Here is a 44,247-nt window from a genome sequence, read left to right as displayed (position 1 = left end):
TAGGTTGGGGTAAGCCGCAGGCGCACCCCAACGTTGCGGTGCGCATCGATGTGTCGACGTTGGGGTTCGCTTCGCTCACCCCAACCTACGCTGCTCTTAGCTCGTCATTCCGGCGCAGGCCGGAATCCAGTAGCGAAAACCTGGGCTGTTCGCGACAACGTCGGTTTGGCTTTTCGCGGCCATCGAGCGGTGTCGTTACTGGATTCCGGCCTGCGCCGGAATGACGGTGGTGGGAGGCGCCGCCGTAACAGCCGTCGTAGCCGGCGTAGGTTGGGGTAAGCCGCAGGCGCACCCCAACGTTGCGGTGCGCGTCGATGTGCCGATGTTGGGGTTCGCTGCGCTCACCCTAACCTGCGCCACCACGCAGGGCAGGCTGGATTGCCGCAGGAACTAGCGATTGCAGCTGAAAGTTGACACTGCCAGCCGATAAAGGCATCTAGGGCTTCCTCGTCAGGCAAGGACAGCGTCATGACTTTCAAACTGTCGGTTGCGATCGTGCTTGCGCTGGAGCTTTGCATGCAGATTCCCGATGCGGACGCCGCTCAGGGAGCGGCTGCGCGAAACTCGGCTCAGGCCGCGCCCTGCTGTGGACCAGTCAGCCCGGCCGGCATGCACATCCTCAAGGTGCTCGACGACAGCAACGTCGAAGCATTGTGGTTGAACGGCCGCCACATCAACTGGGAAACCGGCGAGCCGGACAAGCCCGCCGATTATGTCGGTCCCGAAACCAAGTCCCATTGCAGCGCCTATGTCGCGGCGATTGGCGAACGTCTAGGCATCTATGTGCTACGTCCGCCGCAGCATTCGCAAGAGCTGTTGGCGAACGCGCAGACGGCCTGGTTCGACAGCACGCAAGGCGCAGAAGCGGGTTGGCATGAGGTCGATACGCCAGAGCAAGCGCAAACCCTCGCCAACCAAGGGACGCTGGTGGTGGTGTCATACCGATCTGCCGATCCGCATCGCCCAGGCCATATCGGCATCGTGCGGCCGGACGCCCGGCGTACCCAGGCGGAAATCGCTACGGACGGCGTATGGATGTCGCAGGCCGGCGAAACGAATTACCTGCGCGTCGCAGAGAAGACAGCGTTCAAGCATCACCCCGGCGCGTGGCCGGACGGTGTGCAGTATTTCGCGCATGAGGTTGCGGCAGGGACAGGGAGCTGATGGCCCCTTGAAGCGCCGGCAGCTCCTTCAGGGCATCCCCGGGTTGCCGTAGCCCCTGAAAAACGCCTGCAACGCACGCTCAGTCGTTGCGCGCAGATATTTCTTGGACGGCGCCTTCAGTTTGCCGAACAGGCACGGCATGAGGGTTTCGGCTTCCAGCAAAGCCATCAGATGCCTGGCTGCGTCATGCGGATCGGCTGGCGGCAGCCGCTCCAGATCCATCTGGCGCTTGAGAAACGCAGCTAGGGCTTCATGGCCCCGGCTCGGTCCGATTTCATAGAACTGGGCGCCGGCGTCGGAGCGCCCGGCCACGCCGATGATGGTCTGCCACATGCGCACCGAGTCCGGGGCGCACAGGAAGCCGAGGATGCCTTCACCGAAGCGCTGCAGGGCGACCGGCGGGAGCTCCTCGGTTTGCGAGAGCGCGTCGACGACGGGGTCGAGGAAACTCGTGGCCACGTTGTGCGCCATCGCCACGAACAGCTCTTCCTTGGAAGGGAAGTAGCCGTAGAGCGTGCGCTTCGAGCCGCCCGCCCGGGCGGCAATCTGCGACATCGAAGCCCCCTCGAAACCCGCTTCGAGGAACACCTCGGCCGCCGCCTCGAGGATGGCGTCGCGCTTGGCTTCGGTTCTGACTCGCATGGCCGGACCTCCCGCATCACTGTCTGCCGCCCTTAAGTATACCCGGAGGGCAGAAATGATTGACAAAGTCGATATGGGCGCCCTTTAATATACCGAACCGTACCGTTTAGATTGCCATCGACGTTCACCCAGGAGATTCCCGTGCGCCCCATTTCCGCCTTGCGTCTGCCGCTGCTGGCGGCGGTGACTTCCCTTCTGCTCAATGCCTGCGGCGGCCCGCCGGGCGGTCCGCCGCCGCCGGAAGGGACGCCGGTCATGGGCGTGATCACGGTGAAGCAGGAGCCGGTCAGCCTGACCACGGCCGTGCCGGGGCGGGTGGTGCCTTATCTGATCGCCGAGGTGCGCCCGCAGGTCGGCGGCCTGGTGCAATCGCGGCAGTTCACCGAGGGCGGTGAGGTCAAGGCGGGCCAGATGCTGTACCAGATCGACCCGTCCACCTATCAAGCCAGTTACGACAGCGCAAAGGCCTCACTGGCCAAAGCCGAAGCGAACCTGCGCACCGCACGGCTGAAAGACGACCGTTACAAGGAACTGGTCACGCTCAAGGCCATCAGCCGGCAGGACGGCGACGACACCGCCGCCGCCCTGGGCGAGGCCGAAGCCGACGTGGCCGCCGGCAAGGCCAGCGTGGAAAGCGCGCGCATCAACCTGGCCTTTGCCCGAGTCACCGCGCCGATCTCGGGCCGGATCGGGCGTTCGAGCGTGACCCCCGGTGCGCTGGTCACGGCCAGCCAGGCCAATGCGCTGGCCACCGTCCAACAGTTGGATCCGATCTACGTCGATGTCACGCAGCCCAGCGCCTCGATGCTGCGCCTCAAGCAGGCGATGGAAAGCGGCAAGCTGGAGAAAGCCGATGACAGCGCCGCCAAGGTCCAGCTGCTGCTGGAGGATGGCAGCGTGTATCCGCTGGAAGGCCGCCTGGCCTTTTCGGAAGTGACGGTCGACCAGAACACCGGCGCGATCACCCTGCGCGCGATCTTCCCCAACCCCAAGGCCGATCTGTTGCCGGGCATGTACGTGCGCGCGGTCCTGCAAGAGGGCGTGAACAAGAACGGCGTGCTGGTGCCGCAGCAAGCCGTCCTGCGCGATGGCGCAGGCAAGCCCATTGCCTTCGTCGTCGACCGCGACAACAAGCTGCATCAGCGCCTGCTGGAAACCGAGCGTGCGATCGGCGACCAGTGGCTGGTGCGCAACGGCCTGAAGCCGGGCGATGTGCTGGTGGTCGAGGGCTTGCCGCGCGCGCGCGAAGGCATCGAGGTCAAGACCGTGCCGTGGCAAGCCGTTGCCAAATCCGTCAGCAACGCCACCGCCGCGTCGCTCGGCATGCACTAAGGCCCGCCAATCCCATGTCCCGCTTCTTTATCGATCGCCCGATTTTCGCGTGGGTGCTGGCCATCGTCGTGATGCTGGCCGGCGCCTTGTCCATCGCCATCCTGCCTATCGCCCAATACCCGGCCATCGCGCCGCCGGCCGTGGCGATTACCGCCAACTATCCCGGCGCATCCGCCAAGACCCTCGAAGACACCGTCACCCAGGTCATCGAGCAGAAGATGAAAGGCCTGGACCGGCTGAGCTACATGGCCTCCACCAGCGAGTCCAGCGGCCAGGTCACCATCACGCTGACCTTCAAGAACGGCACCGACCCTGACACCGCCCAGGTGCAGGTGCAGAACAAGCTGTCGCTGGCCACGCCGCTGCTTCCGTCAGAGGTGCAGCAGCAGGGCGTGACGGTCACCAAGTCCACCGCCAACTTCCTCAACGTGCTGGCCTTCACCTCCGAAGACGGCAGCATGAACGAGTCGGACCTGTCGGACTACGTCGCCGCCAACGTGCAGGATGCGATCAGCCGCGTCGAGGGCGTGGGTGACACCACGCTGTTCGGCGCGCAGTACTCGATGCGCGTCTGGCTGGATCCGGACAAGCTCACCAGTTTCAACCTGACGCCGCTGGATGTAAGCAACGCCATCAAGGCGCAGAACGCGCAGGTATCGGCCGGCCAGCTGGGTGCGCTGCCGGCGGCCGCCAACCAGCAGATCAACGCCACCATTACCGCGCAGACGCGGATGAAGACGGCGGCCGAGTTCGAAGACATTCTGTTGCGCACGCAGTCCGATGGCTCGCACGTGCGCCTGCGCGACGTGGCACGCATCGAACTGGCCGCCGAGAACTACAACACCGTCGGCCGCTACAACGGCAAGCCCGCCGCCGGCCTGGCGATCAAGCTCGCCTCCGGCGCCAATGCGCTGGATACCGTGCGCGCGGTCGACAGCAAGCTCGATGAGCTGCAGAAGTTCTTTCCGCCCGGCATGAAGGTGCAGAAGCCGTACGACACCACGCCCTTCGTGCGCATCTCCATCGAGGAAGTGGTGCGCACCCTGGTCGAGGCGGTGGTGCTGGTGTTCCTGGTGATGTATCTGTTCCTGCAGAACTTCCGCGCCACCCTGATCCCGACCATCGCGGTGCCGGTGGTGCTGCTCGGCACGTTCGGCGTGCTGGCCGCCTGCGGCTTCACCATCAACACGCTGACCATGTTCGCGATGGTGCTGGCGATCGGCCTGCTGGTCGACGACGCCATCGTGGTGGTGGAGAACGTCGAGCGCGTGATGACCGAGGACGGCTTGAGTCCCACGGAAGCCACGCGCAAATCGATGGGCCAGATCACCAGCGCGCTGGTCGGCGTGGCCCTGGTGCTGGCGGCGGTATTCGTGCCAATGGCGTTCTTCAGCGGCTCCACCGGCGTGATCTATCGCCAGTTCTCCATCACCATCGTGTCGGCCATGACGTTGTCGGTGCTGGTGGCGATGGTGCTGACGCCGGCGCTGTGCGCCACGCTGCTCAAGCCAGCGCATGCGAGCCATGGCCTGGCCACGCGCGGCTTCTTCGGCTGGTTCAACCGTGTGTTCGACCGCGGCAGCCATCGCTACCAGGGCATCGTGCGGCACATGCTCGCGCGGAAGCGACGCTACATGCTGGTGTATGCCGTCCTGCTCGCGCTGGTGGTGTTCGGCTTCTCCAAGCTTCCGGTCGGCTTCCTGCCGGACGAGGACCAGGGCACGCTGTTCGGCCTGGTGCAGCTGCCGCCCGGTGCCACCAACGCGCGCACGCTCGACGTCATCAAGCAGGTGGAGCATCACTTCCTGGTCGACCAGAAGGATTCCGTCGACGGCATGTTCGCCGTGCCGGGCTTCAGCTTTGCCGGCAGCGGCCAGAACGTGGCCCTGCTTTTCGTGAAGCTCAAGCCGTGGAACGAGCGCACGCGCAAGGACCAGAGCGTGTCCGGTGTCACCGCCAAGGCCTGGAAATTCTTCGGCACCATCCGCGACGCCAAGGTGTTCGCCTTCGCGCCGCCGGCAGTGTCTGAGCTGGGCAACGCCACCGGTTTCGATTTGATGCTGCAGGACCGCGCCAACCTCGGCCATGCGGCCTTGATGCAGGCGCGCAATCAGCTGCTGGGCGAGTTGTCGAAGGACAAGCGCCTGGTGGCGTTGCGCCCCAACGGCCTGGAAGACGCGCCGGAATTCAAGCTGGATATCGACGCCAACAAGGCACAGGCGATGGGCGTGTCGATCGACGACATCAACCACACCTTCTCCACCGCCTGGGGCAGCAGCTATGTGAACGACTTCAATGACAAGGGGCGCGTCAAGAAGGTGATGCTGCAGGCCGATGCGCCGTTCCGCATGCTGCCGGAGGACATCGATCGCTGGTATGTGCGCAACGGCGCCGGTGACATGGTGGCCTTCACCTCGTTCGCCACGGCCAGCTGGGCATCCGGTTCGCCGCGGCTGGAGCGCTACAACGGCGTGCCTTCGGTGGAAATCCTCGGCATGGCGATGCCCGGCGCGGCATCGAGCGGCGATGCACTGGCCATCGTCGAGGCAGCGGTGGCCAAGCTGCCGCCGGGTTTCGGTTATGAGTGGACCGGCTTGTCGTACCAGGAAAAAGCCTCCACCGGCCAGACCGCCATGCTCTATACGCTGTCGATCCTGATTGTGTTCCTGTGCCTCGCCGCGCTGTACGAAAGCTGGTCCATTCCGTTCTCGGTGATTCTGGTGGTGCCGCTGGGCGTATTCGGCGCGCTGCTGGCGGCGGTGCTGACCTGGAAGATGAATGACGTCTACTTCCAGGTGGGCTTGCTGACGACGATCGGCCTCGCATGCAAGAACGCCATCCTGATCGTGGAGTTCGCCAAGGAGCTTCACGAGGGTGGCAAGAGCCTGGTGGAGGCAGCCCTGGAAGCAGCGCGCCTGCGCCTGCGCCCGATCCTGATGACGTCGCTGGCGTTCGTACTCGGTGTGGTGCCGCTGGCCAAGGGCAGCGGTGCCGGCGCGGGTGCGCAGAACGCGCTGGGCAATGTCGTCATCGGCGGCATGCTGTCCGGCACGCTGCTGGCGATCTTCTTCGTGCCGCTGTTCTTCGTGCTGGTGCTCGGCCTGTTCAAGCGCCGCGCCCGAGTCGATACCCATGCGCCGCAGTTGGAAGGGCACTGATATGACGCCGATCCGAACCACCGTTATCGCTTTCGCCGTGGCCTGCCTGGTGTCGGGCTGCAACCTGGCGCCGCATTACGTGCGGCCCGGTTCGCCGGTGCCCGAGGCCTTCGCGGAGGGAGAGGGGACTTCCGCTCCTGCTGCAGCCGCCACGCCGGTGGCGGACCTTGGATGGCGCGAGGTCTTCACCGACCCGGCGCTGCAGGAAGTCATTGCCCTGGCGCTGGACAACAATCGCGACTTGCGGGTCGCCGCGCTCAATATCGAAGTGGCGCGGGCACAGTACCGCGTGCAGCGTGCCGATCTGTCGCCCAGCCTGTCGGTCAATGGAAGCGGCAACAGCAGCCGGACGCCGGGCGATCTCTCGGCGACCGGCCGGCCGCAGGTGACGCGCGACTACAGCGCGACGCTCGGTTTCAGCGCGTACGAACTGGACTTGTTCGGGCGAGTGCGGAACCTCAAGGAACAGGCGCTGCAGCAATTCCTGTCGACCGCGGAGGCACGGCGAAGCACGCATATCAGCCTCGTCGCCCAGGTGGTCACGGCGTACTACACGCTGGCGGCCGATCAGGAGCTGCTGAAGCTGGCCCAGTCCACGCTCGCCAGCCAGGAATACAGCTACCGCCTGCAACAGCGCAGCTTCGATTACGGCGTAGCGTCGGAGCTCACCATCAGCCAGGCAAGAACCACGGTGGAAAGTGCGCGCAGCGACGTGGAGCGCTATACCGCCCAGGTCGCGCAGGACCATAACGCGCTGACCTTGCTGGTGGGCGCGGCGGTGCCCGCCAGGCTCCTGCCGGATGCGTTGCCGGCTACCGCGGACGCCGAACGCAACGTGCTGGCGGCGGTCCCGGCGGGGTTGTCGTCCGATCTGTTGCAACGCCGTCCGGACATCCTGGAGGCCGAACGCAACCTGCGCGCGGCCAATGCCAATATCGGCGCGGCACGTGCGGCGTTCTACCCCGGCATCAGCCTGACCGCATCGGCGGGCAGCGCCAGCGCCAGCCTGTCGGGCCTGTTCGACGCCGGCTCCGGCAGCTGGAGTTTCGCGCCAAGCATCTCTATCCCGATCTTCAATGCCGGCCGGAATCGCGCCAATCTGGATATGGCGAAGGCCAATCGCGACATCGACGTGGCTCGCTACGAGAAGGCGATCCAGACCGCGTTCCGCGAGGTGGCCGATGCGCTGGCCCAGCGCGGGACGCTGGGCCGCCAGCTGCAGGCGCAGCAGGCGCTGGTGGATGCGTCCGCGGATAGCTATCGGCTTTCGCAGGCCCGTTTCGATCGCGGCGTGGACAGCTATCTCGGCGTGCTGGATGCGCAGCGCTCGCTCTACAGCGCGCAGCAATCCTTGATCGGCACGCGCCTGGATCGCCTCACCAATCTGGTGACGTTCTACAAGGCGATGGGCGGCGGCTGGGTTTCGTCCACCGCGGACGCGACAGGCCACAGCTCTAGCCATGATCAGATGAAGACGGCATCGATAAAAGACTGACGGGAGGCGCCTTGGGGCGCCATCCCGATCGCAGCTCCCAAGCCGATACCGCAAGCAGCCCTGGAGGGCGAAATCCATGGCCGAGGACGAGCGTGCCGTCCATGCATTGATCCATCTATCCTTGTCCTTCAGGCGAGTCATCGCCCGATACTTGATGGATGAGTTCGGGCTGAAGGGGCTGCCGGCCGATATCTTTATCTTGATGACGGCTTCGCGGGCCTTGCTGGTCCGCGATCTGGTGATGATTCTGGGAGTGAAGGCGAGCGCGATCAGCGCAGCGCTGAACGACATGCAGGAGCGCAACCTCGTTACGCGCCGCCGGTCGCCGGGAAACCGCCGCACGGTGTCGATTGAGCTCACCCAGTTCGCCAGCTTTGCGGCGCAACAGGCGGCCGAGTTGCAGCGGCATTGGTGGGGATCCCTTACTTCCGATATCGCCGAATCGGATCTGCATGTTCTTTCGCGAACGCTGGCGGCGATGTCGTGCAGCGGTCAGGCACTGCGCTGATGTTTGATTTGTTTGAAACCGGCAATTTCTGTTTTTGATTTGGTTTTCACTGACACAGCACACTTCGCGCGCTTAGACTTTCCGGTACTCATCAATCGGAGATTGGTGACGGTTCGTTGAGACCTCCGATGAAGCTGGCGGTCTGACAGCATGCTCCACTGATCCGCACTGCACAGGCGGCCAAGGGGAAGGCGCAAGCCGGAGCATACGAAGCCTTTGAAATGAGACGCCGCTTGCGTGCGGCGTGGGACTGCGGCCGGGCGATCGCCCGCCGCAGAGCGCTTGTCCTTTTACTCATTCACCCGGAGGCATTCATCCCATGTCTGTCCGCTCATGGCGAGAGCATCCGTCGATGCCCTCGTTCGAATCGATGCGCCCTGACGCGATGGCCTCCATTTCGAGGTGTGCGCGCCTATCTCAATGCGGAGGGACTCGCACTGCTCGATCAGGATGCCGATACCTGCTTTCTTGACGGAACCCTTCCTCACTTGGGAGCCGGGCGCTTCGAGAACTACACCATCGATCCCGCCGTGCGCTTCACGGACTCAGCCCCCGGGCGTTTCTTCGTCGAGGCCAACAGCCTGGTGAAGCAGCCGTATGTTCCGGACATGCCGATATTGATCTACGGCGACGTGTTCGACGATCTGGTCGGCATCAAGCCGGCCAACGACCTGGCCGTGAAGTATTGCCGCGCCGGTGCACAGGTGGAGGTGATGCATACCTTCACCCCCGTGCCCACGCCTGGCCTCGCTCTCGTGCATATTTCCGGCGAGGTGGAAGGAACGCTGCCGTCGCTCGCTTACCTGGTCGCCCGCTTCAACGGCCAGGCGCCGAGAAACGATTGCGGGGCAGCCGCGATGAGCGTGTGGTCGTCTTCGGTACCGCTGCCGTACTACCCGTTCATTACGCAGTGACCCATCAGCCATGAAGGAAGCCGGCTGGACCTTGGTCTGGCCGGTGCTGCAGTGATGGATAGTGACCTGGGATATGCGCGCGACTGAGCATATCGGCAGTGGGTTGCAGCTTCCTGTCACCGCGCCTGCGATTTTCACGCGGTCTGTGATTTAGGCTTCGGAGTGATCCACATGGCAATCGCAGCTTCGAATACTCTGTCGCCGCTCTCATCGACTACGCCGACCATTGCCAATTCCTCATAACCGGCGTCGCTTTCCCGAAACGGCTGGGCAGGCGCTGCAGTTGCCGTGAGCTTGCCCATGGCCTTCTTTAAATACTTCACCTGCATGCCACGCGGAATCCAACGCATGCCAGCCGGAACACTGGCGTCGGTCATCAGGCCGCCGACAAGCTCGGCGAGATTGCACATCGCGATCGCATGGATGCTGCCGATGTGATTGGTGATCCGGCGATGTCGAGTGATGCTCGCCTCGCACAGGCCGATATCCAGCTTGGCGATGCTTGGCGAAATAGTGGAGAAATAGGGTGCTTTTCCGCAGACCACGCGGGTAAAGAGCCAGCGACCCGCTCGCCACCGACTCAGGCCGCGCCAGCTTCTCAATACCGGGGATATCTTCGCCATGACATGACGCCGCTCTTTGAGGTAAATGCACCGTACGCATGCGTATGGTATGTGTCAAGACATTCATTGCGCCTCGTTTTAGCCAAGGCGAATCTGATTAATCAGTCGAAAGACTCGGCACGCATATGAGCCTTGATCCGTCGCGAACTGATGGCATGAGATCAGCGCCGGCATGTTTCAAACAAAAAACTTTTCTCGCAAAAGGCTAGGACTTATCTGATTCCTGGCCGCATGGCCGTCGCCAAAACTGTGCATGCATCAGCCAGCACGATTCCGTCTGCTGCGCTGTGCAACGACCATCGCGCGTACATCCGGCGGTGGATAGCGCATTCTGGGCGGTGCATGGATGCCGGCCCTAACCAGATTTCCACGGGGGAATGTGGATATGACCGATGCTTCGAACGCGACGTCGCCGGCTTATGGTTTACCTGGCTTCAACGATCCAGCCGAGCTATGGGAAAGCCTCCTGGACCATGCGCTAGTCGGTATCGCGCTGACCGATCCGGAAGGGCGTTGGCTCTACGCAAATAACGCTCTTTGCGACATGTTGAGCTGCACGCGGGACGAATGCATCGGCAGGGCCATCGATGAATTCATCTCTCCAGCGGATCGCGAGCACTTCCTCGGCGAGCTTGACGCCATGCGCCGCGGTGATATCAAGCAGATCCAGACCGCTTTCCGTCATCCGCGCCACGACGGCAGCGTGCTGCACGGGAAGCTGAAAATTTCCCGGCTCGGCAAGGCCGCGGCAGGTGCGGGCTACTTCATCCAGCTCTCGGACATCAGCGCCCAGCAGCAGGCCGAACTGGCACTGGAGGAGGCCCAGCGTCGCTGGAACCAGACCTTGAGCGGATCGCGCCAGGTGGTGTGGGATTTCCACGTGCCGACCGGCATGGTCGAAGTCTCTTCGCAATGGCAGGTCATGCTCGACCTGCCGGATGAGGAGCACGTCCACCACATCAGCCGATGGCTGAGCAGGATGCATCCCGACGATCAGGGCCGCTTGTTCGAAGCCACGGAGAGAGTGCGTATCAGCGGCGAGAGGGAGTTCGATGCCTACTACCGGCTGCGCCACCAGACGCAAGACCGCTGGATCTGGGTGCTGAGCCGCGGGCGCGTGGTGGAGTATGCGCCCGACGGCAGCATTCTGCGCATGATCGGCACGATCATCGATGTCACCCACGAAAAGGAACTCGAGGCGCGGCTGACCGCCACCACGGAACGCCTGACCGCTCAGACCCGCCAGTTGCAGGAGACCCTGGCCCTGCTAGAAGGCGTGCTGAGAGGAACGCCGGACCTGGTCTACGTGAAGGATTGCGCCGGTCGCTATGTGCTGGTCAACCCAGCGGTGGAACAGGTCATGGGCAGGACGGCGGACGACATCATCGGCCGTCTCGATACCGAAATCTTTCCGCCGGACATTGCCAACGCACTGGTGCAGAACGACCGCCAGGTGCTGCAGACGGATCGTCCCTACAGCATCGAAGAGACCGCTGTCGTCGACGGGAACCCGCGCACCTATGCGTCGACCAAGGCGCCGCTGCGTGACAGCGAGGGGCGCTTGATCGGCCTCCTCGGCATTTCGCGCGACCAGACCGAGGCGAAGCTGGCCGAGCTGGAACTGCGGCGGAGCGAGGCGCGGTGGCAGTTCGCGCTCGACGGTTCCGGCGACGGTATCTGGGACTGGGATATGCGCAGTGGGCATGTCTTCTACTCGCACCAGTGGAAAGCCATGCTCGGTCACGCCGAGGAAGACATCGGTTCCACGGTGAGCGAATGGTCGCAGCGCGTGCATCCAGACGACGTTGCGCGCTGCTGGGACATCATCGAAGCCCACCTGCAGGGGCGCAGCCTCGACTTCGTGCTGGAGCACCGCATGCGCACCAGGGATGGCCGGTGGCGCTGGATCCTCGACCGCGGCAAGGTGATCGAGCGCGGGACGGATGGACAGCCGCTGCGGGTGATCGGCACGCATACCGACATCACGGCGCGCAAAGAGAGCGAGGCCGCCATCCTGGCGCTCAACGAGCGCCTGCAGCTGGCGCTCGGCGTCAGCGGCGTCGGCATCTGGGAGCTGCCGGAGGTAACCGGGCAAAGCTTTACCTGGGACGAGCCGATGCATGCGCTCTACCGGATGGCGCCAGGCACGTTCAGCGGCCGTCTGCAGGATTGGCTCGAACGGATCCATCCGGAAGATCGCGCCGCCTTGCTGAAGCGCTGGGAAGACGCGCTTGGCGACGCTCACGCGCATGCGTTCGACACCGAATTCCGTATCCAGTGGCCGACCGGCGAGGTGCGCCATCTGCGGGCGCAGGCGCAGATTTTCCGTGCCGCCGACGGCGCGCCGCTTCGCGCGATCGGGGTGAACCGGGACATCACCGACGAGCGCCGTGCTGCCGAGGTGCTGCTGCACGCCAAGGAGGCCGCCGAATCCGCCGAGCGCGCCAAGAGCGACTTCCTGGCCGTCATGAGCCATGAAATACGCACGCCGATGAATACCGTGCTCGGCATGTCGCGCCTGGCGCTGCAGACCGAGCTGGCGCCGAAACAGCGCAATTATCTGGGCAAGGTCCATGCGTCTGCGGAAAACCTGCTCACGATCATTAATAACGTGCTGGATTACTCGAAGATCGAGGCCGGCGGGCTGGCGCTGGAAGCGGCCGATTTCACGCTATCGTCCGTGCTCGATGCCGTCGCCGCCGTCACGGCGATGAAGGCCGAAGAGAAAGGCCTGGAAATCGCCTACACCACAACGGCCGGCGTGCCGGAACATCTGGTCGGCGATGCGTTCCGGCTCGGCCAGGTCTTGATCAACCTGGTCAGCAATGCCGTCAAATTCACCGCGCGTGGCGAGGTCATCGTTTCGGTCTGCCTGGTGGACAAGCTCGACGGGCAGCGGTCGCGGCTGCGCTTCGAGGTACGCGACACCGGCATCGGCCTGGACGCATGGCAGGCCGATCGCCTTTTCCAGGCCTTCAACCAGGCCGAAAGCGCTACCTCGCGCAAATACGGCGGCACCGGACTCGGCCTGGTGATCTGCCGGCGGCTGGTCGAACTGATGGGCGGCAGCATTGGCGTGCGCAGCAAACCCGGTGAGGGCGCCACCTTCCATTTCACCATCGATGTGGGTGTGCGGCAGGGCCTCGAAGCACAACCGTTCGCGGGCCGGCAGCCGGGCCTGGCCGGCAAGCGGGTCCTGGTCACCGACGACAACGCCAGCGCCAGATCGATCTTTGCCCGGATGCTGCGGCAGTTCCGCATGAACGTCACGACGGCCGCCTCGGGACAGGAAGCGATCGAGGCGTTGAAAAACGCGGCGCGCGACCAGCGCGCCTTCGACCTGGTCCTGATGGATTGGCGGATGCCGGGGCTGGACGGCCTGGAAGTGGCGCGACGCATCCGGGCGGACCACGAGCTGCAGCAGACACCCGCGGTGCTGATGGTTACCGCTTACGGCCGCGAGGAAGTGATCCACCAGGTCGAGCAGTTGCAGTTGGACGGCCTGCTGATCAAGCCCGTCACGGAATCGACCCTGTTGGAGACTGTCGAAAGCATCTTCGCGCAGCGGGATTCGACGGATGCGCCGACCCGCCGCGTCGCGCCCACCGATGCGCTTACCTCGGCTGGCGCGATCCTCGGGAATTGCCGCGGCCAGCGCGTGCTGGTGGTGGACGATCACGCGCTCAACCGGGAGGTGGCCAGCGAGTTCCTGCTCGCCGCCGGCCTTGCCGTGGACGTGGCTCCGGATGGGGAAAGCGCACTGAGCCGCCTGGCATCGCAGCATTACGATGCGATGCTGCTGGACATCCATATGCCTGGCATGGATGGCCTGGCCACCGCGCGGGAGATTCGCCGGCATGCGCGCTGGGCGCACTTGCCGATCATCGCCTTGACGGCGCTCGCGCGGCCGCAGGATCGCGCCGCCAGCATGGAGGCGGGCATGAACGCCCACCTCACCAAGCCGCTCGATGCGGGAATGCTTTATGAGACGTTGGCGAAATGGATGTCGCCAGCTCGCCAGGGCGGATGGGACGATGTGCCGGTTGCGGACGATCAAGCGGAAACGGCAGCTGCCGATTCGCGTGTGCCCCACGCATCGTCGATGGATCTGCGGACGGCGCTCGAGCGCATGGAAGGAAAGCACGACATGCTGCTGTCGGTCATGCGTCACTTCATCACCGACTTCGACGATGCATCGGTGCGTCTGGATGACTACATCCAGGCCCGCCGTACGACGGCCGTGGCCAACCTCGTCCACGCCGTCCGCGGATCGGCTGCGTATCTTCATGCCGATGCGCTGTGCAATGCCGCCGAACGGCTGGAGAACGCGGCGTGGGCTGGGCATGTGGGGAATATGCACCGGCACAAGGCAGCATTCATTCGGGCGCTCGCCCTTGTCATGAGCGAGTTGCAGCAGGTGCTTGCGGAGTATCCGACCGTGGCCGCTTCAGCCCATGAATAACTTTATCGGTGCTCAGCCGCCGCCTTTTTCCTGGATAGCGGAGTGCAGCCCAATTCGATGGTCCCGGTGCCCGCTTCTGACCCGTGGGTACAGTCCCTGATTTGTCCGGCCGGCTTGTCGAATTTCCGGGTGGTCGTTCGTCGACATCCTGAAGGCAGCCCATCGGCGGCCTGTCGCAGGTCGATTGAAAGCGTAGCCACTCATCAGGAGGAGTCCCATGAAAGCGAAGCGCACCATCCGGATCATGAGTTTCATTCTGCTGGCGATGCTTGGTGCATCGCAGCAGGCGCTATCGCAGGACGCGAAGAAAGCCGAGGCAGCGGCGCCCTATCCAAAGATGGCGCCGATCGACCAATACCTGATGGACCGGGACGCTGAAATAGCCCTGGCCCGAAGCGCGGCGCCGGCATCCATTTCCCGCGACGCCACGATCCTGGTGCTGGGCCGCAAGGGCTACGAGAAAGCAGTGGAAGGCAAGAACGGGTTTGTCTGCCTGGTGGGTAGAAGCTGGTCCGGCCCGTTCGACTGGCCCGAATTCTGGAATCCGAAAATCAAGGCGGCCGATTGCCTGAACCCCCAGGCCGCTCGATCGTTAGTGCCCGTCTTTTATCTGCGCGCCAAGATGACGATGGCCGGCCATTCCAAGGCGGAGATGCTGTCGGCACTCACCGCCGCGTATGCAAACAAGCAGCTGCCGGAGCTGGAAAGCGGCGCCATGGATTACATGATGTCGAAATCGTCGTATCTGACCGACGAAGGCGACCACAACATGCCGCATCTGATGTTCGACACCCTGGTCCAGGACAAGGACTGGGGGGCGGGCGCCGAGGGTTCGCCGGTCATGGCCAGTCCCTATTGGTTCTTCTATCCGAACCAGCATGCCGAAACGAAGAAGCTGCCGCCGATTCTCGTGTTCCTGGTCGGAGCCGGGACCTGGTCCGACGGGACGCCGGTAGAAATGCATCATCACTGATGCAGAGTCCTGAGGAGCCTGCCGGGGTTCTTCAGGTCATCAGAAGCGATCCGTACTGGCCAGATAGCGCCATTCGCCCGGCTGCAGCCGGGCCATGGGAATACGGCCGATACGGATGCGCTTCATCGCCAGCACCTTCAGGCCCACGGCATGGCACATGCGCTCGACCTTGTCGGGCGCAATCCGCTTCAAGGCAAAGCGCAGGTGGCTTTCGTTCTGCCAGCTCACCTTGATCGGCGGCAGTGCGTAATGGTCGAAGCGCAGTCCATGGTTGAGCAACGCAAGACCGTTCGGTGCCAGCTCACCTGTTACTTGAACCACGATCTCCTGCTCGATGCGCTCGAAATCGTCTTCCAGGCGACGCTTTACCCGCCAGTCCTGCGTGAATATCACCAGGCCGCTGGCTTCGTCGGGCAGCGGCAACGGGGATTCCAGGCGGGCGAAGTGGCGCTTAAGAGGACGTACGCCGGAGGTGTCCTCGGTGGAGCGGCTTTCTGCGCGAATCAAGGCGCGAGCTTCATCGATCGTAGCGCCGGCGGGTTTATGCAACGCCAGCGTCACGGGCTCGGTGGGTTCCAGCTGAGCATGGGGATCGATTTCGATGTGCTGATCCAGCACCTTGAACTGCGGCTCCTCCACGGTCACGCCGTCCACGCGCACCCAGCCGCCTTCGATATACATTTCCGCTTCGCGCCGCGAGCATTGAGCCAGGGCGGCGACGCGTTTGGCGAGACGAATGGGGTCGGTCATCGGTGTTGCCGTTGAATGCTGGACGCCAGTATAGGGGGAGACAGGCCGTCACTACGCCAGGCAAGTGGGTGGACGAGAGTCTTCGACCGATTGAATCACGCGCTCTCGTCGAGTAGGGCCATGAGCGCGCCGCATGATTTTGCTGCTTGAGCCCGCGCCTGCACCATGACCTTCGACACAAGGCCAGGCTCCTGTCATGAAGGACGATCCCCCCCGCCAGTCCTCCATTGACGAGCGCCACGGGAGCAAGTCATGCCGTTGTCGAATCGAGTCGCGCGCTTCATCGGCCTGGGAGCCGTGCTGGCCCTGAATAACGCGTTGGCCACACATGCGCCGGGTGCTTCCGTGGCCACCGACAACCCGCATCGATCCCCGCTGGATCTTGCCGTGGATACCGCCGCCGCCGACTACTTTCGCAACACGTGCCACGTAGGTTTGTCCATTGTCGCCGTAACGCCGCAAGGTCGCTTTTTCTATGACTACGGGTCTACCGAACTGCACGGCCATGTGCTGCCAAGCCGCCGCAGCATCTATGAAATCGCCTCGGTCACGAAGACCTTCACCGGCGCCTTGGCCGCGCGTGCGGTGGAGCAGGGAAAGATGCGCGTGGATGCGGATTTTCGATCCTTCCTTCCAGGCACCTACGCCAATCTTGCATGGCAGGGCAAGCCGATAACGCTCGCGACGCTGATCACGCATCGGGCCGGAATGCCGCGCGATATTCCGGACTCGGATGCGATCTTTGCGAAGAAGGATTTCAATACGCTGCCCTATGAGCTGAATGCGTTGCAGCGGGGACTGAATCGCGACACCCTGCTGTCCGCGCTGCATGACGTCAGCCTGCGCAGCGAGCCGGGACGCGATGAGGTGTACTCCAACGCCGGCTACCTGGTGATTGGCCTGGGGCTGGAGAAGGTCTACGGGCAACCTTTCGAGACCTTGATGCGCCAACGCTTGCTCAAGCCATTGGGCATGGATTCCACGGGCTTCGCCGTCGAGGGCGCCGCTCGTGCGCGTCTGTTGCGAGGCTACAACCGGGAGGGCCACCTGATGCCCTACCACCTGCGCAACGCTGGCGCGGCCTGGGGCCTGTACTCGAGCACCGAAGACATGGCGAAGTACGTGCAGTGGCAGCTGGATGGCAACGATCCAGTCGTCCAACGCATACGCCAACCGCTGACCGGGAGCGCCCAGGACGGCGAGGCCATGCCGTGGCACCTGGCCTACGATCATGGCCAATCGATGCTTGCCCATGGCGGCGGCAGCGGTGGCATGTCCAGCCAGGTCGTGCTGTTTCCGGGGCAAGCCGAGGGTTTTGCGCTGCTGGCGAACGATAGTTGCGAAGGTACGGAGAGCGCGCTGAAGAGCATGGCGATGACGGTTCATGCGGCGTCTGGCATCGATCGCAAGGCGCTCTGATGGATAGCGACAAGGGCCTTGAGAGCCGTTTCATATTGAACTCTGCTTTCGGCAGGTCCAGGTGCTTCCCCGGCTCTCTCAGGCAAAGAATTGCCATGGACTTCTTGCGTGGCGCCAGGATCGCCTTCGCTCTAGCTGTGGGCGTGGTTGGTTGCTGCCTCTGTCCGACGGCATCAGCCGCCGACGAAAGCGCCGGCTCCTCAGTGGCTGCATCTTTCGCCGCGTTTTGGCAGGCGGCCAAGGGGCGTCCGTTTGCGCAGCAACTGGACGCCTGGGATCGCGATATCGAGGCGCCACGCCGGGACCTGTATGCCTCGGTGGTATGGGAGGCGTCGCAGCATCAGGACTGGCAAGCCCGCAGGTTGCGTTTCCTGCAAGCGCGTTTTGCGGCCTATCCGGCCTTGGCGGTGGATATCCCGACGGAAGAGCGGGCCTTGCGAGGTGTGCTCGATCAGCAGATTCCGCGATTTCACCGCGTATTTCCTGACGCCGACCTGCAGCCCCCCGTGCAATTACTGCTGGCGCCGAATTTCGACGCGAAGAGCGGCGTGCTTGCCGATGGTCGGCCCGTGCTGGCTTTCGCGGTGGACTCGTTGCTGTTGGAAAAGGCCGACCTGGGCATCGTGGTCCCGCATGAGCTTTTTCATCTTTATCACGCGAAGCACGCCGGTTTCAGCAATGACGGCGTCATGCCGGGCGTTGCGCTCACCGTGCCGCTGTTTGAAGAAGGGTTGGCCGCTTATGTAAGCAGCCAGCTATCGCCGGGGCACGACGACGGTGCGCTGTTGTTGCAGGCTGACCTGGGCGATATTCCAGCGAGCCGGTTGGCCGGGATCGCGCATCGCTTCCTTGCCGATGCGCGGTTCAAGGCGATCGACAGCGAACATCCGGAAGCCTTCAAGAAATGGTTCAACGCAGCCGCCGCGCCTTATCAGCCAGGCCTGCCCAATCGCACCGGCTACTGGCTTGGCTTGCAGGTAATCCGCCATTTGCGGCGTACCTGCTCGCTGAAACAGATCGCCGCATGGACTCCTGCGCAAGCGGATGCCAAGGTGAGGGTGGCATTGGGTGAGCTTGCTCGGATTCCGTAGTGATCTTTAATTCTGTCCCATCGACGGAGGATTTATGACCAGACTTGTGGTGAGAAGCTTCGCTGTATCACTCGACGGCTATGCCGCCGGTCCTGACCAGAGCCTGGAGCATCCGCTGGGTGTGCGCGGCCCGGAATTGATGGAATGGTTTTTCCCGACGCGCATGTGGCGGTCGATGCAGGGCGCCGACGGTGGCGAAACGGGTGTCGACGACGAGATCGCCCAGCAAGGCTTTGCCGAAGTCGGTGCATGGATCCTCGGCCGCAACATGTTCGGCCCGGTGCGCGGCCCTTGGCCGGATGACAGCTGGAAAGGCTGGTGGGGCGACGAGCCGCCGTATCACGTGCCGGTGTTCGTGCTGACCCATCACGCGCGCGAACCGTTGGTGATGAAGGGTGGCACCGTATTTCATTTCGTCACCGACGGCATCGATTCCGCTGTGAAGCAAGCCATCTCCGCGGCCAACGGCAAGGATGTTCGGGTTGGCGGTGGCGTGGCAACCGTGCGGCAGTTGTTGAGCGCTTCGCGCATCGACGACATGCATCTTGCGCTGCGTCCGGTGCTGCTTGGCGGTGGCGAGCCGCTGTTCCAAGGGCTCGATATGCACGCGCTGGGTTACCGGTGCGACAAGGTGATTCCCGGTGAGCGCGCAACGCATATGTTTTTGCGCAGAGCGTAGTGATGGCGTTTTTGGCTGATGTCGGGCTCCTTCTGGAGCCCGGTTTCGTCGCGCTTAGCTCGACCTGCAGGCTAAAGCGCCTGCAAAGTGTGCCGACGAGCCATCACACCTGCGCCCAGCCCCCATCGACGCACAACTCGATGCCCGTTACGTACGCGGAGTCATGGGACGCAAGGAACAGGACGGCGTTTGCAATCTCATCGACCGTGCCGCTGCGATGCATGGGCACCTGGGCATGCACCTGGATTTTCGTCTGCTCGATCATCTCCTCGCTCATACCGACCTTGCGAGCCTGATCCGTGTCGATATAACCAGGCGCCAGCGCATTCACCCGAATGCCTCGTTCGGAGAGTTCGACGCTGAGCGAGCGCGCCAGCGAACGAATGGCTGCCTTTGCCGCCGAATAGACGCTCACGTAGGGTCGCCCTTGCGTACTGAGGGTCGAGGTATTGAGGATGACCGAGGCCCCGGCCTTCACCAGGGGAAGCAACTTCTGCACGGTGAAGTAGGCGCCCTTGAAGTTGGTGTCGATCATGAAGTCGAAGTCGTCCTCCGACGTATGTTCGAACAAGGCCGGCCGACCGCCGCCGGCATTGGCGAAGACGATATCGACACGGCCATGCTTCGTCTCGACGTACGCACTAAGTGATTCAATATCCGCGACTTTCGAGTTATCGCAGCGCACGATTTCCGCGCCGCCGCCCAAGTCCCGCTTTGCCGCTTCCAGCGCCGCTTCATCGCGCCCGGTGACGATGACCGTGGCGCCCTCGCGCAGGAACAACCTGGCCGTGGCCAGGCCCATGCCTGCGCTGCCGCCGGTAATGACAGCGACCTTCCCATCCAACTTACCCATATCCGTCTCCTGATTCATAGGTGCGAGAACCGACCTGCCAGCAATCACGCGTAGGACGGAAGCGGCGGCGGTAGACGTAAGATGTGGGGCGTTTTCGAGATGTAGTATTCGCTTATGAGAATGGGCTCCTCACTACCGCTGAACCCGCGGAAATCACCGCGACAGAGCCGTTCCGTCGCCACGGTCAACGCCATTTTCGAGGCAACCCTTCAGGTTTTGCGGGGCGATGGGCCGGCCCGCTTGAACACCACGCGGGTGGCGCGTCGCGCCGGCGTCTCGGTCGGCACGCTGTACCAGTACTTTCCGAATAAACAGGCCTTGCTGTTCGCCGCGCTGGAGCGGCATCTTGCGATGCTGGCCGACGCCATCGAGAAGGCCTGCGATGAAAACCGTAGCGCCACGGTGGAAGCCATGGCCGCCGCTGTAGTGAAGGCCTATCTGCAGACGCGGATGGTGCAGGCCGAGGTCACGCCAGCGCTCTACCTCGTCGCCAGGGAAATCGATGTTCGCCAGTTGGCCGAGCAGGCGACCCAATGCAGCGAAAAGGCGATCGAGGCCATGCTGTCCACCGCCATCGATGACCGCCTCATCGACCCGCATGTGATCGCGCAGACTTTGACGGCAGCGATTTACGGAACGGTGCCAGCCTTCTGCCCGCGCGTTCTGTCCCTGGCCAATAGCCGCGAAGCGGAGCGGCAGCTCACCGTCATGTTCAGCGCTTATCTGCTGGCTCAGCGGGGCGACGCGCCGCCTGTGCTTCCTTAGCACCGCAACAGGGCGCGATGCGGATATCAACCCCGGGGATGGCGAACTCACCCAAAGCCGTCTCGATAGCCTGGAAAACGGCTAGTCCAAGGGGCAGTTAGAATATTCCCCATGCAAACCCCCACCCCCAGCGATTTCCGGCTCTCGGTCGCCCCCATGATGGACTGGACCGACCGCCACTGCCGCTACTTCCACCGCCTGATCTCCCCCCACGCCCGCCTCTACACCGAGATGGTGACCAGCGCCGCGCTGGTGCGAGGCAAGCAGTTGCGCCTGCTGGAACATAGCCAGCAGGAGCACCCGGTGGCGTTGCAGCTCGGCGGCAGCGATCCGGTGGAGCTGGCTGAGGCGGCTAAGCATGGCGCGACGGCGGGCTACGACGAAATCAACCTCAACGTCGGCTGCCCCTCCGATCGCGTCCAGTCCGGCAAATTCGGCGCCTGCCTGATGCGCGAGCCGGTGCTGGTCGGCGACTGCGTAAAAGCCATGCGCGATGCCGTGGACATCCCGGTTACGGTCAAATGCCGCATCGGCGTCGACGACCAGGACGAGTACGCCGACCTGCAGCACTTCACCGAGACGATGATTGCCGCGGGCGTGGAGATCCTGGTGGTGCACGCCCGCAAGGCTTGGCTGCAGGGGCTGAGCCCCAAGGAAAACCGCGAGATCCCGCCGCTGGACTATGAGCGCGTCTACCGCCTCAAGCGCGACTTCCCGCAGCTCATCATCGTCATCAACGGCGGCATCACCACCGCCGAGCAGGTCCAGGCCCACCTGGCCCGGGTCGATGGCGTGATGCTCGGCCGCGCGGCTTACCACGACCCGTACGTGCTGGCCCGGGTCGAGGCGGCGCTCTACGGCGAGCCGCTGCCGGACCGCGACGACGTGCTGCGCCGCATGCGCCCCTATATCGAGGCCGAGCTCGCCCGGGGCACGGGGCTCAAGCACATCACGCGCCATGTGCTCGGGCTCTACCAGGGCGAGCCGGGCGCGCGGGGCTTCCGCCGGATGCTCAGCGAGGGGGCGCATTTGCCGGGAGCGGGCTGGGAGCTGATCGAGCGGGCCATGGCGCCCAGGCGGGCTGTAGCGGCGTGACAGCCGGGGGCGATCGGGTCAGTATTCAGGCCCGGTTCCATAGTCTGAACGAGGATAGCCACCGTTCCCCGGGGTTTTGTTGGCGATATGAAGACAATCCTGCGCATTTCGGCTCTTTTGTTGCTCCTGGCAACCGCTTCGGTGGCTGCGCAGGGGCAGGAGCCGGCCATGACGCTCGAGCAGGCGGTCAACCAGGTCCAGCGGGAGACCGGGGGCAAGATCCTGTCGGCCAGTACCGTGCGGCGCGGTCGCAATGCGTTCGAGCACCGGATCAAGGTGCTCACGCCCTCCGGCCACGTGCGCGTGGTCACCGTGAACACGGAAGCGGGCAAGGCCCCGGCTTCCTCCGAATCCACCAAGAACCCGGCCGGTGACGGCGAGGGCAATAAGGAGAAACACTGATGCGCATCCTTCTGGTAGAGGACGAGGCGCCGCTGCGTGAAACGCTCGCCGCGCGCCTGAAGCGCGACGGCTTCGCCGTCGACGCGGCACAGGACGGCGAAGAGGGCCTCTACCTCGGCCGCGAAGTGCCGTTCGACCTGGCCATCATCGACCTGGGGCTGCCCAAGATGTCCGGCATGGACCTGGTCAAGGCGTTGCGCGAAGTCGGCCAGCGCTATCCGATCCTGATCCTCACCGCGCGCGGCAGCTGGCAGGACAAGGTCGAAGGCCTCAAGCACGGCGCCGACGACTACCTGGTCAAGCCGTTCCATGTGGAAGAACTGCTGGCGCGCATCAACGCGCTGGTGCGCCGCGCCAGCGGCTGGTCCAAGCCGGTGCTGGCCTGCGGCCCGATCAAGCTCGATACCACCGCGCAGACGGTGTCGGTGGAAGGCAAGCTGGTCGACCTCACCAGCTATGAGTACAAGGTGCTGGAATACCTGATGCTGCATGCGGGCGAGCTGGTCTCCAAGGCCGACCTGACCGAGCACATCTACCAGCAGGATTTCGACCGCGACTCCAATGTGCTGGAGGTCTTCATCGGCCGTCTGCGCAGGAAGCTCGACCCGGAAGGCACCCTCAAGCCCATCGAGACGGTACGTGGACGCGGATACCGCTTTGCCATCCCCCGCAGCGAAAACGAAGGCGAATGAACCCGGCCAGCGCCGCGCGCTCTCGCTTGCGGCGCGCGCGGCCCTGGCTACCGGCTTCGCGCTGGCGGCTTTCCTCGGCGTCGTGGGTCTTACGCTCTCCCGCTCCACCGCCGAGACCTCACTGAAGGAATTGCAGGACCGCCTGCAGAACTACGTCGTCGCCTACCTCGCCGGCACCGAAGTCGGCCGCTCCGGCAAGGTGCTGCTGCCCGATACGCCGCCGGACCCGCGCTTCTCCCAGCCGGGTTCGGGCCTGTATGCGCTGGCGCTGGGCGAGAACGGCGCCAAGCTGGAGTCGCCCTCGGCGATCGGGCGCGATTTCGCCTTCCTGAAGCGGCTGGAGCCGGGGCAGGCCCAATTCATCGGTCCCATCGATACGCGCATGGGCCGCATCTACTACTACGCATACGGTGTGGCGCTGGACACCTCCGAGAAGAAGTCGGTGAAGCTCACCTTCATGGTGGCGCAGGCCGAGGACCAGCTCGAAGGCCAGAACGCGGTGTTCCGGCGCAGCCTGATCTTCTGGCTGGCCACGCTGGGCGTGATGCTGATCCTGCTGCAGCTGCTGCTGCTGCGCTGGAGCCTGACGCCGCTGCGCCGGGTGGCCAGCGACATGAGCCGTGTGGAGCGCGGCGAGGCGGAGCACCTGGACAGCAGCTATCCGCTGGAGCTGATCGGCCTCACCGAACGCATCAACGCCTTCATCGATAGCGAGCGCGAACAGCGCACCCGCTACCGCAACACCCTGGCCGACCTCGCGCACAGCCTGAAGACGCCGCTGGCGGTGATCCGTTCGCGCCTGGAAGCCACCGAAGGCAATCCGTCGCCGGTGCGCAGCGACGTGGTCGAACAGGTGCGCCGCATGGACGAACTGGTGGCCTACCAACTGGCGCGCGCGGCCACCACCGGCCGGCAGACCTTCGCCTCGGCGATCCCGATCGCCGGCCATGCGGAAGACCTGGTGCAGAGCCTGGAGAAGGTCTATGCCGCCAAGAACGTGCTGTGCGAATTCGACATCGAGGAAGGCGCCGCCTTCTACGGCGAGCAGGGCGACCTGCTCGAGCTGATGGGCAACCTGCTGGAGAACGCCTTCAAGTGGGCCGGCCACCGCGTGCTGCTGGTGGTGAAGGTGGAGCCGGTCGCCGGCCGCCAGCGTCCCGGCCTGTTGATGAGCGTGGAAGACGATGGCCCCGGCATCGACGACGACAAGATCGAGAAGGTGCTCCAGCGCGGCGTGCGCGGCGACGAGCGCGTGCAGGGCCACGGCATCGGCCTGTCGATCGTGCAGGACATCATCAAGGCCTATCGCGGCGAGCTGAGCGTGGACCGTTCGCCGGAATTCGGCGGCGCGCGCTTCAGCGTGAGGTTGCCGCCGAGCTGAGCGTCAGCACGGCGCGGGGGAGGGGCCGTAGTAGGCGTCCAGCAGCGCCGCCACCACCGGATCGGCGCGCTTGAGCACCCCTGGCTGCGACCAGTGCAGTTCGCTGGTCACCGCGAAGAACTCGTCCGCGCCTTCGGCGGCATAGGGATCGATCAAGGTCTCGCGGCCGCGCGCCACGTCGTTGGAGAGATGGTCGTAGGCGCGCTGGAACGCCACGATCCAGTCGCGCCGGCTGATCTCTTCCGGCAGTGGCGGTACGCCGTCCGGCGCGCCGTCGAGCATGTCGAACTTGTGCGCCATCTCGTGCACGACCACGTTGTAGCCGTCCCACGGCTGCTCCAGGTCCAGCTGCACGTCGGCCAGCGAGAGGATCAGCGGGCCGCGTTCCCAGGCCTCGCCGATCAGCACGTCATCCGCTTCGCTGACCACGCCGCTGTGTTCGTCGTGATGGCTGCGGCGCACCTTGAACTCGCCCGGATAGACCAGGATCTCGCGCCAGCCGCGCAGGCCGACGGCGCCCTGGCGCAGCGCGGGCAGGCAGGCTTGCATGGCGATCAGCAGGCGCAGGCGCTCGTCGAGCTCGGCGCCGGCCAGCGGGTGGAAGCGTTTGCGGGCGAGGAACTGCGTGGCGAGCCGGCGCAGTTCGTGCTGGCGGTCGTCGTCGAGACGGCGCGCCAAGGGGCACGAAGTGAGCGTGCGACGCCAGAGGCTATCGGGAATCTGTGGCGGGTCGAAGCGCGACAGCCACCGTCGCCACCAGGCCCCCGCCACGGAAACGGCTTACTGGATGGAGCCCGGCAGCAGCGACTGCCAGCCCAGGCTGATGCGGCGGCTGCGTTGCGTGCTGGAGGAACCGCTGCCGCCGGTCGGGCAGTTCTCGCTGGAGGAGCCGGAAGCCGGGGCGTTCTGGGAACTGGCGTCGTGCGGCACGCCGAGGGCGTCGCCGCCGTTGCCACTGACTTCGTGGCTGACCACGGTGCTGTCCACACCGGAGCGCTGCAGGCCACCCAATTCCTGGGTATCGGCGTCCATGGCCGATGCGGCTCCGATGCCGCCGACACTCAGCACACACGCGAACAGGAACTGCCTGATGCCCATGGCGGCTCAACCCCTTGATCCGCAAACCAAGGCCCGGATCGTCGCAGAATCGTCACTAGGATACCAGTGCCGGGTTTTGTCCGAGCGGAGCGCGCCAGTCCCACAAGTACTAGGCGCAGTGCGCACTGGGCAGCTACTCGGCATCCGGCCCAGGCTCTAAGATGCCCGGATGCATGCGATTGACCTACCCCTGGCGAGGCTTGCTCCGCGCCGGGTCCACCACGCCAGCGGGCGGCCCTGATGCAGGCGCGGGAACTGCTCGCGCTGCTGGCGCCGGGCGAAGCGCTCTCGGGCGAACGCCTGGCCGAACAGGGCGGGGTGACCCGCGCCGCCATCTGGAAGCAGATCCAGGCCCTGCGCTCGCGCGGCGTGCCGATCGAGGCGCGCGGCGCCGCCGGCTACCGCTTGCCGTGGGCACTGCAGATGCTCGATGCCAGGCAGATCCGCGCCGCCGTGCCGGCGCCCTGGCGCAAGCGGCTGGGCGAGCTGGAGGTGCACTGGGAACTCGATTCCACCTCCAGCGAACTGCAGCGCCGCGCCGCGGAGCTGCCGGACCTGAGCGTGATGATCGCCGAGACCCAGAGCGCCGGCCGCGGCCGCCGCGGCCGCAGCTGGCTGTCCCCGCCGGGGTTGAACCTCTATCTGTCCTGCCTCAAGCGCTTCGACGCCGGCTTCGCCGCGCTGTCGGGGTTGTCGCTGGCGGTGGGCGTGATCCTGCTGCGCGCGCTGGAATCGCTGGGCATCGCCGAGGCCGGCCTGAAATGGCCGAACGACGCGCTGGCGCGCGGCGGCAAACTGGCCGGCATCCTGGTCGAGCTGAGCGGCGAGTACCAGGGACCATGCGCGGCGGTGATCGGCATCGGTCTCAACCTGCGCCTGACCGATGCCCTGCGCGAGCAGGCCGGCCAGCCCGCCTGCGACCTGGCCACCCTGGCCGGCGGCGAGCCGCCCGAGCGCAACCTGGTCGCCGCAGCCCTGGTGACGGCGCTGGCGGAAGGACTCACCCGGTTCGAGCGCGACGGCTTCCGCGGTTTCGTCGAGGATTACGCCGCACGTGACCTGCTGCTGGACGCCCCACTGCGCGTGCAGGGCGCGCAGGGCGTGCTCGAAGGCACCGGCGCCGGCGTGGACGAACGCGGCGCGCTGCTGCTGCGGGCCGCCGATGGCCTGCACCGGATCGACAGCGCCGACGTCTCGGTGCGCCGCGCATGAAGCTGCTGCTGGATCTGGGCAATACCCGGCTGAAATGGGCGCTGTGCGAAGGCGCCGACTGGCGCGCGCGCGGTGCGGTCGGCTGGGACAGCGATATCGCCGCCGCGCTGCGCGAGGCCTGGCGCGAGCTGCCGACGCCGGCTGAGGCGACCGGTGCCTCGGTGGTCGATGCCGCGCGCGAAGCCACGGTCGCCGCCGCTGTGCACGCCTGCTGGCCGCTCGACACTTTCTGGTTGCGCACCCCTGCCGAAGCCTGCGGCGTACGCAACGCCTACGATGAACCGCAGCGCCTGGGCGTGGACCGCTTCCTGGCCATGGTCGCGGCCTACGCCGCGGGCCATGCGCCCTGCATCCTGGCCGGCGTGGGCACCGCGCTCACCCTGGATGCCCTGGCCGCCGACGGCCGCCATCTCGGCGGCCTGATCGCGCCGGGTCCGCAGCTGATGCAGCAGGCGCTGGTCGGCGCCACCGTGCGCGTGCGCCCGGAGCGTCCCGGCGAGGTGCTCGATGCGGCGGCCAATACCGCCGACGCTGTGGCCTCCGGCTGCTGGCAGGCGGCGGCCGCGCTGATCGAGCGTTTTGCGCGGCGCATGGGGCCTGCGCTGGGCGGCGCGCCCGCGCTGCGCCTGGGCGGCGGCGATGCCGCGGCGCTGCTGCCGCTGCTGGAACTGCCGGCGGCTCTGGCCGAGGACGGCGTGCTCCACGGTCTGGCCGTGTGGGCGAATGCGCATCCGGCGGCCACCCGCGCTCTCTAGAATGATCCGCTGCCGTTAATCCCACCTAGGTCGTTGCATGGTTCTGCGTCTGCTGTTCGTCCTGCTGATTGCGCTCAACATCGCCGTGGGGGCATGGCTGTGGCTGGGGCAGGACGATGTGCACGGCCGCAGCGCCAGCGATCCGGACGTGCCCACCCTGCACCTGCTGGCCGAGCGCCCCGCGCCGCCGGCCAGCGCCCCGGCGGCCGCCAGTGCCGCGACGGCCCAGGCACCGGCGGCCCCGGCCGCACCCGCCGCTCCGGCGAGCGCCGCGGCGAAGGCGCCGGCCCAGCCCGCACCGGCGCAGGCCACGCTGGCCCCGACGCCGTCGCGCGCCAACACCTACACCTGCATCTCGATCGGCCCGTTCGCCACGCCGGTGGACCTGCACAACGCACGCAATGCGCTCACCGCCCAGGCCGCGCGCATGCGCTCGCGCCAGGAACAGACCACGCAGTCGCGCGGCTGGTGGGTCTACCTGCCGGCCAGCCCCAGCCGCGACCAGGCACTGGCGCAGGCGCGCCGGCTCAGCGCGGCCAATATCAGCGATTACTTCGTGGTCGGCGCCGGCGGCCAGCCGAACACCATCTCGCTGGGCCTGTTCAAGGATCCGGCCAACGCGCGCAAGCGCCGCGACGAAGTGGCCGCCGCCGGCTTCCCCGCGCAGATGGCCGAACGCAGCGAGACGGTGCCCGAATACTGGCTCGACCTCGCCGTCGCCGACGGCGCGCACTTCGACTGGCGCAGCCGCCTGCGCAATGCCGCCGGCGTCGGTTCGCACAGCACCGGCTGTTTCTGAGCGATTCCGCCGCCTGCAGGCGCCGCAGGCGACCTGTTAGACTGCGCCTCCCCCTCGCCGGCATAGCTCAGTTGGTAGAGCAACCGCCTTGTAAGCGGTAGGTCGTCTGTTCGAGTCAGACTGTCGGCACCATTCCTCGCGCGGCATTTTCCCCTCAGGTTTTCGATGGCGAACCCTTCTCCCTCCGGGAGAAGGTGGCGGCAGCCGGATGAGGGTGCGGGCGGAGCGGTGCGCATCACTCCTGCGCTCCGCCTGAACCCTCGCAACCCCTCTCCAGCGGGGCGAGGGGCTTAATCAAAGCGCAGTCGACATTTTTTTCAGCGCCCGCTCGCTATATAACCATCCGCACGGACTCGGCACGCCTTCTCCTCAAGGAATTGCGATGCAGCTGCGGATAGAACCGAACCTGCGCTGGACGCGCTGGGCCGAAGCGTTGGCGCTGCTGGTCGCCGTGCTCGGTGCCACGGCGTATTCGCTGCTGCTCACGCGCCATACCGGCACCAATGTCACCATGTGGATCGCCAACGGCGTGGTGGTCGGTGCCTTGCTGCGCGTGCCGGACGAGCGCTGGCCCCTGTATCTGGTCGCGGCGTTCGTGGGTTATTTCGCAGGCAAGATGCTGCTGGGCGATCCGCTCCTTTCCAGCGCCTTGCTGGGGCTGGTCCATGGCGTGGAGGTGATGATCGTGGCGCGCGGCGTGCGCTGGCGCTTCCCGCGCATCGAGGACGACACGCCGTTCCTGCGCCTGGGCCAGGTGGCGATGCTGTCGACGCTGGTGGCGTCGCTGGTATCGGCCGGGCTCGCCGCGTTCATGCTCTACGCCTTCAACAACACGGATTTCTGGACAACCTTCGACTGGTGGTTCCGCGCCCACCTGCTGGGCATGGTGATCGTGGCGACGCTGACCCTGGTCGTGCTGGTCCAGGGCTGGCGCATGCTGGGGCAGCCGGGCCATCGCCTGCGGCTGCTGCGCGACCTGCTGCTGCTGGGCGCGACCACGGCCGGGGTGTTCGCGCAGTCGCGCTATCCATTGCTGTTCGTGGTGTTCGGGCCGCTGTTCTACGTGGTGATCCGCCATCGCTTTCCGGGCCTGGTGATCGGCGTGGCGGTGGTCACGCTGATCGTCAATATCGCCATCGCGATGGGCGGCGGCCCGCTGAGCCTGATTCCCGGTTCCAGCCCGGTCGAGCGCTCGCTGCTGGGCCAGTCGTTCCTGGGCATGGTGTGCCTGGTGGCGGTGCCGATCGCGCTGGCCCAGGCCGATCGCCGCCGCCTGACGCGGCGTGTGCGCGACAGCGAAGTGCGCTATCGCCTGCTGGCGGACTACGCCAGCGACCTGGTGATGCGCATCGCGCGCGACGGCACGCGACGCTACGTCTCACCGTCGATCAAGGACCTGCTCGGCTGGGAAGTCGGCGAATTCATGCTGCCCCGTCCTGACCTGATCCATGCCGACGATCGCGAGCGGGTGGCCGAGGCGGTGGTGCAGCTGTGGGATACCGGCAAGGTCTCGCTGACCCGCTACCGGCTGCGACACAAGAAGGGCTACTACGTGTGGATCGAAGCCCTCGTGCGCGTGGCGCCCAGCCCGGATCACCCTGGCGAGATGGAACTGATCTACACCGGCCGCGACATCACCGAAAGCATCGTCGCCGAACAGGCCCTGGCCGACAGCGAGACGCGCCTGCGCCGCATCACCGACAAGGTGCCGGCGCTGATCACCCACGTCGGCAACGACGAGCGCTACATCTTCGTCAGCGGCTATGCGCGCGAGATCACCGGACTGGAGCCGGAAGCGATGGTCGGGCGCAGCGTGCGCGAGACGCGCGGCGCGGCGCTGTACAGCCTGATGAAGCCGCATATCGCCGCGGTGCTGCAGGGCAGGGAAACCACCTTCGAATACGAGTTCGAGCGCGACGGACGCTATTTCTACCTGCAGGCCACCTACCTGCCCGCGACCTCGGTCACCGGCGAGAGCATCGGCTTCTATGCGCTGACCACCGACGTCACGCGGATCAAGCTGGCCGAGCAGAAGCTCTCCTTCCTCGCCCACTACGACACCCTGACCAACCTGGCCAACCGGCGTTATTTCACCGAATGCGCCCAGGCCGCGCTGGACCGCGCCTCGGTCACGCGCGCGCCGATGCTGCTGATGCTGATCGACGTCGACTACTTCAAGCAGATCAATGACGGCCACGGCCATGCCGCCGGCGATGCGGTGCTGCGCGAGGTGGCGCGGCGGCTGAAGGCCTCGGTGCGCAAGTCGGACCTGGTGGCGCGCCTGGGCGGCGACGAATTCGTGATCCTGTGCGACGACGTCGACGCCACCTACGCGGCCGAAAGCCTGGCGAACAAGGTGATTACCTCGATGGGCGCGCCAGTGTCGCTGGATGCGGCGCGGCTGAAGGTCACGCTCAGCGTGGGCGCGGCGCTGTGCCGCGACGTGTTCTCGCTGGACGAGCTGGTGCAGAAGGCCGACGAGGCGCTGTATGAAGCGAAGGAAGCGGGGCGCGCCTGTTATCGCCTGGTGGTCGAAGGGTTGTAAGCAAGACTTCACTTGACCCCCGCGCGGGCGCCTTCGAAGATCGCCTGATGCGACGCAACAATCCTCCCGCGCCATGCTTACGCTGAAGCTTGCCCTGCAAGGCGGCGGCGCGCACGGCGCGTTTACCTGGGGCGCGCTGGCCCGGCTGCTGGAACTGCCCGGGCTGGCGATCGAAGCGATCAGCGGCACCAGCAGCGGTGCGATGAACGCCGCGGCGCTGGCGCAGGGCTGGGCACGCGGCGGCGCGGACGGCGCGCGCGCTTCGCTCGATGCGTTCTGGCAGGGCCTGGCCGGACGCAATGCGGTGGCCGACTGGTGGCATGCGCAGTCGCGGCTGTTCGGCGATGCGCTGCCCTGGCCGCAGCCGGCGACGGCCGGCCATGGCGGCGTCAATCCATTGCGCTCGATGGTGGAGGAGTTCTTCGACGTAGACGTGCTGCGCCATGGCCCGGTGGCGCTGTACGTGGCCGCCACGCGCATGCGCGACGGCGCGCTGGAGGTGTTCTCCGGCGCGCGCCTGAGCCACGATGCCCTGCTCGCTTCGGCCAGCCTGCCGCCCTGGTTCCCGCCCACCGAGATCGACGGCGAGGCCTACTGGGACGGCGGCTTCGCCGGCAATCCCGCGCTGGAGCCGCTGCTCGGCCTGGGCGGCGACGACCTGCTGTGCGTCCTGCTGCAGCCGCAGCAGCGCGAGGCGATGCCGCGCACGGCGCGCGAGGCACTGCTGTTGTCGGCCGAGCTGTCGTTCGGCGCGGCGTTCTCGCGCGAGCTGCGCGACCTGGCGGCGGCGCGCGCACAGGCGGCCGGCCACCTGTGGCCCAGCGCCGCCGAGCGCAAGCTGCGCGACCTGCGCCTGCACGTGCTGGCGCCGCCGGAAGGACTGGCCGCGCTCGGCCATTCCGCCGCGGATACGCGCACCAGCCAGCTGCGCGCCCTGTACGACCTGGGCCGGGACAGCGCAGAGCGCTGGCTGGCGCACCATGGCGCCGACCTGGGACGGCGCGGGAGCTTCCCGCTGGAGCCTGGCGCGGGCGTCTGAAGCGGTTTTACCCCGGCCGACCCGGCGCGGAAGCCGCGGAAGCGTTCTTGTAGACTTGGGCGATGCCGCGCGCATGGGCGCGCCGCGCATCCCTTAAGACTTGAGCAACGACCGAGGAAGCATGGGTAATCAGGCTGTATCGCTGATCGGTGCGCCCACCGATATCGGAGCGGGGCACCGCGGCGCCTCGATGGGCCCGGAGGCCTTGCGCGTGGCCAACTTGCAGGCGCGGCTGAAGGCGCGCGGCATCGACGTGGTCGACCGCGGCAACCTGCAAGGTCCGCTCAATCCGTGGGAACCGCCGCGCGAAGGCTATCGCCACCTCTCCGCGGTGGTGGACTGGAACCGCGCCGTGTACGAGGCGATCTACGGCGAGCTGAGCCTGGGCCGCCTGCCGGTGATGCTCGGCGGCGACCATTGCCTGGCGATCGGCTCGATCACCGCCGTCGCGCGCCACTGCCGCGAGCACCACAAGAAGCTGCGCGTGCTGTGGCTGGACGCGCACGCCGACTTCAACACCGCGCAGATCACCCCCTCGGGCAATATCCACGGCATGCCGGTGGCCTGCCTGTGCGGCATGGGCCCGGAAGAGCTCACCACGCTGGGCGGCAGCAAGCCGGCCACCGCGCCGGACGTGTTCCGCCAGATCGGCATCCGCTCGGTCGACGAGGGCGAGAAGCGCCTGGTGCGCGAGGCGCGCGTGAGCATCTTCGACATGCGCCAGATCGACGAGTCCGGCATGAAGCGCGTGATGGAAGAGGCGCTGGAAGGCGTCGACGCCGACACGCATCTGCACGTGAGCTTCGACGTCGACTTCCTCGATCCGGCCATCGCGCCGGGCGTGGGCACCACCGTGCGCGGCGGCCCGAACTACCGCGAGGCGCAGCTGTGCATGGAGATGATCGCCGACACCGGCCGCCTCGCCTCGCTGGACATCGTGGAACTCAACCCGGCCTTCGACAAACGCAACCAGACCGCCAAGCTGGCGGTGGACCTGGTCGAATCGCTGTTCGGCAAGTCCACGCTGATCCGCTGAGCCAAGACCACAAGAGCAAAGCAGAAGACACATGCGAACCCGTGTACTGACCGGCATCACCACCACCGGCACGCCGCACCTGGGCAACTACGTCGGCGCGATCCGCCCGGCCGTCGCCGCCAGCCTCCGCCCGGAAGTGGATGCGTTCTATTTCATGGCCGACTACCACGCGCTGATCAAGAGCGACGATCCGGCGCGCATCGAACGCTCACGCCTGGAGATCGCCGCGACGTGGCTGGCCGCGGGGCTGGATCCGGATCGCGTCACCTTCTATCGGCAGTCGGACATCCCGGAGATCCCGGAGCTCACCTGGTTCCTCACCTGCGTCACCGCCAAGGGCCTGCTCAACCGCGCGCATGCTTACAAGGCGGCGGTGGACAAGAACAGCGAGGCGGGCGAGGACGCCGATGCGGGCGTCACCGCCGGCCTGTACATGTATCCGGTGCTGATGGCGGCGGACATCCTCGCCTTCGACGCGCACAAGGTGCCGGTGGGCCGCGACCAGATCCAGCACATCGAGATGGCGCGCGACATCGCGCAGCGCTTCAACCATATCTACGGCCGCGACTACTTCGTGTTGCCGGAAGTGGTGATCGAGGAACAGGTGGCGACCTTGCCGGGCCTGGACGGACGCAAGATGTCCAAGAGCTACGACAACACCATCCCGCTGTTCGCCGGCGGCCAGAAGCACCTGCGCGACAGCATCATGCGCATCGTCACCGACTCGCGCCTGCCGGGCGAGGCCAAGGATCCGGACAGCTCTTCGCTGTTCACCATCTTCCGCGCCTTCGCCACCGAAGCCGAAGCCGGCGCCTTCCACCAGGCGCTGCTCGATGGCATCGGCTGGGGCGAGGCCAAGCAGGTGCTGTTCGAGCGCATCGAGGCCGACGTGGCGCCGATGCGCGAGCGCTACGACGAGCTGATGGCCAGGCCGGAGCGGATCGAAGCGATCCTGCGCGAAGGCGCGCTCAAAGCGCGCGCCATCGCCGCGCCGAAGATCGCCGCGTTGCGCGACGCGATCGGCCTGCGCTCGGGCGCGCTGGTGGCGGCGGCGCCTGCGCCGGCGGTTGGCAAGGCGGAAGGCCGGGCGGGCAAATTGCCGCGCTTCGCCAGTTTCCGCGAGGCCGATGGTAGCTTCCGCTTCCGTCTGTTCTCCGCCGAAGGCGAAGAGCTGCTGCTGTCCAAATCGTTCGCCGACCCGAAGGCGGCCGGGGCCTGGCAGAAGAAGCTGAAGGGTCCGGGCGCGATCGCCGCCGTGCTGCAGGTGCAGCCGCGCGCGCTGCATCTGGAACTGGACGGCGAATTCGTCGGCAGCACGCCCGAATACGGCGACGAACCGGCCCGCGACGGTGCCTTGACGCGTTTGCGCGAAGCGCTGGACCAGTTGTCCGCGCAGGAGTGATGCGCGGCGGGTCGCGCGGAGGCGATGAACCGTTTCCTGGAGTGACCTGACCGATGCGTTATCTCTCGATCCTGCTGCTGGCGCCGTGGCTGTTGATCCTGGCCTGGGCCTATTGGGCTTATCCGAAGAGCCTGCCGCGCACGAAGGGGCGGCGGGTGTTCGACGTCTTCGCGCTGGTGGTGGCCGCGGTGGCGGCCGGGTGGGCGGCGATCGCCGGGTTCGAGGGGGCGGCGGTGCCTGCCGCGGGGCAGTTCGGGCCGTCGAGCGGAGCGATCTGGCAGCAGGTGCTGCCGGCGCTTTATGGGTATGGGGCGTGTGTCGCAGTGTTGCTGGGGGCGCTGCTGTTTCGGGCTTTCACGTGGGGGCGCAAGCGCTCGCGGTCGTGATTTCCGCATAAGGAAGTCCCAATTTGGGATTGTGATAGTCCCAAGTTGGGACTATCATCGCTCCATGAAAGTCATCGCGATCGGAACGCTAAGGGCTTTTTGGGAACGCCACGCCGATGCCGAGCAGCCTTTGAAGGCCTGGCATGACGAAGCCAAGGCGGCATCCTGGTCCAGTCCGCAGGACATCAAGCACCAGTACGCTCATGCCAGTTTCGTTGGCAGGAATCGCGTGGTCTTCAATATCAAAGGCAACAGCTACCGCTTGATCGTTGCTGTCGCCTATCGGTTTCAGGCGGTCTACATCAAGTTCATCGGTACCCATGCCGAGTACGACAAGATCGATGCGGCGACCGTGGAGGATCTATGACTATGCGCGACATCCACCCCATTCGCACCAAACAGGATTATGAGGAAGCGCTGCGCGAGGTTTCCTTCTACTTCGACAATGAGCCGGAGCCCGATTCCGCCGACGGCGATCGCTTCGAGATCCTGACGCTGCTCGTCGAAGACTACGAGGCGAAAACCTTCCCGATCGAGGCAGCAAGCCCGATCGAAGCGATCAAGTTCCGGATGGAGCAACAGGGGCTCACGGCCAAGGATCTCGTGCCTTCCATCGGCAAGCCCAATCGCGTCTATGAAGTGCTGAATGGCAAGCGCGGACTCACCATGGAGATGGTGCGCAACCTGCACAAGAATTTCGATATTCCGCTGGAAAGCCTTATTGGCGCGTAGCGCTGGAAGCTTGCATCACTCCCACTTGTTCAAATGCGGCCCGAACTGCTCCCGCTGCCTCTTCACCACGCAGAAGCGGTGCCCGCTCGGTGCCTGCATCACCCACCAGCGGCCGCGCACGCATTCGAGGCGCTTGGCGCCCAGTTTTTCCAGGCGTGAGGCTTCGGCTTCGATGTCGTCGGTCTCGATGTCCAGATGCACGCGGCTTTCGTGTTCGACCCGCTGCAACAGGATGATCGGTTCGTCGGCGAGGGTGGCCAGTTCGGCGTACTTGCCGTCGCCTTCCGAGTCGTAGGTGACGATGGGTTTGCCCAGGGCCTGGCTCCAGAAGTCGGTGGCCTGCTTGAGGTCGACGGACTGGCAGTCGATGACCAGCGTGCTGAGGCGGCTGTGATGCATGGCGCGGTCTCCGGGCGGGAAAGCACGCGGCACTATAGGCGTGACGATGTCGAGCCAAAAAGAAAGGCGCCTCGCGGCGCCTTTCTTTCGTCCGGTGCGACTGCCTCAGTTCGGCAGCGACAGGTCGTCCAGCAGCGCCTTGAGGAAGCGCGCGGCTTCGCCGCCGGTGGCGGCGCGGTGGTCGAAGGTGAGGCTGATCGGCATGCGGCGATGCACTTCGATGCCGCCCATCACCGCCACCACGTCATGGCACAGCTTGCCGGCGCCGATGATGGCGACGGTCGGCGGCACCACCACGGGGGTGGCGTAGCGGCCGGCGAACATGCCGAAGTTGGACAGGCTGATGGTGTAGCCGCTCAGCTCGGAGGCCGGGATCGAGCGGTCTTCCACCTGCGCGCGCAGGCGCTTGATCGCCGCGCGCACGCCGGCGCCGTCCAGCACGTCGGCATTGCGCAGGGCCGGCACGAACAGGCCGTCCTCGGTGTCCACGGCGATGCCGATGTCCACGTGCGGATGCAGGGTGCGGGTGAGGTTCTTGCCGTCGAACCAGGCGTTGAGCGCCGGCACGGCCTTGCACGCGGCGACGATGGCGCGGATCAGGCGGGCGGTGATGTCCTGCTTGCCGATCCAGCCGTGCAGGTCGGCATCGTCGACCAGGGTGGTCGGCACCACGTTGGCGTGGGCCTCGGCCATCACGCGGGCCATGTTGCGGCGCACGCCCTTGAGCTGTTCCGGCTGGCCGCTGGCCTGCACGCTCGGCGGAGCGGTGCGCACCGGCTTGCCGGCGAGCGATACGGCCGTGCGCGACGGCGCCGCGCCCGGCTCCGGCAGTTCCGGTGCCAGGTGGCGACCGGCCGAGGCCGGCACCGCGCGCGCCGGCGCGGCGCCGAGCGGGGCGGAGCCATTGGCGGCGGCGGTCTTCACGTCCTGCAGGGTGACTACGCCGTCGGCGCCGGTGGGGCGCACGCGGGTGAGGTCGACCTTGAGCTTCTTGGCCAGCGCGCGCACCGCCGGCACGGCCTTCACGCCGCCGGCGCTGCTGACCTGCTCCACGTGCACGGTGTTGCCGCTGACCATGGCGCCGACCACGGTGCCTTCGTCTTCGCGCTCGCCCTTGGCTTCGACTTCGCCGCCCTCGTCGGAGGCGACCACCTTGGCGGCGTTGTCCGGCGCGGGGCTGCCCACGCTTTTCTTCGGGCCGTGGTGGTGGCCGGTGGCTTCGGCCTCGGCGCGCTGCTTGGCGTTCGGATCGGGCGCGAAGTCGGCCAGCGCGGCGCCGGTCTCGATGATGTCGCCCGGCGCGCCGTACAGCTTCTGCACCGTGCCGGTGTAGGGCGACGGTACGTCGACCACCGCCTTGGCGGTTTCCATCGAGCACAGCGGGGCGTCGAGCTTGATGTAGTCGCCTTCCTTCACGTGCCACTCGACGATGGTGGCGTCGGGCAGGCCTTCGCCGAGGTCGGGCAGGTGGAATGTCTTGATGTCGGCCATGAGTAGGTTCCGGTAATCAGGCTTGTTTTCTGCTCGTCATCCCGGCGCAGGCCGGGATCCAGTAGCGATACCGCTGGATTGTCGCGAAGGTTTTGTGTGCTTCGCACGCATTTTTCACTGGATTCCGGCCTTCGCCGGAATGACGCTTCGTGGAACTGTCGAGGTTACGAGACCGCCAGCGTGCGCTTGGCCGCTTCGACCACGCGCTCGGTGCTGGGCATGTACTTCATTTCCAGGCGGAACAGCGGGATGTGGGTGTCGTAGCCGGTGACGCGCTCGACCGGCGCCAGCAGCTCGTACAGGCATTCCTCGGCGACGCGCGCGGCGATCTCGGCGCCGAAGCCGGCGGTCTTGGGGGCTTCGTGCACGATCACGCAGCGGCCGGTCTTCTGCACCGACTCGGCGATGGTGTCGAAATCCAGCGGGGTCAGCGTGGCCACGTCGATCACTTCGGCGCTGATGCCTTCGGCGGCCAGTTCGTCGGCGGCCTCCAGGGCCTCCTTCACCTGCGCGCCCCAGGTCACGATGGTGACGTCGGTGCCGTCGCGCAGCACGAAGCACACGTCCAGCGGCAGCGCCTCGCCGTCGTCCGGCACTTCTTCCTTGTACTGGCGATAGATGCGCTTGGGCTCGAAGAACATCACCGGATCCGGATCGCGGATCGCCGCCAGCAGCAGGCCGTAGGCGCGCGCCGGCGAGGAGGGCATCACCACGCGCAGGCCGGGGATGTTGGTGAACAGGTGCTCGTTCGCTTCGGAGTGGTGCTCCGGCGCGCGGATGCCGCCGCCCCACGGGGCGCGCCACACGGCCGGCACGGTGATGCGGCCGCGGGTGCGGTTGCGCAGGCGCGCGGCGTGGCAGGCGATCTGCTCCATCATCGGATAGATGAAGCCTTCGAACTGAGCCTCGGCCACCGGCTTCATGCCCTGCGCGGCCATGCCGACGGTGACGCCGGCGATGGTGGTCTCGTCCAGCGGGGTGTCCAGCACGCGCAGCTCGCCGAACTTCTCCTGCAGGCCCTGGGTGGCGCGGAACACGCCGCCGTTGACGCCGACGTCCTCGCCCAGCACCACGACGCTCGGGTCGCGGGCCATTTCATAGGCGAGCGCCTGGGTGACGGCTTCGATAAGAGTGATCTGTGCCATGGCTTAGTGGGCCTTCTTGTCGAGCGAAAGGGCGAGGTCGCGCTGCTTGGCCAGGTCCGCCGGCACTTCGGCGAAGGTGTAGTCGAACATCGCGGTGACGGGCTGGGTCTTGGTCTCGAGGTAGGCGTTGACCTCGTTGTCCATCCACTCGTCGCACTCGGCTTTCCAGGCTTCTTCCTTGGCGTCGTCCCACACGTTCTTCGCCACCAGCCAGGCGCGCAGGCGCTTCATCGGCTCCTTCGCCCAGGCGTCCTTCACTTCCTGCTCGCCGCGGTAGCGGCGGGCGTCGTCGGCGGTGGTGTGGTCGGACAGGCGATAGGTGACCAGCTCCAGCACGCTGCCGCCCTGGCCGTTGCGGGCGCGGTCGAGTGCGTCTTCCATCGCCTTGCGCACCGCGATGATGTCGTTGCCGTCCACCTGGATCGAGAACAGGCCCGCGGCGATGCCCTTCTGCGCCAGCGTGGGCGCGCCGGACTGGATCTTGCGCGGCACCGAGATCGCCCACTGGTTGTTGACGATCACCGCCACCATCGGCAGGTTCTGCGCGCCGGTGATGTTGATGGCGCCATAGAAGTCGCCCTTGGACGAGCCGCCGTCGCCGATGGTGCACACGGCCACGCGCTTCTCGTTGCGGATCTTGAAGGCCAGCGCGGAACCCGCCGCGTGCAGGCACTGCGTGGCGATCGGCACCGACCAGGCGAAGTCATGGCGCGCCGGTTCCTTCTGGTAGTCGTTGCCGCGCTCGTCGCCGCCCCAGTACATGTACACCTCGCGCGGCTGCACGCCGCGGTACAGCTGCGCGCCGTATTCGCGATAGCTGGGCGCGAACACGTCCTCGGGCTTCATCGCGCTGCCGATGCCCACGTGCGCGGCCTCGTGGCCCAGGCAGCTGGCATAGGTGCCCAGCTTGCCGGTGCGCTGCAGCGCCACCGACTTGGCGTCGAACACGCGGGTGGACATCATCAGCTTGTACAGCTCGACCATGTGGTCGAGATCCTTGGCGAAGGCGGGCAGGTCGTCACGGACCTGGTTGCCCTCGGCATCGAGATACTGCAGGTATTCGATTTCGAACTTGGCGGCGATGGACACGACTCGCTCCGGGAGTGAGTAAAGACGAAAACGGGTGAGGGAGTTGGGAGCCGGCGCGACCCATCCAGTGGGGTCAAGCGCGCGTACAGGGCCCTGGCAAGACCGCAATTGAAGCAGGCGGGCATGTTGCGCCGCAAGGCATGGTGCAGCATGCGCGAGGGTAGGGGGCTTGCGTTAAAGGCAGGTAATATGGCTGCTTTCCCCGTGATCGGAACGCCATGACCGACAATCGGCGCGACCTGGAAGCCGGCATCGAGGTCGACCTGCAGGGCCGGCTCACCTACGGCGGCTACCTGCGGCTGGACGCGCTGCTGTCCGCCCAGCAGCCGCTGAGCCAGCCGCCGCATCACGACGAGATGCTGTTCATCGTGCAGCACCAGGTGGCGGAGCTGTGGATGAAGCTGATCATTCACGAGCTGAAGGCGGCCATCGAGCATCTGCACCGGGATGACATCGATCCGTGCCTGAAGATCCTGGCCCGGGTCAAGCACGTGCAGCGGCAGTTGTACGAGCAGTGGGGCGTGCTGGAAACGCTGACCCCCGCCGAATACCTGGAATTCCGCGACATCCTCGGTTCTTCCTCGGGTTTCCAGTCGCTGCAGTACCGCCAGATCGAATTCCTGCTCGGCAACAAGAACGAGCAGATGCTGGCGGTGTTCGCCTACGATCCGGCGGCACAGGCCGCGCTGCGCGAAGTGCTGGAAGCGCCGAGCCTGTACGACGAATTCCTGGCCTATCTCGCGCGCCGCGGCCATGCGGTGCCGGCCGAGCTGCTGGGGCGCGACTGGACGCAGCCCTACCAGCGCAACGAAGGCCTGCTGCCGGTGCTCAAGCGCATCTACGAGAACCGCGCGGAGCATTGGCCCGAGTACTACATGTGCGAGCAGCTGGTGGACGTGGAGGGCCAGTTCCAGCAGTGGCGGTTCCGCCATATGAAGACGGTGGAGCGGATCATCGGCCACCGGCGCGGCACGGGCGGCTCGTCGGGCGTGGCGTTCCTGAAAAAAGCGCTGGAACTGGAGTTTTTCCCGGAATTGCTGGACGTGCGGACGGTGCTGGGCACCTGAGCCGAGGCGAAGCGGAACAAAAAAGCGGCCAAGCCGCTTTTTTTGTGAGCGGGGCTTTCGGATCCTCCCGCGCCGGATTTTTCGCAAGATGCTGCGCCGCATTTGACGCAATGGCTCCGGGCCGGTTACATGTCGCGCGTTTTGAATTTCCGATCTGTACGCGATGTGCGGATCAGTACATTTTTTCCAGCACGACAGGGGATCGCATGACCGATACCACCACCACGGCGCCCACGGTGCCCGACTACCCCCAGACCCTGGGTCATCCGCGTCCGCTGTGGATGCTGTTCATGACCGAGTTCTGGGAGCGCTTCGCCTTCTACGGCATGCGCTGGGCGCTCACGCTGTACATCGTGGCGGAGTTCTTCGGCGGCAGCCCCACCGGCCAGGCCTTCGCCAGCCGCACCTACGGCGCCTACCTGGCGCTGGTCTATGCGGCGGCGGTGTTCGGCGGCTACGTGGCGGACAAGGTCATCGGCTATCAGCGCTCGATCCTGGTCGGCGCGGTGGTGATGTCGGCGGGCCTGTTCATGATCATGCTGCCCAACCAGGACATCTTCCTGCTGGGCCTGTCCACGGTGATCGTGGGCAATGGCCTGTTCAAGCCGAACATTTCCTCGATGGTGGGCCAGCTCTACGGCGTCGGCGACCCGCGCCGCGACCGCGGCTTCACCCTGTTCTACATGGGCATCAACGCCGGCGCGCTGGTGTCGCCGCTGCTGACCGGCTGGCTGGCCAGCTATTTCACCGACACCCCGGTGCAGCAGAACTACAAGCTGGTGTTCCTGGCCTCGGGGCTGGGCATGCTGGTCAGCCTGGTGTGGTTCTGGATCGGCCGCCGCCAGCTCAAGGGCGTGGGCCGTCCGCTGCCGGACCAGGCCAACCGCATGCGCGTGGTCTACGTGCTGATCGGCTGCGTCATCGCGATCCCGCTGGTCTACCTGGTGATGGCCAAGGCCGGCGCGGTGGTGCTGCAGTGGCTGCTCAGCATCCTGTTCGTGGGCCTGTGCGTGATGCTGATGATCGACGGCGTGCGCGAGGGCAAGGTGCAGCGCGACCGCGTGATCGCGATGCTGGTGATCTTCGTGTTCAACGTGCTGTTCTGGATGTTCTACGAACAGGCCGGCAGCTCGTTCAACTTCCTCGCCGAGAACATCGTCGACCGCAAGATGTTCGGCGGCTGGGAGTTCCCGGTGGGCTGGTTCCAGTCCGTCGCGCCGCTGGCCCTGGTGCTGCTGGCGCCGCCGATGTCGATGCTGTGGGGCTGGCTGGACAAGCGCAGGCTGGAGCCGTCGATCCCGCGCAAGTTCGGTTTCGGCCTGCTCGGCAATGCGGTGGCCTTCGTGGTGCTGATGTATGCGCTGTCGAGCCTGGTCGATGCACAGGGCCTGATCCCGTTCTGGCCGCTGGTGCTGGTCTATGTGCTGCAGACGGTGGGCGAGCTGTGCCTGTCGCCGATCGGCCTGTCGATGGTGACCAAGCTGGCGCCCGGCCGGCTGGTCGGCCTGGCCATGGGCGGCTGGTTCCTGTCCACCGGCATCGGCAACAACCTGTCGGGCATCTTCGCCGGCCACGTCAGCGGCACCACCGGCATGACGGTGGCCTCGGCGCTGAGCGGCTTCACTTTCAGCTTCTGGCTGCTGGGCGTCGCCGCGGTGATCCTGTTGCTGGTGGCGCCGCTGATCAACCGGCTGATGCATGGGGTGAAGTGACGGCCAGGCCGTCCTTTCCCGGCATACGAAGAGGCGGCCCCGGGGCCGCCTCTTTTTTTATGCCACCGTCGCCTCGGCGCCGCTTTGCGGCTGTCCGCTGCGCGGTGGCACCGGCGGGCCCAGCAGCTTGTCCAGGATGCGCGACAGCCAGGCCTGTTCGTCCGCGTCCAGCTTGGCCAGCACCTCGCGCTCGCGTGCCCGCGCCATCGGCGCGACCACGTCGTGCACTTCCCAGCCGGCTTCGCTCAAGGAGAGCACGGAACGCCGCTTGTCGCCCTCGTGGGTGCCGCGGTTGACCCGGCCGGCTTCGACCAGGCGGGCCAGGGCGCGGCTGACCGCGACCTTGTCCATCGCCGTGCGCTCGGCCACTTCGCGGGCGGAGAGGCCTTCGAACCGGGCCAGCACCGCCATCACGCGCCATTCGGTGACGCTGAGGTCGAAGCGCGCCTGGTAGTCGTCGGCGATGGCCTGGCTGACCGTGTTGGACAGGATCGACAGGCGGTAGGGCAGGAAGCGCTCCAGCTCCAGCGGGGCGTGGTCGGGTCGATGGGCGTCTTGGGGTTCGGCGGGCACTGCTGCACCACTCCTTGCAAATGGTTTCATATGTAACTATAACGCTCAGGTGATACCGGCGGTCGCATCCTTCCGGCGATGCCGCGACCGGCGGGGCGAATCCGACTCCCACGCATCCAATCCAGGCATCCGACCCAGGAGATCCCCATGAGCGCGCAGCCCAATCTTGGCATGCAGGTGACCACTTTCGAGAACCCGATGGGGATCGACGGCTTCGAATTCGTCGAATTCGCCGCCCCGGCCGGCCGCGGCGCCGAGCTGCACGAGCTGTTCGGCAGCATGGGCTTCACCGCGGTGCTCAAGCACAAGCGCCGGCCGATCACGGTGTATCGCCAGGGCGGGGTGAACTTCCTGGTCAACGAGGACCCGGATTCCTTCGCCGCCGAATTCGCCGCCCAGCATGGCCCCTGCGCCGCCGGCTTCGCCATCCGCTTCAAGCAGCCCGCGGCGGAGGTCTATGCCAAGGTGCTGGCCAACGGCGGCGAGGCGGTCGGCGACAAGGAAGCGAGCAAGGCGGTGGACGCGCCGGTGGTGAAGGGCATCGGCGACTGCATGCTGTATCTGGTCGACCGCTACGGCGACAAGGGCAGCATCTATGACGGCGACTACGCGCCGATCCCGGGCGTGGAGCAGAACCCCGCCGGCTTCGGCCTGACCTTCATCGACCACCTCACGCACAATCTCTACTTCGGCAACATGCAGAAGTGGTCCGACTACTACGAGCGCCTGTTCAACTTCCGCGAGATCCGCTACTTCGACATCAAGGGCGCCAAGACCGGCCTGGTGTCCAAGGCGATGACCGCGCCGGACGGCATCGTGCGCATCCCGCTCAACGAGTCGAGCGATCCGAAGTCGCAGATCAACGAATACCTCGATGCGTACCACGGCGAAGGCATCCAGCACATCGCCTGCTTCACCGACAACATCTACGAGACCGTCGAGGCGATGCGCGCCAAGGGCGTGAGCTTCCTCGACACGCCGGACACGTATTTCGACGTGATCGACCTGCGCATCCCCAATCACGGCGAGGACGTGCCGCGCCTGGCCAGAAACAAGATCCTGATCGACGCCGACCCGGAGACCAAGCAGCGCAAGCTGCTGCAGATCTTCACCCAGAACAACATCGGCCCGATCTTCTTCGAGATCATCCAGCGCAAGGGCAACGAGGGCTTCGGCGAGGGCAACTTCCAAGCGCTGTTCGAGTCGATCGAACGCGACCAGATGCGCCGCGGGGTGCTCTGAGCTTGAGCTTTAGCCCCTCTCCCTTCGGGTCGCCGGAGGGAGAAGGGTTCCAATTGAAGGTTGAGGGGGTGCCGCAGCGTTTGCGCGCACAGCGACATTGAGCCCCTCTCCCGCCGGGAGAGGGGTT

General features: G+C 65.9%; 40 protein-coding genes and 1 tRNA gene. 30 read left to right on the top strand and 11 right to left on the bottom strand.

Annotated features, from left to right (window positions below; all coding sequences use genetic code 11):
* Positions 1–468 precede the first annotated feature (468 nt).
* Complete coding sequence (locus BM172_RS20465) at positions 469–1,164, top strand: hypothetical protein (RefSeq protein ID WP_051548836.1); 696 nt, start codon at positions 469–471, stop codon at positions 1,162–1,164.
* Positions 1,165–1,191: 27 nt separating this feature from the next.
* Here BM172_RS20465 and BM172_RS20460 read toward each other — a convergent pair whose 3' ends face one another.
* The gene (locus BM172_RS20460) at positions 1,192–1,806 is read right to left on the bottom strand and encodes a TetR/AcrR family transcriptional regulator (protein WP_026635790.1); all 615 of its coding nucleotides are present in this window, start codon (positions 1,804–1,806) and stop codon (positions 1,192–1,194) included.
* Between the two features lie 141 nt (positions 1,807–1,947).
* Between BM172_RS20460 and BM172_RS20455 the strand changes: the two genes are divergently transcribed.
* From BM172_RS20455 to BM172_RS20435, 5 genes are all read left to right on the top strand, one after another.
* Positions 1,948–3,138 carry an efflux RND transporter periplasmic adaptor subunit gene (locus tag BM172_RS20455; RefSeq protein ID WP_026635791.1) on the top strand — a complete coding sequence of 397 codons (1,191 nt, stop codon included), beginning with the start codon at positions 1,948–1,950 and terminating at the stop codon, positions 3,136–3,138.
* A 14-nt stretch (positions 3,139–3,152) separates the two neighbouring features.
* Positions 3,153–6,296, top strand: coding sequence for an efflux RND transporter permease subunit (locus tag BM172_RS20450; RefSeq protein WP_026635792.1), 3,144 nt, complete (start codon positions 3,153–3,155; stop codon positions 6,294–6,296).
* 1 nt (position 6,297) lies between these two features.
* Complete coding sequence (adeC, locus tag BM172_RS20445; protein WP_051548839.1) at positions 6,298–7,791, top strand: AdeC/AdeK/OprM family multidrug efflux complex outer membrane factor; 1,494 nt, start codon at positions 6,298–6,300, stop codon at positions 7,789–7,791.
* A gap of 76 nt (positions 7,792–7,867) precedes the next feature.
* Positions 7,868–8,299, top strand: a complete 432-nt coding sequence (locus BM172_RS20440) for a MarR family winged helix-turn-helix transcriptional regulator (protein ID WP_035323594.1) — start codon at positions 7,868–7,870, stop codon at positions 8,297–8,299.
* Positions 8,300–8,703: 404 nt separating this feature from the next.
* Positions 8,704–9,213, top strand: coding sequence for a lipase family protein (locus tag BM172_RS20435; protein WP_177218851.1), 510 nt, complete (start codon positions 8,704–8,706; stop codon positions 9,211–9,213).
* A gap of 134 nt (positions 9,214–9,347) precedes the next feature.
* Here the strand turns inward: BM172_RS20435 and BM172_RS20430 are convergent, their stop codons facing one another.
* On the bottom strand, positions 9,348–9,836 hold the full coding sequence (locus BM172_RS20430; RefSeq protein WP_035323595.1) for a hotdog fold domain-containing protein: 489 nt from the start codon (positions 9,834–9,836) through the stop codon (positions 9,348–9,350).
* 385 nt (positions 9,837–10,221) lie between these two features.
* Here BM172_RS20430 and BM172_RS20425 point away from each other — a divergent pair, with 385 nt between their 5' ends.
* Both BM172_RS20425 and BM172_RS20420 read left to right on the top strand, forming a co-directional pair.
* The gene (locus BM172_RS20425) at positions 10,222–14,298 is read left to right on the top strand and encodes a PAS domain-containing protein (protein ID WP_177218850.1); all 4,077 of its coding nucleotides are present in this window, start codon (positions 10,222–10,224) and stop codon (positions 14,296–14,298) included.
* 217 nt (positions 14,299–14,515) lie between these two features.
* Positions 14,516–15,271, top strand: coding sequence for a hypothetical protein (locus BM172_RS20420; protein ID WP_035323597.1), 756 nt, complete (start codon positions 14,516–14,518; stop codon positions 15,269–15,271).
* Between the two features lie 39 nt (positions 15,272–15,310).
* Here the strand turns inward: BM172_RS20420 and BM172_RS20415 are convergent, their stop codons facing one another.
* The gene (locus BM172_RS20415) at positions 15,311–16,021 is read right to left on the bottom strand and encodes an rRNA pseudouridine synthase (RefSeq protein WP_026635795.1); all 711 of its coding nucleotides are present in this window, start codon (positions 16,019–16,021) and stop codon (positions 15,311–15,313) included.
* 252 nt (positions 16,022–16,273) lie between these two features.
* On the opposite strand from BM172_RS20415, the gene BM172_RS20410 reads away from it, so the two are divergent.
* The 3 genes from BM172_RS20410 to BM172_RS20400 all read left to right on the top strand — a co-directional run bounded on the left by BM172_RS20410 (position 16,274) and on the right by BM172_RS20400 (position 19,210).
* The gene (locus tag BM172_RS20410) at positions 16,274–17,440 is read left to right on the top strand and encodes a serine hydrolase domain-containing protein (protein WP_026635796.1); all 1,167 of its coding nucleotides are present in this window, start codon (positions 16,274–16,276) and stop codon (positions 17,438–17,440) included.
* Positions 17,441–17,535: 95 nt separating this feature from the next.
* On the top strand, positions 17,536–18,531 hold the full coding sequence (locus BM172_RS20405; RefSeq protein ID WP_143096571.1) for a hypothetical protein: 996 nt from the start codon (positions 17,536–17,538) through the stop codon (positions 18,529–18,531).
* Positions 18,532–18,565: 34 nt separating this feature from the next.
* Positions 18,566–19,210 (top strand): dihydrofolate reductase family protein, encoded by a 645-nt coding sequence (locus tag BM172_RS20400; protein ID WP_026635798.1) that lies wholly within the window; start codon positions 18,566–18,568, stop codon positions 19,208–19,210.
* A gap of 103 nt (positions 19,211–19,313) precedes the next feature.
* Here BM172_RS20400 and BM172_RS20395 read toward each other — a convergent pair whose 3' ends face one another.
* Complete coding sequence (locus BM172_RS20395) at positions 19,314–20,063, bottom strand: SDR family oxidoreductase (RefSeq protein WP_026635799.1); 750 nt, start codon at positions 20,061–20,063, stop codon at positions 19,314–19,316.
* A 114-nt stretch (positions 20,064–20,177) separates the two neighbouring features.
* On the opposite strand from BM172_RS20395, the gene BM172_RS20390 reads away from it, so the two are divergent.
* The 5 genes from BM172_RS20390 to BM172_RS20370 all read left to right on the top strand — a co-directional run bounded on the left by BM172_RS20390 (position 20,178) and on the right by BM172_RS20370 (position 24,398).
* The gene (locus BM172_RS20390; RefSeq protein ID WP_026635800.1) at positions 20,178–20,828 is read left to right on the top strand and encodes a TetR/AcrR family transcriptional regulator; all 651 of its coding nucleotides are present in this window, start codon (positions 20,178–20,180) and stop codon (positions 20,826–20,828) included.
* 111 nt (positions 20,829–20,939) lie between these two features.
* On the top strand, positions 20,940–21,923 hold the full coding sequence (gene dusA / locus BM172_RS20385; RefSeq protein ID WP_026635801.1) for a tRNA dihydrouridine(20/20a) synthase DusA: 984 nt from the start codon (positions 20,940–20,942) through the stop codon (positions 21,921–21,923).
* Between the two features lie 87 nt (positions 21,924–22,010).
* Positions 22,011–22,325: a PepSY domain-containing protein gene (locus tag BM172_RS20380; protein WP_026635802.1), complete on the top strand. Its 315-nt coding sequence runs from the start codon at positions 22,011–22,013 to the stop codon at positions 22,323–22,325.
* Positions 22,325–23,017 (top strand): response regulator transcription factor, encoded by a 693-nt coding sequence (locus tag BM172_RS20375; protein WP_026635803.1) that lies wholly within the window; start codon positions 22,325–22,327, stop codon positions 23,015–23,017. Before BM172_RS20380 ends, BM172_RS20375 begins: the two co-directional genes overlap by 1 nt.
* Entirely contained in the window at positions 22,983–24,398 is a 1,416-nt protein-coding gene (locus tag BM172_RS20370) for an ATP-binding protein (RefSeq protein ID WP_026635804.1), read from the top strand. Before BM172_RS20375 ends, BM172_RS20370 begins: the two co-directional genes overlap by 35 nt.
* A 3-nt stretch (positions 24,399–24,401) precedes the next feature.
* Here the strand turns inward: BM172_RS20370 and BM172_RS20365 are convergent, their stop codons facing one another.
* Both BM172_RS20365 and BM172_RS20360 read right to left on the bottom strand, forming a co-directional pair.
* Positions 24,402–25,169 carry a M90 family metallopeptidase gene (locus BM172_RS20365; protein WP_026635805.1) on the bottom strand — a complete coding sequence of 256 codons (768 nt, stop codon included), beginning with the start codon at positions 25,167–25,169 and terminating at the stop codon, positions 24,402–24,404.
* Positions 25,170–25,178: 9 nt separating this feature from the next.
* Complete coding sequence (locus tag BM172_RS20360; protein WP_051548848.1) at positions 25,179–25,430, bottom strand: hypothetical protein; 252 nt, start codon at positions 25,428–25,430, stop codon at positions 25,179–25,181.
* A 306-nt stretch (positions 25,431–25,736) separates the two neighbouring features.
* Between BM172_RS20360 and BM172_RS20355 the strand changes: the two genes are divergently transcribed.
* The 11 genes from BM172_RS20355 (at position 25,737) to BM172_RS20305 (ending at position 35,402) form a co-directional block, all read left to right on the top strand.
* A complete protein-coding gene (locus tag BM172_RS20355) occupies positions 25,737–26,708 on the top strand; it encodes a biotin--[acetyl-CoA-carboxylase] ligase (protein WP_026635807.1) in 972 nt (323 codons plus the stop codon).
* Positions 26,705–27,463 (top strand): type III pantothenate kinase, encoded by a 759-nt coding sequence (locus BM172_RS20350; protein WP_026635808.1) that lies wholly within the window; start codon positions 26,705–26,707, stop codon positions 27,461–27,463. Before BM172_RS20355 ends, BM172_RS20350 begins: the two co-directional genes overlap by 4 nt.
* Positions 27,464–27,500: 37 nt before the next feature.
* Positions 27,501–28,262 (top strand): SPOR domain-containing protein, encoded by a 762-nt coding sequence (locus BM172_RS20345; RefSeq protein ID WP_026635809.1) that lies wholly within the window; start codon positions 27,501–27,503, stop codon positions 28,260–28,262.
* Positions 28,263–28,318: 56 nt separating this feature from the next.
* A tRNA-Thr gene (locus tag BM172_RS20340) sits at positions 28,319–28,394 on the top strand.
* Positions 28,395–28,644: 250 nt separating this feature from the next.
* Positions 28,645–30,807 (top strand): sensor domain-containing diguanylate cyclase, encoded by a 2,163-nt coding sequence (locus BM172_RS20335; protein WP_026635810.1) that lies wholly within the window; start codon positions 28,645–28,647, stop codon positions 30,805–30,807.
* A gap of 73 nt (positions 30,808–30,880) precedes the next feature.
* Positions 30,881–31,846 (top strand): patatin-like phospholipase family protein, encoded by a 966-nt coding sequence (locus BM172_RS20330; RefSeq protein ID WP_026635811.1) that lies wholly within the window; start codon positions 30,881–30,883, stop codon positions 31,844–31,846.
* 121 nt (positions 31,847–31,967) lie between these two features.
* The gene (gene rocF, locus BM172_RS20325) at positions 31,968–32,882 is read left to right on the top strand and encodes an arginase (protein ID WP_026635812.1); all 915 of its coding nucleotides are present in this window, start codon (positions 31,968–31,970) and stop codon (positions 32,880–32,882) included.
* A gap of 31 nt (positions 32,883–32,913) precedes the next feature.
* Positions 32,914–34,284 carry a tryptophan--tRNA ligase gene (locus BM172_RS20320; protein WP_026635813.1) on the top strand — a complete coding sequence of 457 codons (1,371 nt, stop codon included), beginning with the start codon at positions 32,914–32,916 and terminating at the stop codon, positions 34,282–34,284.
* A 53-nt stretch (positions 34,285–34,337) separates the two neighbouring features.
* Entirely contained in the window at positions 34,338–34,670 is a 333-nt protein-coding gene (locus tag BM172_RS20315) for a hypothetical protein (RefSeq protein ID WP_026635814.1), read from the top strand.
* 64 nt (positions 34,671–34,734) lie between these two features.
* Positions 34,735–35,037: a type II toxin-antitoxin system HigB family toxin gene (locus BM172_RS20310; protein WP_026635815.1), complete on the top strand. Its 303-nt coding sequence runs from the start codon at positions 34,735–34,737 to the stop codon at positions 35,035–35,037.
* Positions 35,038–35,039: 2 nt separating this feature from the next.
* Positions 35,040–35,402 carry a helix-turn-helix domain-containing protein gene (locus tag BM172_RS20305; RefSeq protein ID WP_026635816.1) on the top strand — a complete coding sequence of 121 codons (363 nt, stop codon included), beginning with the start codon at positions 35,040–35,042 and terminating at the stop codon, positions 35,400–35,402.
* Between the two features lie 15 nt (positions 35,403–35,417).
* Here BM172_RS20305 and BM172_RS20300 read toward each other — a convergent pair whose 3' ends face one another.
* The 4 genes from BM172_RS20300 to pdhA form a co-directional block, all read right to left on the bottom strand.
* The gene (locus tag BM172_RS20300) at positions 35,418–35,801 is read right to left on the bottom strand and encodes a VOC family protein (RefSeq protein WP_026635817.1); all 384 of its coding nucleotides are present in this window, start codon (positions 35,799–35,801) and stop codon (positions 35,418–35,420) included.
* 105 nt (positions 35,802–35,906) lie between these two features.
* Entirely contained in the window at positions 35,907–37,292 is a 1,386-nt protein-coding gene (locus BM172_RS20295; protein ID WP_026635818.1) for a dihydrolipoamide acetyltransferase family protein, read from the bottom strand.
* A 164-nt stretch (positions 37,293–37,456) separates the two neighbouring features.
* Positions 37,457–38,437, bottom strand: a complete 981-nt coding sequence (locus BM172_RS20290) for an alpha-ketoacid dehydrogenase subunit beta (RefSeq protein WP_026635819.1) — start codon at positions 38,435–38,437, stop codon at positions 37,457–37,459.
* 3 nt (positions 38,438–38,440) lie between these two features.
* Positions 38,441–39,526 carry a pyruvate dehydrogenase (acetyl-transferring) E1 component subunit alpha gene (pdhA, locus tag BM172_RS20285; RefSeq protein WP_026635820.1) on the bottom strand — a complete coding sequence of 362 codons (1,086 nt, stop codon included), beginning with the start codon at positions 39,524–39,526 and terminating at the stop codon, positions 38,441–38,443.
* 218 nt (positions 39,527–39,744) lie between these two features.
* Between pdhA and BM172_RS20280 the strand changes: the two genes are divergently transcribed.
* Entirely contained in the window at positions 39,745–40,593 is an 849-nt protein-coding gene (locus BM172_RS20280; protein ID WP_026635821.1) for a tryptophan 2,3-dioxygenase, read from the top strand.
* A 206-nt stretch (positions 40,594–40,799) separates the two neighbouring features.
* The gene (locus BM172_RS20275; protein WP_026635822.1) at positions 40,800–42,305 is read left to right on the top strand and encodes a peptide MFS transporter; all 1,506 of its coding nucleotides are present in this window, start codon (positions 40,800–40,802) and stop codon (positions 42,303–42,305) included.
* Between the two features lie 57 nt (positions 42,306–42,362).
* Here BM172_RS20275 and BM172_RS20270 read toward each other — a convergent pair whose 3' ends face one another.
* Positions 42,363–42,878, bottom strand: a complete 516-nt coding sequence (locus tag BM172_RS20270) for a MarR family winged helix-turn-helix transcriptional regulator (RefSeq protein ID WP_231504216.1) — start codon at positions 42,876–42,878, stop codon at positions 42,363–42,365.
* Between the two features lie 147 nt (positions 42,879–43,025).
* On the opposite strand from BM172_RS20270, the gene hppD reads away from it, so the two are divergent.
* Complete coding sequence (gene hppD / locus BM172_RS20265; RefSeq protein ID WP_026635823.1) at positions 43,026–44,120, top strand: 4-hydroxyphenylpyruvate dioxygenase; 1,095 nt, start codon at positions 43,026–43,028, stop codon at positions 44,118–44,120.
* Positions 44,121–44,247: the final 127 nt, after the last annotated feature.

The organism is Dyella marensis (assembly GCF_900112865.1).
In the GTDB taxonomy this organism is placed as follows: Bacteria; Pseudomonadota; Gammaproteobacteria; order Xanthomonadales; family Rhodanobacteraceae; genus Dyella_D; species Dyella_D marensis_A.
This window is presented reverse-complemented; position numbering and strand designations above follow the sequence as displayed.

Excerpts from the sequence above, each read along its gene's own strand:
- BM172_RS20465 (WP_051548836.1), top strand. The coding sequence starts at position 469 with ATGACTTTCAAACTGTCGGTTGCGATCGTGCTTGCGCTGGAGCTTTGC.
- BM172_RS20460 (WP_026635790.1), bottom strand. The coding sequence starts at position 1,806 with ATGCGAGTCAGAACCGAAGCCAAGCGCGACGCCATCCTCGAGGCGGCG.
- BM172_RS20450 (WP_026635792.1), top strand. The coding sequence starts at position 3,153 with ATGTCCCGCTTCTTTATCGATCGCCCGATTTTCGCGTGGGTGCTGGCC.
- adeC (WP_051548839.1), top strand. The coding sequence starts at position 6,298 with ATGACGCCGATCCGAACCACCGTTATCGCTTTCGCCGTGGCCTGCCTG.
- BM172_RS20440 (WP_035323594.1), top strand. The coding sequence starts at position 7,868 with ATGGCCGAGGACGAGCGTGCCGTCCATGCATTGATCCATCTATCCTTG.
- BM172_RS20430 (WP_035323595.1), bottom strand. The coding sequence starts at position 9,836 with ATGGCGAAGATATCCCCGGTATTGAGAAGCTGGCGCGGCCTGAGTCGG.
- BM172_RS20425 (WP_177218850.1), top strand. The coding sequence starts at position 10,222 with ATGACCGATGCTTCGAACGCGACGTCGCCGGCTTATGGTTTACCTGGC.
- BM172_RS20420 (WP_035323597.1), top strand. The coding sequence starts at position 14,516 with ATGAAAGCGAAGCGCACCATCCGGATCATGAGTTTCATTCTGCTGGCG.
- BM172_RS20415 (WP_026635795.1), bottom strand. The coding sequence starts at position 16,021 with ATGACCGACCCCATTCGTCTCGCCAAACGCGTCGCCGCCCTGGCTCAA.
- BM172_RS20410 (WP_026635796.1), top strand. The coding sequence starts at position 16,274 with ATGCCGTTGTCGAATCGAGTCGCGCGCTTCATCGGCCTGGGAGCCGTG.
- BM172_RS20405 (WP_143096571.1), top strand. The coding sequence starts at position 17,536 with ATGGACTTCTTGCGTGGCGCCAGGATCGCCTTCGCTCTAGCTGTGGGC.
- BM172_RS20400 (WP_026635798.1), top strand. The coding sequence starts at position 18,566 with ATGACCAGACTTGTGGTGAGAAGCTTCGCTGTATCACTCGACGGCTAT.
- BM172_RS20395 (WP_026635799.1), bottom strand. The coding sequence starts at position 20,063 with ATGGGTAAGTTGGATGGGAAGGTCGCTGTCATTACCGGCGGCAGCGCA.
- BM172_RS20390 (WP_026635800.1), top strand. The coding sequence starts at position 20,178 with ATGAGAATGGGCTCCTCACTACCGCTGAACCCGCGGAAATCACCGCGA.
- dusA (WP_026635801.1), top strand. The coding sequence starts at position 20,940 with ATGCAAACCCCCACCCCCAGCGATTTCCGGCTCTCGGTCGCCCCCATG.
- BM172_RS20380 (WP_026635802.1), top strand. The coding sequence starts at position 22,011 with ATGAAGACAATCCTGCGCATTTCGGCTCTTTTGTTGCTCCTGGCAACC.
- BM172_RS20375 (WP_026635803.1), top strand. The coding sequence starts at position 22,325 with ATGCGCATCCTTCTGGTAGAGGACGAGGCGCCGCTGCGTGAAACGCTC.
- BM172_RS20360 (WP_051548848.1), bottom strand. The coding sequence starts at position 25,430 with ATGGACGCCGATACCCAGGAATTGGGTGGCCTGCAGCGCTCCGGTGTG.
- BM172_RS20355 (WP_026635807.1), top strand. The coding sequence starts at position 25,737 with ATGCAGGCGCGGGAACTGCTCGCGCTGCTGGCGCCGGGCGAAGCGCTC.
- BM172_RS20350 (WP_026635808.1), top strand. The coding sequence starts at position 26,705 with ATGAAGCTGCTGCTGGATCTGGGCAATACCCGGCTGAAATGGGCGCTG.
- BM172_RS20345 (WP_026635809.1), top strand. The coding sequence starts at position 27,501 with ATGGTTCTGCGTCTGCTGTTCGTCCTGCTGATTGCGCTCAACATCGCC.
- BM172_RS20335 (WP_026635810.1), top strand. The coding sequence starts at position 28,645 with ATGCAGCTGCGGATAGAACCGAACCTGCGCTGGACGCGCTGGGCCGAA.
- BM172_RS20330 (WP_026635811.1), top strand. The coding sequence starts at position 30,881 with ATGCTTACGCTGAAGCTTGCCCTGCAAGGCGGCGGCGCGCACGGCGCG.
- rocF (WP_026635812.1), top strand. The coding sequence starts at position 31,968 with ATGGGTAATCAGGCTGTATCGCTGATCGGTGCGCCCACCGATATCGGA.
- BM172_RS20320 (WP_026635813.1), top strand. The coding sequence starts at position 32,914 with ATGCGAACCCGTGTACTGACCGGCATCACCACCACCGGCACGCCGCAC.
- BM172_RS20315 (WP_026635814.1), top strand. The coding sequence starts at position 34,338 with ATGCGTTATCTCTCGATCCTGCTGCTGGCGCCGTGGCTGTTGATCCTG.
- BM172_RS20310 (WP_026635815.1), top strand. The coding sequence starts at position 34,735 with ATGAAAGTCATCGCGATCGGAACGCTAAGGGCTTTTTGGGAACGCCAC.
- BM172_RS20305 (WP_026635816.1), top strand. The coding sequence starts at position 35,040 with ATGCGCGACATCCACCCCATTCGCACCAAACAGGATTATGAGGAAGCG.
- BM172_RS20300 (WP_026635817.1), bottom strand. The coding sequence starts at position 35,801 with ATGCATCACAGCCGCCTCAGCACGCTGGTCATCGACTGCCAGTCCGTC.
- BM172_RS20295 (WP_026635818.1), bottom strand. The coding sequence starts at position 37,292 with ATGGCCGACATCAAGACATTCCACCTGCCCGACCTCGGCGAAGGCCTG.
- BM172_RS20290 (WP_026635819.1), bottom strand. The coding sequence starts at position 38,437 with ATGGCACAGATCACTCTTATCGAAGCCGTCACCCAGGCGCTCGCCTAT.
- BM172_RS20280 (WP_026635821.1), top strand. The coding sequence starts at position 39,745 with ATGACCGACAATCGGCGCGACCTGGAAGCCGGCATCGAGGTCGACCTG.
- BM172_RS20275 (WP_026635822.1), top strand. The coding sequence starts at position 40,800 with ATGACCGATACCACCACCACGGCGCCCACGGTGCCCGACTACCCCCAG.
- hppD (WP_026635823.1), top strand. The coding sequence starts at position 43,026 with ATGAGCGCGCAGCCCAATCTTGGCATGCAGGTGACCACTTTCGAGAAC.